Consider the following 55,986-nt stretch of genomic DNA (forward strand, 5'->3'; position numbering starts at 1 on the left):
GGGATCGATTTCGGCAAGGCGGTTGCGGTCGATACGGAAACCCTCGGCCTGTCGCTGACCCGCGACATGCTGTGCGTGGTGCAATTATCGTCCGGTGATGGCAATGCCCATGTCGTCCAGATGGACCGGTCCTCTTATGACTGCCCGAACCTGAAGGCGTTGCTCTCCGATCCGTCGATCGAGAAAATCCTGCACTTCGCCCGTTTCGACGTCGCGATGGTCGAGAATTATCTCGGCGTGACCCTGGCACCGGTCTTCTGCACCAAGATCGCCTCCAAGCTCTGCCGCACCTATACCGACCGGCACGGCCTCAAGGACGTCACCCGGGAACTCCTCGGCATCAATATGGACAAGCAACAGCAGAGCTCGGACTGGGGCGCGGCCGAACTGTCGCCGGCCCAGCTCGATTATGCGGCCTCCGATGTCCTGCACCTGCACGCCCTGCGCGACCGTTTGACCGAAATGCTGGAGCGGGAAAACCGGATGGAGCTGGCCCGTGCCTGTTTCGACTTCCTGCCGACGCGCGCCCGTCTGGACCTCGCCGGCTGGCCGGAAACCGATATTTTTGCCCACTCCTGACCGGCTTGCCTTGAAAAGGCCTGCAAAGCCGGGTCATTTGTCCTGACCCGTCCGCCTGCCCCGCAGGCCGCCTCCGGAACAGATCTCGATATGAGCGTCACTGCCAATCCCGGCCTGGAAGCCCTGCAGCCCACCCATCACGGGAGCTGGGAGCCGCGGCGTGCCCTGGCGCTGGATGTGGCCCGCCGGCGCACGGCCTTTGTCCGCTGGCTGCGCCTGCTCTTCATGTCCGCGGCGATCGGCATCCTGGTCCTGCTGGTCTTCCAGCTTGTCCTGGGCAGTTTCGGAACCACGGAGGGCGACCCCCAGACGGCGTCCAGCGAAGGCCGGATGACCAATCCGCGCTTCACGGGTCGCGATGAAAGCCTGACGCCCTATGCGATCACGGCCGACGTCGCCATCCGTCGCGAAGGCGCCGCCCCCGGCGTGACCGAACTGGAACGCCCGCGCCTGGATTACGACTTCCTGGCCGGTGACACGTCCCGCGTGCTGGCTGAGACCGGATTCTACGATCTGCCCAACCGGACGCTCGACCTGCACTCCAGCGTGAACCTGTCGACACCGGAGGGCTACAGCTTCGCCTCCAACCATGCGCGCATCTATCTGCGTGAGGAAAGAGTGACCGGCGAAGAACCGGTTGAGGGCACCGGTCCGATGGGAACGATCCGCGCGGATCGCTACGAGATTCGCGATGGCGGTGATCATATTGTATTTGAGGGCCGTGTCCGGGCCCGACTGATTCAGGACCGGACAGCGCCGGTGCCGGCTGAACCGGCACCAGAAGAGGAAAGCGAATGATGCGGCAATTCCTGTTGGGGCTCGCCCTGGTTCTGGCCGGCCTGGTTCCGGCCCAGGCACAGATCGGCAATTCCAGCCTCCCGCTCGATATCGAAGCGGATCATGTCGATGTGCTCGACGCCGAACGCCGCATCATCTGGCAGGGCAATGTCAACGCGATCCAGGGCACCTCATCCATCCGGGCCCAGCGCATTGATGTTTTCTACACCGGCAATGGCACGGGCAGCGGAACCGGCGGCTGGGGTGATATCGACCGCATCGTCGCGGCCGGCGATGTCTACTACATCACACCGACCCAGCGCGCCCGCGGCCAGGAAGGCGTTTACACCCTGGCGACGGAAACCATCGTCCTGACAGGCGATGTCGTGATCAATCAGGGCGAGAACGTCATTACGGCGACGCGCTTCGTGACCAATCTCCAGACCGGGAATTCCAGCTGGGAATCCGGTGAAGGTGGCCGGGTTCGCGCCGTGCTCCAGACCCGCCAGGACGGCGATACGCCGGCCGACCCTGACAGCCCGTCCAATCGCTAATCCTGTTTCAACGGACCCCATGGCCCTTCAAGAATCCCTGTCCCAAGACATGAATGCCGAACCGGCACGCCCGGGTCTGGTCGTCGAGCAGATCGGCAAGACCTATGGCAAACGCCCGGTCGTAAACGGGGTTTCCGTCTCCCTGCAGCGGGGCGAGGTTGCTGGCCTTCTGGGTCCGAACGGCGCTGGCAAGACGACCTGTTTCTACATGATCACCGGCCTGGTGGAGGTCGATTACGGCCGCATCCTGCTGGATGGCGAGGACATCACCCGCCTGCCCATGTACCAGCGGGCCCGCCTCGGCATCGGTTACCTGCCGCAGGAAAAATCCATCTTCCACGGAATGAGCGTCGCCCAGAACATCCTGGCCGTGGCCGAAGTCGTCGAGAAGAACCGCAAGGCGCGTCATGAGCTGGTCGACCAGCTGCTTGAAGAATTGCGCATCTCCCATCTGCGCGATGCCCCGGCCCCGTCCCTGTCGGGCGGTGAGCGCCGCCGTGTGGAAATCGCCCGCGCCCTCGCGACTCGCCCCTCTTTCATGCTGCTGGACGAACCCTTCGCCGGTATCGATCCGCTGGCGATTGCCGATATTCGCGACCTGATCAAATTTTTGAAGGAACGCGGGATCGGAATTCTGATTACCGACCACAATGTCCGCGAAACCCTTGAAATCACTGACAGAGCCACGATCATCCACGAGGGTGAAGTTCTGTTTGAGGGCTCTCCGGCGGAGATCCGGGCCGACCCGGACGTGCGTCGCGTTTATCTCGGAGAAAGTTTTGGCTGATTAACCTCTGCAGGAAACGTACCAAACAGAGGTTCACATGGCCGGATTGATGCAGAAGCTGGATATGCGCCAGGGCCAGTCCCTGGTGATGACGCCCCAGCTCCAACAAGCCATCAAGCTGTTGCAGCTCTCGAATATCGAGCTTGCCGAGTTCGTCGAAGGCGAGCTGGAACGCAATCCGCTGCTGGAACGCGACGAGCGCGAATCATCCACCGAATCGCTGCGCGAAGAGGGTGAAGGCGAGCCGCGCGAGCTGGAACTCGCTGCCCCCTCCGCCGATGCCAGCGATTCGCTCGATGCCGATTCGGACATGCTGCACGGTGACGACTCCAAATCGGACCTGTCCGGCGTGGAAGCCGCGCCTGGTGAAGCCATGGGCGCGAACAGCCAGTGGTCCTCGCCCGGTTCAGGCGGCGGGTCCGGTGCCGTCAGCGAGGACTATGACGCGATCGCCAATTCCTCGCGCGAGATTTCCCTGTCCGAACACCTGCATGACCAGCTGTCCACGGCCACGGCCGACCCGGTCGACAAGATGATCGGGGCGCACCTGATCGATCTGGCTGATGATGACGGCTATATGCGCGCCGATCTCGACGAGGTCGCCAGCCAGCTCGGCGTCGAGCGGGCCCGTATCGAACGCATGCTGGAACTGACCCAGACATTCGACCCGGCCGGTGTCATGGCGCGGGACCTGCCCGAATGCCTCGCGCTGCAGCTCAAGGAAAAGAACCGTCTGGATCCGGCCATGGCCGCCCTGCTGGACAATCTCGACCGGTTGGCTCGCCATGACTATGCCGCACTGAAATCCCTGTGTGGTGTCGATAATGAGGATCTCGACGAGATGATCGCGGAAATCCGCGACCTCACGCCCAAGCCGGGCCATGCCTTCACCTCGGACACGACCCGCGCCGTGGAGCCGGATGTCTTCATCCGCCAGTCTCCGGACGGGGCCTGGCAGGTGGAACTGAACACCGACACCCTGCCGCGCGTTCTGGTCAACAACACGTATTTCAATGAAATCGTGGCCGTCGCCCGCTCCGAAAGCGACAAGACCTTCATCACCGAGTGTTCGCAGAACGCATCCTGGCTGGTGAAAAGCCTGGACCAGCGCGCCCGTACCATTCTCAAGGTCGCCAGCGAGATTGTGCGCCAGCAGGACATGTTCCTGGCCCATGGCGTGGCCTATCTTCGCCCGCTCAATCTGAAGACTGTGGCCGATGCGATCGGCATGCATGAGTCGACGGTCAGCCGGGTCACCTCCAACAAATATGTCGCCACGCCGCGCGGCATGTTCGAGCTGAAATATTTCTTCACCTCCGCCATCCCGTCAGCCGGCGGCGGCGAATCCCATTCTGCAGAAGCCGTCCGCTACCGGATCAAGACCATGATCGGCCAGGAGTCGGCGGACGATGTGCTCTCCGATGACAAATTGGTTGAGCATTTGCGTGATGAAGGGATTGAAATTGCCCGTCGGACTGTGGCCAAATACCGGGAGGCGCTCAACATCCCTTCCTCGGTCCAGCGCCGTCGTATTCTGAAACGAGCTGGCTAGGGAAAGCTTGCCTAAGGCGCCTCGGCGGATCCGGTCCGCCGCCGTCGCGGTGCGACGGTTTTCGGAGCCAGCTTGCGATTGACTCCAACCGTGACCCGCGACTAGGTTCCGCCCGCTTTTCCGGATCGGGGCGGCAACCACACGTCAACGCCTCACGTGCCGGTGTATGGCCGGCGGGAAGGAGCGCATGCAAATACAGGTGGTCAACAAAGGCATCGACGTCAGCGACGCACTGCGGGAGCAAATCCTCGGCCGTGTCGAAGACGGGGTGACCAAATACTTCAATCGCCCGGGTGAGGCCTATGTCTCGATCTCGCGCGAAGGCGTCGGCTTTCGCGTCGATTGTTCGCTGCATCTGCCCTCGGGTGCCATGCTGCAGGCTCACGGTTCTGCCGATGATGCCTACAAGGCAGCTGTCGATACCATGGAGCGCCTGGAGAAGCGCCTCCGCCGCTACAAGCGGAAACTCAAGAACCACCACAATGCCAACAAGGCCGAACTTCCGGCCGAGTCCATGCCGATTCTGGTACTTCAGGGCTCGCCCGATAATGGCCTTGATGATGATTACGATGAGCAGGAAGACAGCGGCGCACCCGCCAATGGGGCGCCCGAGCCAATCGTGATTGCGGAACGGCCCGGCGAGATGCGGACCCTGACGGTCGGCATGGCCTCGCTGGAACTGGAAGCGGCAGACTCGCCTTTCCTCATGTTCCGGAATGCGGCAAGTGGCGGTCTGAACATCGTCTACCGGCGCCCGGACGGCCATATCGGCTGGCTGGATCCGTCGCGGACAGACACTGCGAAGTCGGCCTAGGAACGAGAAGTCGTACAATGGCGTTAGCTGATTTGATCCCCAATGGGGGTGTGGCCGTTGATCTGGGCGCATCCAGCCGGAAACAGGCCCTGCAAGCGATGTCTGACGTCGCCGCAGAGCTCACCGGGCTGTCGGCCCGCGACATCTTCGATGCCGTGCTTCAACGCGAACGTCTCGGCTCGACCGGTGTCGGCCAGGGCGTTGCCATTCCCCATGCCCGGCTTGCCGGGGTCGACGAGGTTGTCGGCGTGTTCGCACGCCTGCGCTCGCCGGTGGATTTCGAATCGATCGACGGCCGTCCTGCGGACCTGATCTTCATGCTGATCGCGCCCGAGGATGCCGGGGCGGAACACCTCAAGGCACTGGCACGCGTTTCACGCCTGCTGCGCCGCGAGGATGTCCGCCAGCGCCTGCGTGCGGCGCCCGATGCCGACGCGGTTCATGCCGTTCTGGCTGGTGAACCCGCCAGCGACGCGGCCTGATCCAACAGCAGACTGTCACCAGACAGAAGAGCTGAATGCGGCGTACATGCCGCGTTCAGCCGCTGCCTGCTTTGCTCCCGGCCAGACATGCCAATGGGAGCCCCACCATGTTGCGACAAACCCTCTGCGCCCTCAGCCTGGCCCTGAGTGCGGGTTCACTGCTGGCCCAGACCGACCTCGCCAGCCTGCGCAGCGCTGCGGAAGCGGGTGATCGCGGAGCCGCCTTCGACTTCGGCTATGAGCTGACCTTCCCCGAAACCGGCAGCCCCGATTATGAGACGGGCCGCTACTGGCTGACCCGTGCGGCCGATGCCGACCTGGCCTATGCCAATTACGTGCTCGGACAAATCTATCTCGACGGCATCGGGACCGACGCCGATCCGGACCGGGCCCGCGCCTTTTTCGAACTCGCCTGGCACGCCGAAGACGCCGCTGCCGGATACGCCCTCGCCGAGCTTTTGCTCTATGATTATGAGGACGAAGAGAGCGAAGCCTTCGCCCTGCTGGAAACCCTCGCCGATGATCCCGATTTCGGGGCCCTGGCCCGGCTCACCCTCGCCGACGCCCTGTTCTTCGGTTCGGAAGACGCTGCGGACATTGCCCGCGCCGTGGAACTGGCCGGCACAGCCCTGGCCCTCGACCCCGGACTGACCAATGCCCACTACCTGCTGGGCATTGCCGCCATGGAGGGGCTCGGCCGCGAAGTGGACGGAGGGGCGGCACTGGATCACTGGATGCAGGGCAGCCGGGGCGGCGACACTCTGGCCATGCTCGCCCTGGCCGATGCCCTGATGGATGGCGTCTCCGGCGAAACCGACCCGGTCGAGGCCCGCGCGTGGTACGGCGTGGCGGCCTCCTTCGGGGATGATGATGCACTCGACACGATTGAAACCCTCGACGCCAGCCTGCCCCCGGAAACCCTCGCCCAGGCCCGGGCACGCATGGACACATTGCTGACGGAGATTGAATAGGACGGCAGGATTTGACCAAACCCTAGGCTGCATAAATAGTGCTCCACAGCATGGGGGATTCCTGAATGATCAGAGACGGGTTTTACGCCGGCGTCTTGCTGTTGTGCGCGATAGCAGGTCCGGCGACGGCGCAGGGTACTGACATCGCTGTCGCGCCGAACGCGAGCGAAAGCGCATTTGACGGACTGTTCGACCGTTTCCTGGCACTGGCGGAAACCGAACCTCGAGACCCGGATGCCGAACAGGCCTTGCGCGCCGACGTCCAAGCCCAGGCAGAACAAGGCCTTGGCAATGCCATGAACCTACTCGGCGTGATCACGGATACCGATTTCGGCGGCCCCGCCAATCCTGAAGCCGCCTATGCCATCTTCCAGGATGCTGCAGCCCTCGGGGATGCCGGCGGCAACATCAATGTCGCCATTCGCGACCTTCTGTCCTGGGATGAAGACCGGCAGGTCTCGGCCGTCACCCGCCTTCGCCGCCTGCTGGAACGTGACGATCTGCAGGACGGCTTGCCGGACCTGATCATCGGTTATTTGGGCGTTGCCGCCTTCTTCGAAGTCGACGGCACAACCGATGATCTTGCCGAGGCGCTGGAGCTGGTAAGTGCCGGCCTGCAAGCGGACCCCCGCAACAGCCTGTTCAACCGCACCGCCGGCCAGCTTCTCGAATCCGGGGAGGCCGGACCGAGAAACCCGGCCGCAGCCCTGTCGCATTATCAGGCCGCCGGCCTGGCCGGAGACGGTTTTTCCGCCTGGAAGGCTGGCATGATGCTGATCAATGGCGATGGCGTGAGCGCCAATGAGGAAGAGGCTTTCCTCTGGGTCCAGCGATCAGCCGAGACCGGCTATGATGACGGGCTGATCTCGCTGGCCGTCATGCACGCCGTCGGCCAGGGTACGCCCGTGAATGCCCCGGAGGCTCGCACCCTCTACCGGAACGCCGCCTCACGCGGAAACCTGCATGCCATGCGAGGCCTCGGATCCATGCTGGTATTCGGCGAGGGTGGGCCGGACGAACCCCGGATGGGCGTTGCGCTCCTGCAGATGGCGGCCCAGCGGGGAGACCTGTATGCCATCGATATCATGCAACGGCTCCAGCCCCACCTGCCAGCAGACCCGGCCTGGCAACAGGGCGTCGACGATGCCGGCCGTGCATTTCTCGACAATTACGGCCTCACGCCAGACAGTCTCTACGGGCAGCAGGCAACGCCACCCATCGCCCCCACCGTGATCCCTGCACGGTCCGACGACCCGCAATAACCGACCAAGAAAAAACCCCGCCGGAACCGGCGGGGTTTTGACTTGGTGGAGCCAGGCGGAATCGAACCGCCGACCTCTTGAATGCCATTCAAGCGCTCTCCCAACTGAGCTATGGCCCCGAAACTTGTGCCGCCGGCTTGGGTCCCGGCGAGAGGCGCGGAAACTAGTCCCGGATTTTGCCGGGATCAAGCCTCTTTTGCGCCCTTTGTGCAGCGCTGTGCAGCTGCCCTAGAGATCCTCGTCCTTCTCGATGTTGAAGTCGCCGAAATCATCGTCTTCATCATCATCGATCAGCACATTGGTGTCGTCGTCATCATCGGAGTCGTCGTCGACATCCTCTTCCTCGAACCCGTCGGGGATGTCGTCGCTCAGACCGGACGAATTCTCGTCATCATCATCGTCATCATCCGGAATGCGGTCGGCTTCGGCGTCGACTTCCGGCGTATCATCGTCTTCGTCGCCATAGCCGTCATCATCGGACGTGTCCGGCTTCTTCTTCGGAGCGTCCTCTTCCTCGGGTTCCACAGCCTTGGCTTTCAGGCGCGGATCCTCGAGTTCCGGATCAAACTCGGTTTCGCATTTCGGGCAGCGCGCAGGACGACGGCCCAGATCGTAGAATTTGGCACCGCAGCTGGGGCAGGTGCGCTTGGTTCCCAGTTCAGGCTTGGCCATGACTTCCCTTCACAACCATTTTTCGAATTTCGGCGGCACCCGTTGCCACGATCACCGCGCTCTGTCAAAACCTGATCGCCGTCATGTCACCTCAAACCTTGCTTTTCCGTTCATGAGCGAAACTTCTTCCGGTCTGCGTGGCCCCGCGAAAGCGCGTCCCGCCCAAGGCCTTAAGGGCCGTTTGTCCGCCCCCGGGGACAAGTCCATCTCCCATCGCTCTTTTATTATGGGCGCGCTGGCCCGGGGTGAGACCCGGATCACCGGCCTGCTCGAGAGCGAGGATGTGCTCAATACCGGCAAGGCCATGGCCGCCCTGGGCGCCACGGTCAGCCGAACCGGACCGGGCGAGTGGCAGGTGACCGGATGTGGCGGCCAGTTCTCCACCCCGGCTGAAGCCCTGGACTTCGGCAATGCCGGTACAGGCGTCCGCCTGGTCATGGGCGTGGTCGCGGGCGCCGGTGTCGGAGCCGATTTTATCGGCGATGCCAGCCTGTCCTCGCGCCCCATGCGCCGGGTCACGGATCCGCTCGGTGAAATGGGCGCCCGTTTCACCACGACAGAGGGCCGCCTGCCGGCCCATCTGGACCCTTCCAGCCTGCACGGCATCCACTACACACCGCCGATCGCCTCGGCCCAGGTGAAATCCGCTGTTCTTCTGGCCGGCCTCGGCGCGACGGGCGAGACCTGTGTCCATGAGCCCCAGATCACGCGCGACCACACCGAGACCATGCTCAAGGCGTTCGGTGTGTCCATCGACGTCACGCGCGACGGGCCGGCCTCGACCATCCGTCTGTCGGGCCCGCAAATCCTGACCGCCTGCCCGGTCGACGTGCCCGGAGACCCCTCCTCCTCCGCCTTTGCCCTGGTTGCCGCCCTCATCATTCCCGACAGCGAGGTGACGCTGACCGGTGTGATGGACAATCCGGCCCGAACCGGCCTGTTCGAGACGCTCAAGGAAATGGGGGCTGACCTCACCTTCGAGCCGGGTCCTGACATGGCCGGCGAACGCACGATGACGATCACGGCCCGCACCTCGACGCTCAAAGGGATTGAAGTCCCGGCCGAGCGCGCACCGGCGATGATCGATGAGTATCCCATCCTGTCCGTCGCGGCGGCTTTCGCCGAAGGCACCACTTTCATGCCGGGCCTGGAAGAGCTGCGCGCCAAGGAAAGTGACCGTCTTGCCGGTACAGCCGCCCTGTTGGCTGCCAGTGGTGTCCGGGTTGAAGCCGGCGAAGACAGCCTCACCGTTCATGGCGCCGGCCTCAAAGGCATTGAGGGCGGCGGCTGTACCCAGACGCATCACGACCACCGCCTGGCCATGAGCGGCCTGGTTCTGGGCCTCGCCTCGCGCACGGGCGCATCCGTGGATGATGTCGCCATGATCGCGACCAGCTATCCGGACTTCTTCGACCATATGCGCGCCCTGGGCGCCGAGCTGGAGCCGACGTGAGATGATCATTGCCGTTGATGGTCCACTCGCATCCGGCAAGGGCACGATTGCCCGCGCCCTGGCCGCGCGTTTCGGCCTGCCGCATCTGGACACCGGAACCCTCTACCGCGCCACCGGCCTGGCCGTGATGGATACCGGCACCAATCCGGCAGACGCCGAGGCCTGCGCCAAGCTCGCCCGCAATCTGAATATCAACCGTATCGACGCGGACCGGATCCGCACCGCCGAAGCCGGGGCCATGGCGTCCAAGGTCGCCTCCATCCCGCAAGTCCGCGATGCCCTGTTCGAGCTGCAGCGGGCCTTTGCCACCCAGGAGGGCGGCGCCATCCTGGACGGGCGCGATATCGGCACGGTGATCTGTCCCGATGCCGAGGTGAAACTCTATGTCACCGCCGATGCGGAGACCCGCGCACGCCGCCGCTGGGAGGAATTGCGGGCCCGCGGCGAGAAGCTCAGCTTCGAAACCATGCTCGACCAGACCCTGGAACGGGACCGCCGTGATGCCGGGCGCGCCGATGCGCCCATGCGTCCCGCAGACGACGCGACCTTGCTTGATACGTCTTCCTTGAGTATAGACGCGGCCGTTGCCCAAGCGATCCGCATTGTGGAAAAGCGCCAAAAGGCGTGACACTTCCGGCGCTAGGGTAGCAAGAAGCCGGGTCTTTGGGACGAGCGTTTCGCGGCATCGAGCGATGCAGCGACCTTGTCCCGCGCCCATTTGTACAATGTCCAACCGGCCGAAATCGGCCAAGCGGTGATCGCCGCACTGTTTGAAACAGCGTTCACTGCCTCGGAGCAACCCTTTAACATGACTACTGAATCTCTCACCCCGACGACTGATGATTTTGCCGCAATGCTCGAAGCGAGCCTGGCCGGCCGTGATCTGGCTGAAGGCCAAGTCGTCAAAGGTACCGTGACCTCGATCGAAAATGATGTCGTGGTCGTTGATGTTGGCCTCAAGACCGAAGGCCGCATCCCGATGCGCGAATTCACGGGCCCGGGCTCGGAAGCCCCGAAGGCGGGTGACGAAGTCGAAGTTTATCTGGAGCGCATCGAAAACGCGCTCGGTGATGCCATTCTGTCGCGCGACAAAGCCCGCCGCGAAGAAAGCTGGGATCGCCTCGAGAAGTCCTTCGAGAAGAAAGAGCCGGTCAACGGCGCCATCGTCGGCCGCGTCAAAGGCGGCTTCACGGTGGATCTGGGTGGTGCCTCGGCCTTCCTGCCGGGCTCCCAGGTCGACATCCGTCCGGTGCGCGATGTTGGTCCGCTGATGAACCAGGAACAGCCGTTCGCGATCCTGAAAATGGACCGTCCGCGCGGCAATATCGTGGTCTCCCGCCGCGCCGTTCTGGAAGAAAGCCGTGCCGAACAGCGCGCCGAGCTCGTTGGCCAGCTGGCCGAGGGCGAAGCCCGCGAAGGCGTCGTCAAGAACATCACCGATTACGGTGCGTTCGTTGACCTGGGTGGCATTGACGGCCTGCTGCACGTCACCGACATGTCCTGGAGCCGCGTCGGCCACCCGTCTGAAGTGGTGGAAGTCGGCCAGACGGTCAAAGTCCAGATCATCAAGATCAACAAGGAAACCCAGCGTATCTCGCTCGGCATGAAACAGCTGATGTCGGATCCGTGGGAAGGCGTCGCCGCGAAATACCCGGTCGGTGCCACCTTCGAAGGTCGCGTCACGAACATCGCCGAATACGGTGCGTTTGTTGAGCTGGAAGAAGGCGTTGAAGGCCTGGTCCACGTCTCCGAAATGTCCTGGACCAAGAAGAACGTCCACCCGGGCAAGATCCTGTCCACGTCTCAGGAAGTCCAGGTCATGGTTCTCGATGTCGACGCCGACAAGCGCCGCATCTCCCTGGGCGTCAAGCAGACCCAGCGCAATCCGTGGGAAGTGTTCGCCGAAACGCACCCGTCCGGTTCCACCATCAAGGGCGAAATCAAGAACATCACCGAATTCGGTCTGTTCGTTGGCCTGGATGGCGATATCGACGGCATGGTGCACCTCTCCGACATCTCCTGGGAGCAGTCGGGCGAGCAAGCCATCGAAGCCTTCAAGAAGGGCGACATGGTCGACGCCAAGGTTCTCGACGTTGACGTCGAGAAAGAGCGCGTCTCCCTCGGCATCAAGCAGCTGGGCGGCGATCCGATGGACAGCTCCGGCGTCAGCCGCGGCGACACGGTCACCTGCACCGTCACCGAGATCACCTCGGGCGGTATCGAAGTCGCCTTCGGCGATGATGGTGGCGTGAAGTCCTTCATCCGCAAGTCCGACCTGTCCCGCGATCGTGCGGAACAGCGTCCGGAACGCTTCGCTGTCGGTGACAAGGTCGATGCCCGCATCACCAATATCGACAAGGCCTCGCGCCGCATCTCCCTGTCCATCAAGGCGCTGGAGATCTCCGAAGAGCGTGAAGCCGTCGAACAGTACGGTTCCTCCGACGCCGGTGCGTCCCTGGGTGATATCCTGGGTGCAGCCCTGCGCGAGAAGGAAGGCGACGACGAAACCAACTAGGCTTCGTCAACGTCTCGGAAATGAAGAATCGGCCGGAGCACAGCCTCCGGCCGGTTTTTTTTGTCAGTATGCATTGACGCCTGCACCGTCAGACGCAAGGATTAGACGTTCAGACGCGGAGGTTTAGCGATGATCAAATCAGAATTGATCGACAAGCTTGCGGAGGCAAACCCGCATCTTTACCACCGCGACGTGGAACGCGTGGTCAACACCATCCTTGATGGCATCACCGATGCACTCGCCGCGGGCGACCGGGTTGAGCTTCGGGGTTTCGGCGCGTTTTCAGTGCGTTGCCGCCCGGCCCGGGTTGGCCGCAATCCGCGCACCGGGGAAAGTGTCGCCGTAAAGGAAAAGCACGTTCCCTTCTTCAAGACGGGCAAGGAATTGCGCGAGCGCGTGGATGAAAGCCGCGCCAGCGTGCCTGAGCTGACCGGCTGAAACGCCTGATCTGACGGATTGCATCACATGTGCGTGAATCCGGCGCAGTTGAACGATCCCGTTTAACACGACTTAAACCCGCTCATTCAAAACGGTAGGCGATGTCGATTTCGTCTGCCGCCCTGTCGGCCTATGCCTCGGTCAGTGCCTATGCCAGCCCGTCCGCGCTCTCTGTCGCGCAGTCGGCCGGCTGCGCGTCCTGCGGCGGACCGCAATGCGGCGGCTGTGACGAGGTCTCGACAGCCAAGGCTGGCGATGCCGGCAAGGACCGGATCGACCTGTCCTCCCAGGCCCAGGCCTATCTCCAGTCCGAGGAGAGCCCGGACAAGGATGCCGCCAACCCGCAGGGACTGTCCGAGGCAGAACAGAAACAGGTCGATGCGCTGGAAAAGCGCGACCAGGAAGTCCGCGCCCATGAGCAAGCGCACAAGGCCGTCGGCGGCGAGCATGCCGGCGCCATCAGCTATGAATACGAGCGCGGACCGGATGGGCGTCAATATGTCGTGGGCGGCGAAGTGCCGATCGATGCCAGCCCGGTAAAGGGTGATCCGGAAGCGACCATCGAGAAGATGGAACAGGTCAAGGCGGCAGCCCTCGCCCCGGCCGAACCCTCCGGGCAGGACCGCAAGGTCGCTGCCCTCGCTGATGCGCAGGCGGCGCAGGCCCGGGCCGAACTGGCTCAGGCTGAACAGGCTGACGAGGGTGAGGCGGGAAACGCCGGGGAGACATCCCAGCCCTCACTGTCCCAGCAGCTCGCGGAACTCCGCGAACAGGAGACCCCGGATGATCCGTCATCGGCATCGACGGATGTGTCCGGCCTCGCCGCCTATGCCGCCAACGCCTATCGGCATCCGGCCCTGGCGGGAATTACGGGTCTGGGCGTGATCTAGACCTTGCGGTGCCAGTCCCGCTGGCCCTCCATCCAGGCGAAGGCGCCTGTGAGCCATCCCAGCCAGCTGCGATCCGCTTTCCAATAGCGCGGATTGGCGCCGATCACGGTCGGCGGTGTTTTCTCGATCATGAATTCCATCAGGGTCATGGCGACCTCCGTCATAAGCTTGACCATGACTTAAGAGCGCAAAACCGCCTTGACCAACGCGTTATCAAGGGTCTCTGATAAGCCCAGCTTATGACTGATTTCAGCCCCCTCCCGCCGGTCCAGGCCATTCGCGTGTTCGAGACGGCCGCCCGGCTTGGCAATTTCACCCGCACGGGTGAAGCCCTCGGCATGACCCAGGCGGCGGTGAGCTATCAGATCAAACTGCTGGAAGACCGGCTTGGCTTTGCCCTGTTCGAGCGCAAGGCCCGCCATGTAGAGCTGACCCCGCGCGGCACCCAGCTGGCCCGCGGCACGTCCGAGGCCTTCCGCCTGCTGGAGCGCACCTTCCGCGATGTCCGGGAAGACCGCGCCAGCGTGCTGTCAGTCACCGCCCTTCCCACCTTTTGCTCCAACTGGCTGGTGCCCCGGATCGGCGGCTTCCAGATCGCCCATCCCGAACTGGCCGTCCGCATCGACAGCCGCTCCGACCTGGTCGACATCAAGGCGGGCGAGGCCGATATCGGCATCCGCATCGGCAAGGGCGACTGGCCGGGCCTGGAGGCCCGCCACCTCTTCCCCGACACCACCGCCCCGCTCATCCCGCGATCCGCGCTGGAGCGGCATGGTCCGTTCGACAGGCCGGAAGACCTGCTCAAACTCCGCCTGTTCGGCCCGATGCACTGGTGGCGTGCCTGGATGGAGGAAAGCGGCGTCGACCCGGCGCGCCTGCCCGACCGGCCGGCCCTGGAGCTGGAAACCCAGACGATGGAAGTCTCTGCCGCCATCGCCTCCGGTGATGCCGCGGTTCTGGTCACCCCGATCTACTTCGCCGAACAGATCGCCTCCGGCACCCTCATCCAGCCCTTCGCCCATGAAAGCCCGCACACCCATTCCCACTATCTCGTGTTCGACCCGGCCCGCGCCGGTGAGCCGAAGATCAAGGCCTTCATCGAATGGCTCCTCTTCCAGCCCATGGCCTTCTGCCTCAACCGCCCGCAACCGGCTTTCCCGGAAGCGGGCGAGGCGGTCTGACGGAGGCCCACGCTTCCCCTCCTCCCGATAAACCGCTAACGGTCGAGGCATGACCCAGATCAAGTTCTGCGGATTGAAGACCGGGCGGGATGTTGCGGCGGCCGAAGCGGCGGGCGCGGCCTGGACCGGTTTTGTCATTTTCGAGAAGAGCCCGCGGCATGTCTCGCCCTCCCTGGCCGGGGAATTGGCGCATCTGGCAAAAAACAGCCAGACCGTCGCCGTGACCGTGAATCCCGATGATGATCTGCTGGCGCGCATCCGCGATGCCATGCATCCGGACTGGATCCAGCTGCACGGATCGGAGAGCCCGCAGCGCGTGGTGCAGGCTCGCGCCTATGCAAAACGCGGTGTTATCAAGGCCTTGCCGGTCGCTGAAGCCGCTGATCTGGAGGCCGCCAAAGCCTATGACCGGATCGCGGACATGCTGTTGTTCGACGCCAAACCGCCCAAAGACGCCGAACGGCCTGGCGGGCATGGGGTGGGCTATGATTATGCACTGCTGAAATCGCTGCAGATTTCCGTACCCTGGCTCTTGTCCGGGGGGCTTGATGCCACCAATGTCGCTGCCGCCGTATCCCAAGCCGGGGCACAGGCGGTGGATGTCTCGTCCGGCATCGAATCCGCGCCCGGTGTGAAGGATGCCGCGAAGATCGCCGCCTTCGCCTCCGCGCTGGCGGTACCCACGCAAGCCTAGCCATCCGCAAGGCCGTTAAAAGGAGAGTGCCATGAGCGAAACCGTGTCCGCCGATACACGCCCGAATGCGCTCTCGGCCTGGCCGGATGCGCGCGGCCGGTTTGGCGATTATGGCGGTCGTTTCGTCGCCGAAACATTGATGCCGAACATCCTGGAACTCGAGGAAGCCTATGAGGCCGCCAAGAAGGATCCGGAGTTCAAGGCGCAGATGGATCTCTTCCTGAAGGATTATGTCGGCAAGCCCAGCCCGATCTATTTCGCCGAGCGGCTGACCGAGGCATTCGGCGGCGCCCAGGTCTGGTTCAAGCGCGACGAGCTCAACCATACCGGCAGCCACAAGATCAATAACTGCCTCGGCCAGGTCCTGCTGGCCAAGCGCATGGGCAAGACCCGCATCATCGCCGAGACCGGTGCCGGCCAGCACGGTGTGGCCACCGCGACCGTGGCCGCGCGTTTCGGCATTCCCTGCACCGTCTTCATGGGTGCCACCGATGTGGAACGCCAGGCGCCCAATGTGTTCCGCATGAAGCTGCTGGGCGCGGAAGTCGTCCCGGTCACCTCCGGCACGGGCACGCTGAAGGACGCCATGAATGAGGCCCTGCGCGACTGGGTGACGAATGTGAAGGACACCTTCTACGTCATCGGCACGGTCGCCGGCCCGCACCCCTATCCGGCCATGGTCCGTGATTTCCAGTCCATCATCGGCCGCGAAGCCCGCGCCCAGATGAAGGAACGTCTGGGCCGCCTGCCCGATGCCTGCGTCGCCTGTATCGGGGGCGGTTCCAATGCGATGGGCCTTTTCCATCCCTTCATCGAGGATGAGGAAGTGCGCCTGATCGGCGTAGAGGCCGCCGGCCATGGCATCGAAACCGGCGAACACGCGGCGTCTCTGAAGGGTGGCAAGCCGGGCATTCTGCATGGCAACAAGACCTATCTCCTGCAGGATGATGACGGGCAGATCATCGACGCCCACTCCATCTCCGCCGGTCTGGACTATCCCGGCATCGGCCCGGAACACGCCTTCCTGCACGATGCCAAGCGCGCCGAATACGTCTCCGCGACGGATGAGGAAGCGATGGAAATGTTCCAGCTCTGCACCAAGCTGGAAGGCATCATCCCCGCCCTGGAACCCAGCCACGCCCTCGCCCGCGTCCGCGATTTGGCCGCCGAGCTCGGCGAAAACGGCATCATCCTGATGAATATGTGCGGCCGCGGTGACAAGGACGTTCCCCAGATCGCCCGCATGCTGGGGGTGGAGCTCTAGATGACCAACCGCCTCACCACCCGTTTCGCGGAATTGTCCGCCTATAATCGTGCCGGTTTCGTCGCCTATATGATGGCCGGGGATGGCGACAGCCAGGCCCTCTTGAATGCCCTGCCCGCAGCTGGCGCCGATGTGATCGAGCTGGGCATGCCCTTCACCGATCCGATGGCCGATGGCGCCGCCATCCAGGCCTCCGCCCTGCGCGCGCTGGAAGCCGGCATGACGCTGAAGAAGACGCTCGATCAGGCCGCCACCTTCCGCAAGACCGACAAGACCACGCCGATCGTACTGATGGGCTATGCCAATCCGATCCACCATATGGGCTGGGACAAGTTCGCCAAGGCGGCCGGCAAGGCCGGTGTCGACGGGCTGATCTGTGTCGATGTGCCGCCGGAAGAGGATGAGGAACTCCGCACCGCGCTGGACAAGCACGGCATCGCCCTGATCCGCCTCGCCACGCCAACGACGGACGACAAGCGTCTGGCCACTGTGGTCGCCAATACGGCGGGTTTTGTTTATTACGTTTCCACGACAGGCGTGACCGGAGCCGGCACCGGAGCCGTCACCGAAGTCAGCGAAGCGGTCGCCCGGGTCCAGAAAGCCTCGGGTCTGCCGGTCGCGGTGGGCTTTGGTGTGCGTGAACCGGAACAGGCCGCGGCCATCGCAAAACATGCTGACGCTGTGGTTGTCGGCTCGGCCATTGTGGACGCCATGCACGAAGGTGGTGTCGCCGGGGCGACAGGTTTGGTAAAGCGCCTGTCTTCTGCGGTTCATACCGCGCGCCGCTAGCGGCAAGAGACAGCATCAGGGCTTTGGGGGCCTTTGATAATGAGTGAACAGGATTCAGGCATGAACTGGCTGACCAAGATCACCCCTCCGGGGATGTCGAAAATCTTCTCCAAGCGGGACACGCCTGACAATCTCTGGATCAAATGCCCCAAGACCGGCGAAATGGTCTTCCACAAGGATCTGGAAGCCGGCCTCTTCGTGACCCCGGGGGGTCACCATATGCGTATCGGCCCGTCCTGGCGTTTCCAGTTCACCTTCGATGGCGAGTTCAAGGAGCTCGACACGCCGGAAGTGCCGCGCGACCCGCTGAAGTTCAAGGACGACAAGCCCTATACCTCGCGCATCCAGGCCGCGCGCAAGAAGACCGGCCGCGATGACGCGATGGCGATCGCCGTCGGCCAGATCGACGGTCTGGAAAGCGTCGTCCTGGTCCAGAATTTCGCCTTCATGGGCGGCTCGCTCGGCATGGCAGCCGGTGAGAGCTTCATCAAGGCCGCCGAAGAGGCTGTGAAGCGCAAGGCCCCGCTCGTGGTCTACACCGCCGCCGGTGGTGCCCGCATGCAGGAAGGGGCCCTGTCGCTGATGCAGATGCCGCGCACCACGATCGCCGTGGAAATGCTGCGCGAAGCTGGCCTGCCCTATATCGTCGTGCTGACCGACCCGACCACGGGCGGCGTCACCGCCTCCTACGCCATGCTGGGCGATGTCCATATTGCCGAACCGGGCGCCCTGGTCGGTTTTGCCGGTCCGCGTGTGATCGAACAGACGATCCGCGAGAAACTGCCGGAAGGCTTCCAGCGCTCCGAATACCTGCTGGAAAAGGGCATGGTCGACAAAGTCGTGCATCGCCGGGACATTCCGGCTACACTGGGCCGGCTTTTGAGGGTGATGATGAAACGTCCGGGATCTTCCGTTCGCGCCAGCCTGACACCGCCGCCTGCTGATCACGTGGTCGCCGACGGGGGTGGCCATTAGCACGCGCCGTCAGGACGTAGATGACGCGCTGGCGCGCCTCGCGCGCCTGCATCCCAAGAAGATTGACCTCTCCCTGGGCCGGCTCCAGCGCCTGCTGACGGCCCTGGGCAATCCCCAGGACAGCCTGCCGCCGACCATCCATGTCGCCGGCACGAATGGCAAAGGCTCCACCTGCGCCTATCTGGCCGAAATGGCCCGTACCAAGGGCGAAAAGGTCCATATCTATACCTCGCCCCATCTGGTGGATTTCAACGAGCGCATCCTGCTCGACTCCCAGCCGGTGGACGACAAGACGCTGATCGAGGCTTTCGCCCGCTGCGAAGCCGCCAATTTCGGCGAGCCGATCACCTTTTTCGAGATCACCACGGCGGCGGCCCTGCTGCTCTTCTCAGAACACCCGGCCGACCGGCTGATCCTGGAAGTGGGTCTGGGCGGGCGCTATGACGCGACCAATGTGATCGGCAAGCCGGCGCTCAGCATGATCACGCCGGTCTCCATGGACCATCAGGAATTCCTGGGATCGGAACTCGCCACCATCGCCCGCGAAAAGGCGGGCATCTGCAAATTCGGTGTCCCCGTTGTGCTGGGGCAGCAAAGCGATGAGGCCGAAGCCGCCATTCTGGAAGAGGCCCAGAAAGTGGGGGCGCCGACCTGGGTCTGGGGCCGCGATTACAACGCCTATATCCAGCATGGCCGTCTCGTCTATGAGGACGAGACCCGTGTCTGGGATTTGCCCGGCCCGGGCCTGCTGGGCCCGCACCAGATCATGAATGCCGGCGCGGCTGCTGCTTGCGCGGCCGTGCTGGAATGGCCGGAGAGCGCCGCCGCCGGTGGCATTGCCAATGCCAGCTGGCCGGCCCGTCTGCAGAACATCACGCGCGGCCCGCTGGGCGAGATCGCCCGCAAGGCCGGTGCCGAGCTCTGGCTGGATGGCGGGCATAATGAAGCCGCCGCCAAAGCCCTCTCCCACGCCCTCGCCGACATGGATGAGCGTGAAGAGCGTCCGCTGGTGATCATTGCCGGCTTCTCACCCAACAAGGATGTGAAAGCCTGGTGCCAGCAATTCGCCGGACTGGCCCGGCGCATGATCGCCGTGGAATTCCGTTCCGGCCGCGGCGGTTCCCAATCCGTCCAGGATGTCATCGCCGCTGCCAAGGCAGCCGGCCTGCATGCCGATGGCGCGGGCGGGCTCATCCCGGCCATGAAAAACGCGGCCCGGGAGCATCCGGCCCCGCGCATCCTGATCGGCGGGTCGCTCTATCTGGCCGGCGAAGCCCTCGCCCTCGGCGATGCCCCGCCCCACAAGACACCGGGCTGATACACCGGGCTGAGACACCATAAAGAAAAACGGGCGCCACAGGCGCCCGTTTCTCATTCACTCATGGGAAGAGAGCCTAGAGGCTTTCCTTGACCCATTCGGAGATCTTGCCCTTGGCCATGGCACCGATCTTCGTGGAGACGACCTGGCCGTCCTTGAAGATCATCATGGTCGGGATACCGCGCACACCGTATTTGCCCGGCGTCATCGGATGGTCGTCGATGTTCACCTTGGCCACGGTCAGCTCGCCGGCGAGCTCGTCGGAAATCTCCTCAAGCGCCGGGGCGATCTGTTTACACGGCCCGCACCATTCCGCCCAGAAGTCCACAAGGACCGGGCCGGAGGCATTGATAACGTCGCTTTCGAAGGATTCATCGCTGACCGCTTTGGTCGCCATGTGACACTCCTTTGGTTCGGGCTGTACGGACAGTACCGGCGTGCCGGACTGGTGTGATGGCGCGTGAGGTAAGGAGCGCCGGTGCGTCCGTCAAGCGTTTGCGCCCTGCAATACGTCATCCATCAGCTCATCTGCCACTTCCATGAGCCGGGCTGCATCGGTCCAGAGCAGGGCGCAACGTACCGTTTTTCCGGGATGAACCGCTCTGAGAAGGGCCCGGTAAGTGGCCAGCTGGCCGATATACACTTTCGCCACCGCAGCAACGTCTTCCGGCGGCGGACGATTGGTTTTGTAGTCGATGATCTGCACTTCCGTATCGGTCACCACCAGCCGGTCGACCTGGCCGCGCACGATGACATTGCCCGGAAGGCTCTCCGCCCGTCCCACCAGTGACACTTCCGCCCGGCTGCCCGGACCGAACAGGGGTGCGAAGTCCGGATGATCCAGAATGCCCAGGGTTTCCTCGACCATCACGGAACGGGCCGCATCGTCAAAATCCGGCTGGGCCGAGACAAAGCGTTCTGCCGCCTCGCGCCGCCGCTCGCGCGGCAGGTCCGGCAGGGTCTGCAGGAGTTTGTGGATGACATCGCCGCGCCGGAAACGGTGTGCGCCCGGATCGGACAGGGGCGACAGCACGGCCGGTTCGAAACCGCCCTCCTCATCGCCCAGAAAGCTGGACGGCGCGACGCCGCGAACGCCACCCTGCTCCGGCCGCGCCGGGACAATGGCCCAGTCCGGCAGGGCCTCAGCCTTGGCATCACGAGCCGCGGCGGCCCCGAGGGCCTGCGGTTCCGGGCCCAAACGCCTCAGCGACGGCATCTCCTCGTCTTCGGCAATTCCGGCCGGGTCATCGACCGCCTGCCAGTCCGGTCCGCTCCAGGCCTTGTCCAGCCGGGCATACCAGCTGTCCTCATCCACCTTGCCCCCATTCTGGGGCGTGGTGTGTTTCCAGCCCGCCACGACCAGACGGTCCCGCGCCCGGGTCAGGGCGACATAGAGAAGCCGGCCATGCTCGGCGACATCCTTGTCCGCCGCCGCTTGCCGAAGCGCCGCAATCGCGGGCGGGTCATCCGACTTGCGCTGGGCCCAGACCAGGCCGCTCTCGGGGTGTTTCATGATCGGGTCGGGCCGCGACTTGCCGGGCGAACGCGTCGTGTCGGGCAGATAAACGACCGGCCATTCCAGCCCCTTGGAGGCGTGGACCGTCATCACCTGAACCTCGTTCCGGCCCTGGCTCATCTCGCGTTTGAGCTGGCTTTCCTCGCGTTCCACACCGGCCAGGAAACTGGCCAATGCGCCGCCACCCTCGGTCTCATGCTTGAGCGCGCGAGCCAGGAATTCCTCCAGCGGATCACGCGCTTCCTCGCCCAGCCGCGCGAACACCCGCGCCCAGCGCGTCTCGCCGGTCGGCGTCCGGGCATTCAGGAAAGCGGCGAAGAAATCATAGAGCCGTTCGCTATCGGCCTGGTCACGCACCCGTTTGAGGGCCTCGCGCGCTTCCTCGAAGACGGGCAGGTCCGACGTGAACAGGGCCGCCCACAGACTGCCGCGCCGGTCCGACTTGCGCAGGCGGGCCAGGGCCATCAATTCCTCATCACTGATCTTGGGCGTGTCCGTCGTGATCGGATCGAAGAAGGGGGATTTGAGCACTTCGGCCAGGGCCAGATCATCGCCCGGGGTCAGGGCAAAGCGCGCCAGGGCCAGCATGTCCTTCACGGCGGTCTGGTCCCGCAGCACCATCCGGTCCGCTCCGGCCACCGGCACGCCCTGGAGTTTGAGCTGGCGGATCATCTCCTCGAAGAAGCCCCCGGTCCGCCGCCAGACGAGGATGGCGACATCACCGGGTGTCACCGGCCGTGGCTGGAATTCCCCCCCGCTTTCCTCCCAGACGGCATCGCCCCGCTCGATCATGGCGCGGATATCGCTGGCGATCCGGGCAGCCAGCCGGTCCTTGGCGCTGCCCCAGGGCCGCTGGTCCACCGGGTCGAAGATCGAGCCTTCCTCGACCTTTTCCGGCATGGGCACGGCTGGCCACAGCTCGACACAGCCGGACATGCCGACCCGCGCCGCCTGGTGCGACTGGTAGTGCGAGAAGGGGCGCGGCCCCTCGGGCGCCAGGAATTTGGTTTCCGCATCACCGGCTGCCGCTTCCTGTGCGAAAGCCTGGTCGACGGCCGACAGGATTTGTGGTGCCGAGCGGAAGGACACGTCCAGGCCCGGCCGCTCAAAGGGCAGGCCAACCGCCTTGGCCGCCTGTTCCAGCCAATTGCCCTCCGCGATGAAGCGCGCCGGTTCCGCGCCCTGGAAGGAATAGATGGACTGCTTCTCGTCACCGACAATGAAGAGCGTCCGCTCGCCTTCGCGCGCGCCCTCGCCGGAGAAATACTCCGAGGTCAGGCCGCGGATCATGTCCCATTGGCGCGGTGCCGTGTCCTGCGCTTCATCGATCAGCGCGTGGGACAGGGCCGCATCCAGCTTGTAGCCGACCCAGCCGGAGAAGGGGTTATCCGGCTGAAGCAGGTCACCGGCCAGGCGGATCAGATCATCAAAATCCAGCGAACGCCGCCGCTCCAGCTCCGCTTCGTATGCACTCACGAAATCCGACGCGATCCGCAAGGCGATCGCGCTGGCCTCGGCCAGGGCCGCCGCCTTCACCCGGTCACGCGCCGCTTCCATGCGCCCCTGCTCAGCTTCCAGAATGGGCTTCACGGACGGGGCCAGCTTGTCGACCTTGGCGGTCACCAGTTTGGCGACCGGCGTTCCCGCACCGCCCTTGATGAAGAGCGCTGGCAGATACGCGTCAAAGGCCAAAGCCGGATCGGGTGCTGACAGGGCCTGCTGCAGGCATTCCCCGCGCGTGACGTCCGATTTGCTGCCCTCATGGATGAGCGCATGGGCCGCCGCCTCGAGCTCGGCCCGCGGGCTGGCTTCCCACGCCGCGACTTTCACCGTGCGGGCATCCTGCCCCGGCGTCAGATCCAGCCCGGTGTAGAGCCGCTCCACCAGGGCCTCGGCGTGCCCGCCATGCGCGTCCAGCACATCGCGGAAATGATGCCGGTTGAAGCGCGCCCAGTTGAGGATCTGGCCAAACGCGTCCGGACCGCCTGTTGCCAGGACATGATCCACATCCGCATCTGTCAGGCGCCGGAGCACTTTGCGCCGCGCGGCCTCGACACAGGCCTCCGCCTCACTGTCATCCAGGGTGGAGAAGCCCGGAGGCGCGCCCGCTTCCAGCGGAAAGCGCCGCAGCAGGCTTTCGCAGAAGGCGTGAATGGTCTGGACCTTCAGCCCGCCGGGCGTTTCCAGAGCCCGGGCAAACAGGCGGCGCACCTTCTCCAGCTCGTCCGGTCTGGGTTCATGTCCCTTGAGCTTCTGGAAGTCCGCCTTGAGCGCCTCGGTCTCCATCATCGACCAGGCCCCCAGACGGGCGAACAACCGGTCCTTCATCTCCGCGGCTGCAGCCTTGGTATAGGTCACGCACAGGATCTGCTCCGGCGGCGTGTCCTCCAGCAGGAGGTTGACCACGCGGTCCACGAGAACGCGGGTCTTGCCGGATCCGGCATTGGCTTCCACGAACACGCTGGCGCGCGGCTGGGCCGCCCTTTTCTGCGCTTGTGTTGCAGCCGTCTTGATGGCCTCGTCGAATCCCGGCTCGATCATGATCCGCCCTCCGAGCCATCGGCATCGCTGGCGGCACTCGCCCATTCGCCCCGCCGGGCAAGATGGTCGAAATCCCCGTAATCATTCTTGTATTGCGCCCGGACCTGGCTCTCATAGGGGATCGTTTCATCATCGAAACGAGCGATCCACTCGCCCAATTCCTCCAGCGCCTTCTCGGTCAGCGCCAGGGCGTCGGCACTGCCCCGCGCGGTGTCGATGCGCTTTTCCTCACCACCGTCGGCATTACCGGGGAGGCGGACATAATAGAGACCTGCCGGTGGCGCTTCGGCCAGTTCCGGAAACACACCGGCCTGCATCGCCATGGCTGCCGTCAGCGGCAATTGCGGATCAAAACCCGCATTGACCGCCTTGGAGCTCGGCGCAGATCCGGTCTTGTAATCGATCACATCCAGGCGGCCGTCCGCCGTCCGGTCGAAACGGTCCGCGCGGCCCGTCAGCGTGAACCGTCCGTGAGGCCCTTCCAGGTCCATCCTGCCCTTGATTTCGACCTGTTCCAGTCGGGTTCCGATCCGTTTTCGATCCCTTTCCCAGGCCACCAGCCATGCCGCAGCGCGCCGGAACCGACCCAGTTCGACTCCCATTTCATCCGCCGGGAAGCCCAGTTTTTCGAGCGGTTCGCGCGCGGCCGCGACCAGATCCGCCACCGCTGTCGGCGGGATTTCCTCGCGCCAGTCCGGCACCACTTTTTCCAGCGCATCATGCAGGGCCGTGCCCCGTTCACGCGCGCCCGGCGGCATGTCCGCCGGATCCAGACGCCGCAATCCCAGGACATGTCGGGCATAGATGGAATAGGGATCACGCACCCAGGTCCGGATCTCCGTGATCGACAACCGCCGCGGACGCTCCTTCACCGGCGGTTTGGGTGCCGGTCTCGGTGCCGGTCGCGGGTCGCACCCCGGCTGGTCCAACTGATTGGCAAGGAAGAGATAATCCGTGTCGGGCGCCAGAGCCTTGCGCGCCGCCTCCCGTCCCATCGCCCCTTCGGTCAGCGTCTTCAGACGCCACACCCAGCGCGAAGCCACGGTCGGCGCCCCCTCAGCCCGGGCCGCGCGCGTCAGGAACACTTCCGGCGCTGCAGCGAGCTGGGAAAAGTCATGCGCGGCAAGACCATAGCGCTGTTCCGGCACACCCAGATTCGCGGCGATCCGCATGCTGCGCGACAGCCAGGGATCCGCCCCGGGGGCATTCGGCCAGACCCCTTCATTCAGCCCCGCCAGAACCACCCGGTCGGCCGTGATCAAACGCGCTTCCAGCGGTCCCAGGACCTGCAAGCGCGGATGCACACCCAGTTTGGGCGGTACACGGCGCTTGCCGATCAGCTCTTTCACGGTCGCCGCAAAATCCGCCAGTCGCATGGCGGGCAGGCTCTCGCTTTCCTCCAGCAGGGCCCGGATCAGACCCGCAGCCGGCTCACCGCCTTCCCCGCCCCAAAGGCCCGGCTCCGCCCCGGCCGAGAGGCTTTCTGCCGCCTGCGCATGAGCCTGGGCCCAATCCGCCGCACTGCGCTCGCCTACGTCCAGCAAGGGCGCAAACGCCGTTTCCAGATGGTCCAGCAGATCATGGATGAAGGCCTTGTCCTCATCGAACAGCTCGACAAACCGCCCATCGATCCGCGCCCTGACCGCCGCGAAATCCTGACCCGGCCGGGCGCCGCGCAGCGCTTCCGCCTCGAACTTGCCGAGCACGGTGTGGACGGCTCCGCGTTTGCGGCCTGCTGTGAAGAGCGGAGACCCCCACAAGGCCGTAAGGGCGACCACACTGCCCGGGTCCAGGGCCACATCCAGGATGCGCGTGAGAAAGGCCCCGGCGGGGGTTTCGGCCAGTGATGCCCCCCCGGAATCATCCAGCCGGACGCCGAAGCGCGACATCTCCGCCGCCACACGCCGCGCCAGCGATCGGTCCGGCGTCACCAGAATGGCCGTCTTGTCCGGGTTTTCCAGCGTCTCCCGGAGCAGGAGAGCGCAGACGCGGGCTTCACTCAGCGGGTCGGGGGCTTCGATCAGGGAGAGCCCCTGCAGCCCCCGCTCCATGAAGTCCGCACCATGGCGTTCACTCTGCAATTCTTCCAGTCGCGACAGCCAGGCATCCGTCGTGCTGGCCGGACGCAAGGCCTCGGCGATGACATGCCGCCGGGCCCGGCCCGCCGCTTCCGACTCCGCGGCGCCCGGCCATTGCCGCACACCGTGGTTTTCCTGGCCGGCGACGCCAAGCCGCTCGACAAACGCTTTCATCGCCCATTGCGGGTGATCGGCGTCGATCCCCTTCCAGGCCGCGTCGTCGCAATCGCCATCAAACCCCGGCAGGACGACCGCCCCTTTCGGCAGGCTCGCCACCACTTCCATCAAGGCCCGCGCGGCGGGGATTGAGCCGGTGGAGCCGATGGCCAGAACCGGATGAGCCGGCGGATGTGCCGTCCAGCGCTCGGTCAGCGCCCGCAGGACAAGACTGCGCCGGGCGGCCGCATCGCTATAGCCCAATTCCTCAAGCCGGGCCGGCCAGGCCTGCTGGACGATATCCAGAAAGGCGATGGCTTCGCGCCGATCCGCAGGCAAGTGCGCGCGCAGGGCTTCATCGATACCGGAAAGATCCGCTTCATCCTCGGTCGCCAAATCGTCCAGCAGCGCGGCCAGTGGTTCGGCCAGAGCCAGCGCGCCGCCCACGCCGATCGGACGGCCCAGCGCCTCTTCCTTGGCCAGGATGAGGCGCGCCAGTTCGAACTTCCGGCGGATGGGCGAGATCGAGGGCGGCGCAATACCCGCCAGTTCACCCGGCTCGAAGGGCGGATCATCGACATCGACGTCCCCGATCGGGCGGATCAGCGGGAGGAGCGCGACACCGCTGCCCGCCTCTTCAGCCAGGATGTCGCCCAAGGCTTTCGCGGCGCGCCGGGTCGGGGTCAGGATGAGGAATTCCGTCAGGACGTCCGGATTGCGCGCGGCATCAAATTCCTCGCGCAGCTGTCGGGCAATCTTGCGCAGGAAATCATCCTGCGGCGGCAGGGTGAACAGGCGCGGGGCCGGCGTATCGAATATCCGGTCACTCACCCGGACAGGCGGGCCTCGGCCTCATCCCGGGCCTGCGGATCACCGACATGCATCCAGAAGCTTTCCATCGCCAGGCCGTGAATGCGGCCGGCGGCAGCCAGTTCCTTCCAGACCTCCATCATGGAGAAACGGACCGGCTCGCGGCCGGCGAGAGCAGCCGGGTTGAGGATTTGCACGCCCGCATAGGCGAAGGGCGCAGCCGCCGCCTCGCCCCGAAAGCGCAGTCGGCCATCCGCCTCCAGAAAGGCATCACCGGCCCCGTCAAAGCCCAGCGTCCGGTCCATCGGCGCCAGAAGCAAGAGCGCATCCATCCGCTCCGGATCCCAGGCTGCCAGCATACGGTCGAGTTCGGCCTCGCCTTCATCTACCCAGATCGCGTCGATATTGGAGATGAAAAAGGGATCATCCCCCAGCTCCGGCAATGCCTTCACGACACCGCCACCGGTCTCCAGGACTTCGCCGCGCTCATCGGAAATGGTCAGCGCCGGTGCGCCTGTTCGCGCTGCAAGGTGCGCTTCCATGAGGTCGGCGAAGTGGTGGATATTGACGACGCACTGATCAACGCCGCTCGCGGCGAACCGGTCCAGAGCCCAGTCCAGCAAGACACGGCCACCCACATCAACGAGGGCTTTGGGTCGCTCCAGCGTCAAGGGACGCATGCGCGTCCCCAGCCCGGCAGCGAGTGCCATGCCTTTGCAAATCCGGGTCATTTATGCGCGTCCAGCAGCACGGCGCCGGCATGCGCCTTGATCCAGAGATTGAGTTCCATCAGGGCCGGATGCTGGAGGTCACCGACAAAATGCCGGGCCACGCGCGGCAGAAGGTCCAGATAGCGTTGCTTGCCATCGCGCACCGCCAGACGCACGAAAATCCCCAGGATCTTGGCATTGCGCTGAGCACCCAGGACGGCATAGGCCGCATCAAAGCCGGCCGGGTCGGAGATTCCGGCCTGTTCCACGAACCGCGCCTTCAGCGGCACGGCCAGCTTGCGGTCCACATTACGCCGGGCGTCTTCCAGCAGCGAGACCAGGTCATAGGCCGGGTGCCCCATCAGCGCGTCCTGGAAATCGAGCAGGCCCAGCGAGGCCTCGCCGTCCCGGTCCGGCAGGTAGAGCAGGTTTTCCGCGTGGAAGTCGCGCAGCACCAAGCCGGGCGCACAACTCTCCAGGCGCTTGAAAGCGGCCGACCAAAGCCGATGCCACTCCGCCCGCTCGTCATCGCTCAACTCAATCCCGGCATGCTGGGCCAGATACCAGTCCACGAAGAGGTCGGCCTCGGCCATCAGAGCCGTCTCATCATAGGCCAGAAGCGGCCAGTCTTCGCCCCCGGCCGAAACATGATCCCCGAATGTGGAACGATAGATCGCCGCCAGGACATCGACAGCCAGCGCGTAGATCGTGCCCTCATGCAATTGCTGCGGCAGGAGCCGGGCGATCAGATCGTCCCCGAGATCCTCGAGCACAAGAAACCCGTGCTCGAAATCTGCCGCGAGGATTTTGGGCGCCGAAAAGCCGCGCTCGCACAGCGCGTTCGAAAGGCCTGCAAAGGCCACGAGATTGGATCCGGCCAGCCGCGCCGTTGCATTATATCCCAGTTCCGCCCGTTCCTCCGGGCTGGCGCCGGGCGGACAGAGCGGCGCCTCGGCCGCGGCTGGTGCGTCCATCAGCATGGCGCTCCGGTCACCGTCCACAAGACGGATATAGCGCCGCGTCGAGGCGTCACCCGCCAGGGGGTTGCGATCAGCCTGGCCCCAGCCGGAGCGGTCCAGGAATGCGTCCATCGCCGAAGCGCGATCAGATGTCGTCAATGCGGGTCTCCCACCGTCCATATCCCGTTAGCCGGGCTTCTCGGCCTGTCTGCGAACCCTCCAATGTTTCGAGCCGGATTTCCAGCCGGTCGGGCGGCAAATGCTCGCCCAGCCGGTCCGGCCATTCGACCAGGCAGATGGCCGTGTCGAACGCCTCGTCCAGCCCCAGCTCCTCCAGTTCGGACGGGTCCTCGATCCGGTAGAGGTCGGCATGCCACAACTCGCCGCCATCCAGGCAGTCATAGAGTTGCACGATTGTGTAGGTCGGGCTGGGTGCATCCTTCACGCCGCACAAACGCGCGATCACGCCGCGCGCGAGCGTGGTTTTACCTGTACCCAGGTCTCCCGTGAGCAGGATCACGTCTGCGGCACCCAGAAGAGCCGCAAGCCGCGCCGAAAACGCGTCGGTTGCGGCGAGATCATCAAGCCTGATTGAGCGTGTCATCCCCATGCCCAGCGATTAGCGAAGCCCGCACCCGGCGACAAGCGGTGAGGCTGAATCTTGACTCGTCCATGAACACTGTTCATTTCCCCAAGGGTCCACGGAGTGAAGCATGCCGAAGATTACCTATATCGAGTTCAACGGAAACGAGCACGAAATCGACGTCCCCGCCGGACTGTCGGTCATGGAAGGCGCTGTGCGCAACCTGGTTCCCGGTATCGACGCCGATTGCGGTGGGGCATGCGCCTGCGCGACCTGCCATGTCTATGTCGACGCGGCCTGGACCGACAAGACGGGCGCCCGCGAAGCCATGGAAGACTCCATGCTCGATTTCGCCGACCATGTTCAGGACAATTCCCGCCTGTCCTGCCAGATCAAGGTCACCGACGAGCTGGACGGCCTCATCGTCCGCATGCCGGAACATCAGGGCTGATCCTGAAAATTCGCCGGGGCGTCAGACCTTCCCGGCTTGCACCGTCCCGGTCAGACCCAGTTCCGGCGGCACCGCATCACCATGCGGTTCGCGCGGCAGATGGCAGGCCACCCGCGTGCCCTTGCCCGGTTCCGACTGGAGCTCGACCCAGCCACCGTGCAATTCAGCGATTTCCTTCACCAGCGCCAGGCCGAGACCGGCGCCGCCCCGCTCGCCACGCGAGAAGCGCTCGAACACGCTGGCCTGTTTCTCCGGCGCGATGCCCTCACCATCATCAACGACCCACAGGGTGAGCTCGTCTTGCTTGGCCTGGGCGCCGATGGTGACATGGCCTTCCACCTCGACATGGCGGATCGCGTTGGACAGCAGGTTCATGGAAACCTGTTTCAAACGATTGCGGTCCGCGCGGAGCAGACCGATTTCGCTGTCGACATCGACCTCCAGCTTGATCTTGTGATGGTCGGCGCGCGCCTGGACCAGTTCGGCGGCCTCGCGCACCACCTCACCCAGATCCACATCGCCCAGATCCAGCTCCAGCTGACCGGCATCAATCGCGGCAACGTCGAGAATGTCATCGACCAGCTTAGCCAGATGTTCGGCGGCCTGCTGGATCGCACTCATCGGCTCGCGCTGGCGGTCTGACAACTCGCCGGCAAAGCCCTGGGCCAGCATGTCGGCATAGCCATTGATCGTCGTGAGCGGTGTCCGCAGCTGGTAGGAGACGTGCTCGACGAATTCCGTCTTGATGCGTTCGGAAGTTTCCAGCGCCTCGGCGCGTTCGCGCAGGGCTTCCTCGATCCGGCGGCTGTCGGTGACATCATCCCAGCAGATCAGCGTCGCGCCATCGGGCAGCGGTCGCGTCAGATAGGTCAGCACGCGGCCATCGGACCGGCGCATCTCGCCTGTCACCTGTTTGCGCGCCTGCGGGCTGGGATCGGTGACCCGCCCCTTGATATCGGTCCACACCCGGTCATCGGCGAACAGGCTGGCACAGGTCTCGGCCACGGCATCGAATTCCGGCTGCCCGTCCAGCTCCACCGCTTCAAAGCCCCAAAGATCCTCGAAAGCATTATTGTGCAGCTGAAGACGACCATTCGCGCCGAACACGGCAACAGCCTCGTGAAGCTTGTCGAGCGTGGCCCGCTGGACATTGATCAGCGTGTTGTAGCGCGCCGTCAGCGCCATCTCGTCGGTCTTGTCCTCGAAGATCAGCATCAGACCGCCCAGCGGGTGACGCTGCCGGGCGACACGCAGCGTCCGGCCATCGGGCAGGGGCCACAACTCGTCCGGCGTTTCCTCGGTCGAGGGCTGGTCATAACGGGCCAGCTCATGGGACTTCCAGTCGGCATAATCCGCCTGCTCCGGAAGCAGGCGTTTCTCGCGCATCCGGTCAAGGAACTGGCCATGCCCCGGCCGCTCATTGAGCCAGGCATCATCCAGCTTGAAGAGACGGGAGAAAGCCGTGTTGTAGAAGTTGAGCCGCTGCGACCGGTCAAACACCACGACAGCCTCGGCCATATGGTTCAGCGTTTCGTCATGGGCGCGGCGGAAGCGTTTCAAGGCGGCCTTGGCTTCCTCGCCCTCTGTGACGTCGATCGCGAATCCGGCGGCCCCGCCGGAAACCGGGAAGACCTGGAATTGCAGGGCCCGGCGGCGGCCTTCGACCACAACCACCCGGCTGTCACTGACCGGCGTGCCGTCGGCTGTGGCCCGCTGGGCCTGCTCGACCATGGCATTGTCCAGCGCCACCTGTTCCTGCAGAACTTCGTCGAGCGCCTTGCCCTCGACAGCGGCGACATAGGCCTGGTTCACCCATTCCAGCCGGCCGGAAGAATTCATCCGCCAGGCCGGGAAAGGCGCACGACCCAGCATGTCGAGGAAAGCCATCGGGTCTTGCGAGACCAGACGGCGGGCCTCTTCGATCCGGCCCCGCGCCCCGGACTCCTCCAGGCCGCGGATCGTGGCATCGGACAGCCAGACAACAAGCTGGGTTCCCGCCGGGCGGCCATCCACTTCCAGGAAGCGGCCGCTGGGCCCCAGCACAGTGAGGGAGAAAGGCTGCCCCTTCTGGGCCAGATCGTGGAAGCGGCGGCGCAGCGTGGTTTCCTCACCACCGGCCGAGCGGGCCTCATAATCGGCGAGACCTTCCATCAGGATGCCGGCCGGATTGGGGCCGTCACTGGCTTCGGCAAAACGCAGAAGCGAGGCCAGGGCCACGGATGAGCCGAAGATCCGCGGCTCGCCCCAGCCCTTGTCGTCCTCGTCAAACGGTGCCTGGTCCCAGACCAGAACGAGACCGGGATGCGCACCGAACACGCTGTCGGCGCGGGAGACACGATCTTCCAGTTCAGCCAGTTTGCGGCGCCAGACGAGTTGCGCACCGCGCGCACCGGCCGTCAGCCGGTAGGCCCACAAACCCACGGCCACAGCGAAAGCCATGGCTCCGATAGTGACGATCAGTGTCACGATCTGGAATGTCTGTCCCGTCATAGAGTTCGCCCTGGGTGTGGCCCACCCCCGTTGATCCAGAGGCCCTCACGAATCACCATCATACCGGTCCGGCGACTCGCGGGCGACGCCCGGCTAAGACAAAAACTTAATAAGTTATAGACCCTGCCGCACCCATCCGTCGAAAACCTGTGGATCGGCAGCGGACAACACCTGACAGGCCGGGCGGATCGGCGCGCTGGCCGCGGCAAACGCTTGGACTGAACTCAACTGTGGAAAGCGGATGCGGCGGCCCGTCAACGCAGACGGACTTCGCCCAGGCGGTACTCGAACAGGACCACGCAGTTCTGCAGCGGCGTTCCGGACTGCAGCGGCTGGAACTGCCATTGCGACACAGCGCGGCGGCTGACCCGGTTGAACGGACCGCTGGGCACGGCGTGCGCAATCCGCACATCATCCACCTGCCCGTCTGCCAGCACATTGAACCGGACCACGACCCAGCCTTGCCGGCCCCGCACCCAGGCCGAATGCGGATAGTCCGGCATGCCGGCGGAAACAGCGGCCAGCGTCGATCCCTGGCAGTCACCCTCACCGATCAGGCGCGACACATTCGGCGGAACCGGCAATTCATCACGCGGCACGAATGGGCCACGATCCCGCTCCAGAAGGGAGGGTGTCAGGCCACCGGTCACAGAGCCGCAGGACGACAGCAGGCCGCTCACGACCAGCAGGAGGATCAAAGTCAGACGCATGCCGCGACGCTAGCCAATTGCTGTCCCGACACAAGTATGCTCGTCAGGTTGCAGCGGAACGAAGATTGAACAATTTTTGAAGACTTGATTAAGACGTTCATTTTTCGGCCCCGAACTTGTACGGTAAGCCCTGTATGGGTGAGGGGCCGCGCCGATTTGGGACAGATCGGCCCGGATGCCTTGTGTAAGAGGTGCGTTGAACCATGTCTTTGTTGCCGACTGCGCATGCCGGGCAAGCCTTCGGGGCTCGCCGGATCGATTTTTACGCTGTCTCCGGCGAAGTGACCGGCTCCGATGCGGGCTCCGGTCGCGTCCGGGACAATGAGGGCGTCGACCATGATGTCCGCCTGCTGGAGCGCACCAGCGCCCTGGCCCCCGGCGACAATGCCACCCTGCTGCGCGTGCAGTCGGGCCCCAATCGCCGTTCCCGCCCTGTCGCCATCATCAATCACTCGCGCGATGTCTGGATGCGGGCCTCGCCGGATGCGACCTCGCTCCTCGCGCGCAGCGGCATCACCCGCTCCTTCAATTGGTGGCTGTCCATTCTCCTGCTTGCGCTGACGGCATTCACTGCAGTCTGGCCGCAATTGCACGTCTTCTTCTCCGAACTGTTCGGCTCCGCCATGGCCGGCGTTCCGGCGTTCAACATCTACAATGAAATCAACATGCTGCTGCCGTCGCTTTCCGGCTGGCGGCTTGAGAACGTGCTGCCGTCCGGCTTGCTCGACAGCATTGCTGCCTTGGGCGTCGTGGAAACGGCACAGCTGACCGAATGGGGGCTGGCAGCCGGTGGACTGGTCTTGTCCCTGCTCGCCTTTTCGGCCCGCTCCTGGCGGCTTGTCTACATGCCGATCCTGGCAGGCTTCACCCTGGCCGCCGGCACCATTCTGGGCGGTGCGGGCGCAACCCTGATCCTGATCGGCGGCGCGGTCGTCCTGTTCCTGCTGGGCGGGCTGATCAACCGCATCCGTGATGCCGGACGCTTCAATGCCCGCATCGAACGCCTGGCCGAGCATGCCCTGCGCAACCCGCCGCAAGAAGGTGTCCGCGCCTCTGCCCCGGCGGACGACGCCCTGACCGGCGCGGCCGCTGCAACCGCCATCGCCAGCGCCGCTGCCATGGCGCACGGTGCCGATGAGGCCATTGCCGAACCGGCCGAGATGCCCGCAGAAGCCACAGCACTGGATGCAACGCCGGCAGAACCGGACGCGGATTCGTCCAATGGTGAAGCCGAAGCCAGCGCACCGATCGAGCTCCCGCCTGTCGCCTCGGCCGAAGAGGCCCGCGCCGAGAGCGAAGACGAGCCGGAGACCGTAGACGCGGCCTCCCCCGACACACCGGTCGACGAAGCCTCGACGGAAACGGTCGAAGCCGAAGCGGATACCGCACCGGAAGGCGCGGACATGGTCGAGAACACCGAAGCTGAAGCCGAGGCCGAGCCGGTCGCAGAAACCGCGGACGAGGCAGCCGCTGAGCCGGCCGACACAGATGCGCCTGCAGCTGAGACAGCAGACGCGGCCGAAGATGATGACGATCTGCCCAGTCTTGATGCCGTTGCCGCGGCGGCGGCTCTGAGCGCGGCCGAAGAAGGCGGGGAAAGCCCGGCCGTGTCGTCTGCCAGCGAAGAGACACAGACCGATGCCGAGCCGGCCGAGCTTGCTGATGACCGCACCATGGCGATGGCACCGCCGCCGCCCATGCCGTCCAGCAATGCCGAACCGGCCGCTGAAACGCCCGCAGATCCGGAAGCGGCTGACACAACGGATTCCGCCCCGGCTGCGACTGAAGAGGCCGCTCCAGCCGTTGAGCCGGACGTCCCGGCCGAACCGGTCACCCCGGACGCCGCACCGGAAGACATGGCCCCGATCGCCTCGCCGCTCCAGGCACCGCCGCAATCAGAAGCTCTCGCCGGCGTGGAATCCCGTGTCGAGGAAGCCGTCACAGCAGCCGCCACGGCGCCGGAACCGGCCATGGTGGATGATCCGATGATGGAAGATGACGGTCCGGACCCGATGATGGAGCGGGCGCACGAAAGCGATCTGGCGCCGGGCGCTCCGGAACTGGAAATGGAAAAAGATCCGGCGGAATAAGGCCCGATCCCGAACAAGACAGAGGGGCGCTAGACGGCGCCCCTTTTTCTATTCGGTTTCGTGAAATCCGGCTTCGACCAATTCGGCCAGAGAGGCCACGGCCTCTTCGGCGTCCGGCCCTGAGGTTTCAATGCCGATCTCGGACCCCTTGCTGGCCGCAAGCATCAGCAATTCCATGATGGAATCCGCATTCACGGTTTCGCCATCCCGAGAGACGTGAATCTCCGCGTCAAAGCCCTGGGCCATTTCCACGAATTTGGCCGCGGCACGCGCATGCAGTCCGCGCGCATTGCAGATCGTCACCCGGCGGGCCGCTGTCGTCACTTGCCTGCCCCTTCAAGAACGCTGGAGGCGATCGCGATATAGCGCTTGCCGGCGTCCTGACCCATGCGCGCCAGACTGTCCAGATCGGCCCGCGAGCGCGCCTCTGCCAGCTTGATCAGCATGGGAAGATTCACCCCGGCAATGACCTCGACCTTGCCCGGCTCGAGCAGGGAGATGGCCAGATTGGACGGTGTCCCGCCAAACATGTCGGTGAGGACCAGCACGCCTTCGCCGCGATCCACATCCGCGATCGCATCGCGGATATCCGCGCGCCGTTTCTCCATGTCGTCATCCGGCCCGATACAAACCGCGACAAACGCATCCATGGGCCCCACCACGTGTTCCGTGGCGGCGACAAATTCATCGGCCAGACGGCCATGAGAGACGACGACGACTCCGATCATGGAAATCATCTAAACGCGGCTTTACCCGGCGGGAAAGCGTCTTTTTGCAACGCGAACGGCAAATTGTCAGTCAGCCGTAGCGGCAGGCAACTCAACGATGAAGCAGGCCCCGGCCACCTCTCCCGCCGGATTTCTCCGGTTTGTTGCGGTAATCCGGCCACCATGGGCTTCCACAATCTGGCGGGAAATCGCCAGGCCGAGCCCGGAATGGGTACCAAATGCCGCACCCTTGGGCCGCTCCGTGTAGAAGCGCTCGAACACGGTTTCCAGATTGTCCTCGGGAATACCGGGGCCATCATCCTCGATCAGGACCCTCAGGCTCGATTGTCCATGCCGGTGCCCGCGCTCCATGCGCAAGCGGATGGTTCCATCCTCCGGGGAGAAAGTCAGGGCATTGTCGATCAGATTGCGGAAGACCTGCCCCAGCGGACCATCCCGCCCCATGACCAACCCGTTTCTCACCTGCCGGTCGAGTATGATCTTCGCCTTGGTCCGCCCGGATTCATTGTAGCTTTCCGCCAATTCCGTCAGCAGGCCGGCCAGGTCCAGCGGCCCGACATCCTCGCGCGCCAGTTCCGCATCAACCCGGGAGGCCTTGGAGATGTCGGTGATCAACCGGTCCAGGCGCTTCACATCCGATGTGATGACGGCCAGCAGCCGGTCGCGGCGCTCATCATCCTTGGCCAGAGGCAGGGTTTCAACGGCCGACCGGATCGAGGTGAGCGGGTTCTTCAGCTCATGGGACACATCAGCCGCAAAGCTTTCAATCGCATCAAGCCGGTCCCACAAGGCTTCGGTCATCTCGGACAAGGCAATCCCGAGTTCACCGATCTCATCATTGCGGGAGCGCAGGTCCGGCATCTGCACGCGCCGCCCGCCAGCACGCCGGGCCTCACGCGCGGCCCGCGCCAGCCGCCGGATCGGCCGGGCGATGAAGACGGTCAGGGCTAGCGAGGACATGGCGGTCACAAGGGCCGCAATCAGGATGAAGGGCAGAAGCGCCCGGCGCTCGGCCTCGATCAGATGGTCCAGATCATAGGATTCGATCGTCACGACACCGACCACGGCCCGCACGGGCTGGATCGGGATGGACACCGATACCACGCGGCGGCCATCCAGTTCGCGGCGCACACCCCCGACAGTCTCGCCCTCGATCACCTGCAGGACTTCATCGGTCAGATTGCGGTCCAGGGCCTCCCTTTCCTCCTCGGAACGCAGGAGATTGGACAATCCGTCCAGAACGCGGGTCGGCAAGCCGCGAGCCTGCACGGCCAGATCCGTCGGCTGCTGCCCGGGCGGCGGCAGCGTCGTGGTCTCGAAGACATCGGCCAGCAAATGGCTGTCCGCGACGATGGCACCGCCCTTGTCAAAGACAATGACCCGGCTTTCTTCCGGCACATAGAGCTGGCGCAGGATGGCCCGCGCATCATCATTGCGCAGGCGTGGGGCCGGTGCGCCATCCGACGCGCCTTCCGCCAGCACATTGGCGATCAGCTCACCCTGTGCCCGCAGCGAATCCAGCTTGGCATTGACCAGGCCGCGCCGTGTCTCAGAAAGCGCCATCATGCCGACCACAAGCACGCCCAGCGCCACGAAATTGGCGACCAGGATGAGCTGTGCCAGACGGGAGGACGGCCGCGGCGTCAGATTGCGCAGGACCGCCCCGGCCCGTTTGAGGCCGGCCTTGAAGGCCTGGGCGTCAATCTTCCTTATAGCGGTACCCCACACCGTAGAGCGTCTCGATGGCGTCGAACGTCTTGTCGGTTTCGCGGAATTTCTTGCGGATCCGCTTGATGTGGCTGTCGATCGTACGGTCATCGACATAGACTTGATCGTCATAGGCCGCATCCATCAGGTTATCGCGGCTCTTCACATAGCCCGGCCGCGTGGCCAGGGCCTGCAGGATCAGGAATTCCGTGACGGTCAGACGGACCGGTTCGCCCTTCCAGGAACAGGCATGACGGTTCGGGTCCAGCAGAAGACTGCCCCGCTCCAGCGGCTTGCTGTCGCCCGGCTCGGCGCCGATCGGAGCCCCTGGCTCACCAGCCGCCCGCGCCCGGCGCAGCACCGCTTTCACCCGCTCACCCAGAAGGCGCTGGGAGAAAGGCTTGGTGATGTAGTCGTCAGCCCCGAGATTCAGGCCCAGCGCTTCATCGAACTCATCATCCTTGGAGGTGAGGAAAATCACCGGCAGGTTCGAGGACTGGCGCAGGCGGCGCAGGAGTTCCAGACCATCCATGCGCGGCATCTTGATATCGAAAATCCCCAGATCCGGCGGATCCTCTGCCAACGCCGTCAGCGCCGAAGCCCCGTCATTATAGGTTCGGACATGATAGCCCTCGCCTTCCAGAAAGATGGAAACCGAAGTGATGATGTTCTCGTCGTCATCGACCAGTGCGATTGTAGCCATGCTGTCTCCGGACATTGCCAACCTGATGTGAGTTGACAGTCGAACCCCCAATTGTGGCGACAATAGACATGGCATGTGCGTTGCGCCAAGCGCTGCTGCCTTATTCGCGCCATGGTTCACGAGGTTTTAAACCTATTCGTGCAAGTCTGCGCTGCTCTCGGGGAGACAGTTCATGACCGGCAAGATCCACTACGAAGTCTTCTTCAAGAAGAACAGGAAGGCCGGCTGGGCGCTGCAGGAGGCGTTCACCGACCGCGATTCCGCGATCAAGCTGGCCTCCGGACTGGTCGCCAAGAACAAGGACGGATCGGTCCGTGTCACCAAGGAAAAGTATGATGAGGCAACGCGTTCCTTCAGGGCCGTCCCCGTCTACGAGGCCGGTGCCGAGAAATATGGTGCGATCGACGAGAAGTCCTCTGAAGCGCGCCTGCCCTGTCTGACCCCGGATGACCTGTCCAAACCCCATGCCCGCGATACGATCCGCCGCGTGCTGACCAGCTGGCTGGAACGGGTCCAGGCCGTGCCGATGGAATTGCTGCACCGGGCCGATCTGGTGGAAAACCTGGAAGCCTCCGGTACTGAGCTCCAGCACGCCGTGCAAAAAGTCGCCGTCGCCAGCGCCCGCGAGAATGACGCCAACGTCCAGAGCTTCGTCAAACAGCTCAACGAGCTGGTCCAGAAAGCCCTGGGCCGGGTCTACAAGGATGCGCGCGACAAACGCCTGCCGTCCTACCCCAAGAAAACGCCCTTCAAGGAGATCGCCAGCGACATCTTCTCCAAGGACAAACGCCCCTATTCCCTGCGTGCCGCCATGGCCGACCGGCTCAGTCATGAGCGCAAATTCGCAGACAAGCTGGAAGTCCTGCTGGACATGTCCGACGCCCTGCCCGAGGACGCCGAGGCCCGCGCCTTCGCCCTGGCCGAGGTCGATGCCTATATCGCTGAAGTGATCAGTTTCGATGCCGGCCGCGAGGCCATGATGGGCCCGTGCAAGGATCTCGGCGAGACCCTGGAACGCCTGGCCTGCCTGTTCGACGGCGACCATTCCGCCGACGCGTTGTCGCTGGCCCCCAGCGCGGCCAAACGCCTGGCCAAGAAAATCAAGACCCGCGAATTCGAGGCCTGCCGTTCGGTCATCGCATCCCAGTTGCTCAAGGAACTGGAACGTCCGGGCCGGCTTCGCCCGACCAGTGTCCGCGATGAAGTCCGCCTGGCGCGGGACCTGGCGGCCCGCCTGGTCATTGTAGCGGACAGCCTTCTGCCGGCCGACGCCTTGATCAAGGCTTTCACCGCGCGCTCGGCCCGTCTGCTGCAGACCGATACGATCGACGAATACCTGCGCCATGCCCGCGATCCGAATGAAGAGATCGAACGCCTTCTGGCGCTGGAAGAAAACCTGGTCGGGGAGACCAATAAGGGCAAGCTGGCCAGCTATGTCCGCGGCGTGATCGGCAATGCCCGCGCGGAAAGCCACTACGTCCGGGGAGAGGGCCAGCCGCTGGAGCGCCTGGCCGTTCTCACGGCACACCAGGCTCGGGTCATGCGGGGCACCTATCCCAAGAAGGACAAGCTGGAACTGGCCGCCAGTTTCGACACGCTCGGCATGAAAATCATCGACGAGAGCAAGATCCTCAACATGGTGGAGGCCGGCGACCGGCCCGCACTCGACAAGGCGATGGGCTTGCTGCGCCTGGCCACGGCCGGTGCCCTGCCGATGGGTCATTGCTGCGGCGATGCCCAGGCCCGCGCCATCCGGCATCTCAAAGCGGCTGTCGCCCACAGCGAAACCCTGTCCGATGAAGGCCGGGCCAAGCTGAAGGGCATCCAGATGCTGATGAAGCAATTGGACGCCGCCAAGCAGCAAGCCGCCTGACATCCTGAATTGGCTTTCCAGTCCGGGACGGCCCCGCTAGGCTCGCCCCATGATCTGGCGCGCGCTCCTTTCCATCCTTCTCGGTCTTCTGACCGGCGTCGCGGCGGCCCTGTTTCTGGTCTTCGGCCCGATGGAAATCGGCGGCATACAGAACGGCGCCTGGCGCACCAATGCCAATATCGGGGCCTCCGATGCCGGCCCGCTCCTGCGCGCGGTCGTGGCCCGTCGCGGCCTGCTCGCGCTGAACCGGTCGGAAACCGTCTATTTCACCGCATGGGAAGACGACCAGGGCCGCGCGCTGGATGCGACATGCCGCTATGCCGTATCCGGTCAGGACATGCCGACGCGCTGGTGGAGCCTCACACTCTACGCCGATGACGACTTCCTGCCGCGCAATGGCGATGCGGCTTACGCCCTGACTCGTACCGATCTGGGCGAAGGCGCATGGAATATCATCGCCGGGCCGGAGCGGTTCGGCACCACACCCTGGCTGAGCACCCGCAATGCCGGCGCCTTCTCGATCACACTGCGTCTCTACCATCCCGAAGATGTCGTGCGGGAGGATCCTGAAAGCCTGGACCTGCCGTCCATCCAGCTGCTCGATTGCGGAGCGGACACATGATGCGCCTGCTCGTCCCACTTGGCCTGTTCCTCGCCAGCTTCCTCGCGGCAGGCTTGTTCACGCTCAACGCGGTGCCGGCGGTTATCATGGGCAAGGCGATGGAGCGGATCGAAGCCGCCGGCGCTGCATCCGGCGGTGTCCGTCACGCGCCGCGCCTGCGCGAAGACAACCAGACCATTGTCCGCGCCAGCCCCGATATTCTCTATTCGGTCTGTGCCTATGATCTGTCCGAAGGCGATCTGGAGCTCTCCATCCCCTGGCCCGCCGACGGGAATTACGCCTCGATCAGTTTCTACGACGCCCGCACCAATAATTTCGCGGTGATCAGTGACCGTGAGGCCGAGGGCGAGGCCATGCATCTCATCCTGTCGTCTGACCCGAATGCATCAGCCCTGCATGCCCCGACCGAACGGGGGCTGGCGCTTTACCGGCGCGTCATCAACGCCGAGACAGACCTCGAAGCCGCCGACGCGGACCGTCGTGGCTTCACCTGTACCAGCCTGTCCGATCAGTAACTTGTACTCCGGCCCAGCCCCGGCAGACTGGTCACACTGAATTGGGGGACACTCATGAAACACACCATTATCGCCGCCCTTGCCGCGGCCAGCTTCATTGCCATCCCGGCACAGGCCCAGTCCGACGAAAGCGTGGCGATCGAGACCACGATCAACGCCCTTTATGAGGTCATCTCCGGCCCGGTCGGCGAGGCCCGCGATTTCGACGCCATGCGGGAACTCTTCATGGACGGCGCCTCCATGGGCGCAGTCGGTGCCGGTCCAGAGGGCGATGGCCGCGGCCGCGTCATCACGCTGGACGATTATATCGAGCGCTCCGGCCCCTGGCTGGTCGAGAACGGTTTCACCGAACGCGCCACGCGCACCGAAATCACGCAATGGGGCGAGATTGCCTATGCCCGTTCCGCCTATGAGGGCGTGAATGGCGTCACCGGCGAGGTTTTCCTGATCGGCGTGAACTTCATCACCCTGTTCAAGGTCGAGGGCGAATGGAAAGTCGCTTCCATCCTCTGGCGCACCGAAACGGAAGACTGGCCGGTCGCCGCCGCCTTTGATTGATCGGGATCACACGCCAAGTCTCGACCCGATTTGCGAATTCCTGTTTAGTCAGGCGCTGGATGAAACCGGCGCCTGACCAGGCCCGCGGCCGAGCGAGACATGACAGCGAAATCCGCCCTTCTCCGAGACAGTCTGGACGTCTCCACGCGTCACGTCCTGCCATCGCGTTCCGTTTTCAACGCGCGTTGCGGCATTCTCACACCGCGCGAGCGCCTTGCCCTCAGCGGTGTGAGCGAGTTCCGCTACACCTGTTCCGACAGCGCCTATGGCCAGGCCGTCAGCGCCTCCGGTGACATGGCCTGGGCCGGTGATGCGACAGATGCGGATGAGCTGGTCACTTCGGACGCTTTCGCCGCCGGCGCGCTCATCGCCTCGCTCGAAAACCATATCTCTGCGGATATCGACCTGCTGACGAAAACCGGTGCGCTGGATGGTTTCCTCTCCGATGCACCCACCCTGATCGGCCCGGCCTCTGGCCTGCTGCGTCACCCGTCCTCCCAGATCCAGCCCGGCTGTGTGATCGACACGAGCGACGGCCCCGTCATCATCGACAAGGGGGCGAAGATTGCCCGGCTGAGCTATATCGCCGGCCCGGCCTATGTCGGTGAGAATGCCCGCATCGACAGCGCGCATCTGTGCGGGCCCGTCGTCATCGGCCGGGAATGCCGGATCGGCGGCGAGATCGAATGCTCGATCTTCAATGATTATTCCAACAAGCACCATGAGGGCTTTGTCGGCCATTCCATCGTGGGTGAATGGGTCAATCTCGGCGCCATCACGACCACGTCCGACCTGAAGAATAATTACGGCCAGATCCGTCTGGAAAGCGCGGCGCCCTGGTGCGGCCGGCCAGAGCTTCACCGCTATGACACCGGCGAGATCAAATTCGGCTCGATCATCTCCGAATTCGTGAAAACCGCGATCGGCACAATGATCAATACCGGCTCCATCCTGGACATCGGATCGAATGTGTTCGGCGACCGCCCCACCAAATACCTGCCCGCCTTCTCCTGGGGGGCCGCTTCGGAAAGTCTGTACGATCCGGACCGTTTCATCCGCGATGCCCAGACCATCGCGGCCCGGCGCAAGGTCGAACTCAGCCCGGCCCGGATCGAGACCCTTCGCCACATCCGCATGATGGCCGGAAAGCGCGTCTGATGCCGCTCGATTTCCAGGCCATCCTGTTCGACATGGACGGCGTCCTGGTGAATTCCAATCCGGCCATCGAGGCCAGCTGGCAGGCCTGGTGCGAGCGCAACGGGATCGATTTTTCCGCCATGAAGCCGCGGCTGCACGGTCGCAAGGCGGTGGAGGTGATCCGCGACTTCAAGCCCGATGCCGATATCGAGGCGGAATGGCAGATCCTGATCGACCAGGAAATGGCGATGGTCGGCCTCACCGAAGCCCTGCCCGGCGCCAAAGCTCTGATGTCCAGCCTGCCGGCGGACCGGTGGACCATCGTCACCTCAGCCCCGCTGGAACTGGCCCGGGCCCGTCTGGACGCCGCCGGCCTGCCCCATCCCGAGATCTGGGTCAGTGCGCGCGATGTGAAACGCGGGAAGCCGGCACCGGATGCCTTCCTGCTCGGTGCGGAGCGCCTTCAGGCCCGGCCTCAGGATTGTCTGGTGATCGAGGATTCCCGGGCGGGGATCGAAGCCGCCCTGGCCGGCGGGATTCCCTGCATCATGGTCGGACCGGAGAGTGAAACCGATCCGGGGGCCGATCTGCGCGTACGGGACCTGTCCGCCCTGGCCCTCTCAGATGGCCCGAACAGCGCGCTGAGCCTCAGCCCGGCCTGATCAGGTGAATTCGACCCGTTCCTGGGAAAAGAAGAAGAGCGACTGGATCGACGGGTCCTCGATATCGCCCTCGGTCTGCAGCAGGCTCTTCATGGAATCGCGCCGGCTCTTCAGCGCCGCCTCGAAATCAGCCTCGATCTTGGCCGTGGCCTCCATATCGGTCAGCGCATTCTTCAGCTCGACATAGAGCGTGAAATCCCCGCACAGGAACATGCTCTCATAGAGGATTTTCGAGGCGATCTTCTCGTGGATATCGCCATACATCATCTGCGCCTTCATGCGCGATTCCGGTTTGACGACGAAATCGACCTCTTCCTTGAAATTGGTCCGGCGCAGAACGAAATTCTTCACCGCCAGCATTTCCTCATCGATCGCTTTGAGCATGTCCGGATCGAACCCGTCGCGGAACACCACGACAATATCGATATCGGAGCCCTGGATCAGCTTGCCCAATTGCTGGTTCTGCCGCGGCTCGTCGTGGGCCAGATAATAGGCGATATCCCCGGCGATGAAGCAGACCGCGTTCTCGAACAGCGCTTTGCGGTGCTCGTCGGAGAGATACATGATCGTCTCGCGCGCCACGGCTAGTTTGCGGACCGAAATCTCGCGGTGATGATTGGACAGCTGGATCTGTCGTTCGATCACCTGGGAGCGCTGGTGTGGCAGGGAAATCAGTGTGAAGGTCAGGAAGTCCCGCAGGATGGACGGGCTCAGCCGGATAAAATCCTCACGCGTGATGTCATAGCGCAGATAATAGCGCGCAAAGTGCGAGATCTGCAGGAAGCCCGAGCCGAAACAAGTCCGCCAGACGTCGAGATAGGGCGCCCCGTCCAGAGCCTCCACAAGCTCCCGCCCCAGCAGGGGACCGCGGGCATTCACGGCATCGATGATACGGGTTTCCATATCGGCACTGATCACGGTCATTCCCTTTCCTGAAAGGAAAACCCCGGCCGGATCATTCCGGCCGGGGCTGTCAGCGTCAATCCATCAGCTTTTGCATCAGGAAGGTATAGAGCAGGGCATCCCGCCGGGCCGTCTCCGCGAGATTGGCCGCGGCCGAGTGACCACCGGCCGTGTTCTCGTAATAGAGATAATCATGGCCGAGCTCTTCCAGGAGATGCGCCATCTTGCGCGCATGACCCGGATGCACCCGGTCGTCGCGGGTCGAGGTGTAGAGATAGATCTCCGGATATTCCCCGTTCGCATCGACATTGTGATAGGGTGAGATCGAACGCAGGAAAGCGCCCTCATCCGGATCCGACGGATCACCGTATTCGCCCATCCAGGACGCACCGGCCAGCAGGGTGTGATAGCGCAGCATGTCCAGCAGCGGCACGGCCGAAACGACCGCATTCCACAGATCCGGGCGCTGGGTATACATGACACCCGTCAGCAGACCGCCATTGGAGCCGCCATACACGCCGGTATGGCGCGGGCTGGTCAGACCGCGGCTATGCATGTCCTCGGCGACCGAGATCAGGTCGTCATAGATACGCTGGCGGTTCATTTTCAGACCGGCCTGGTGCCAGGACGGACCGAACTCGCCACCACCGCGGATATTGGCGACCACATAGGCGCCACCATTTTCCAGCCAGAGACGGCCCCGCGATCCGGAATAGCTCGGACGGATCGACACCTGGAAACCGCCATAGGCGTAGAGCAGGGTAGGCGTCGTGCCATCCATCACCGTGTCTTCGCGACGCACCACGAAATAGGGAACCATCGTCCCGTCCGTGCTTTCCGCTTCCAGCTGTTCCACGACCAGGCCTTCCGCGTTGAAGCGTTCCGGGATCGACTTGATCGGGTCCACACTCAGCTCGGCCGCATTGATCGTGTAAAGCGTGTCCGGCGTCAGGAAGCCCTCGGCATTCATGAAGGCGATGTCTTCATGCATGTTCGTCGAGCCGAGCGAGATCGTCATATTGTCCGGCACCGGCACCGTGTCCGACGTCCAATGGCCGTCGGCAAAGTGGAAGGCCTCCAGACCGCCCACGACATTCTCGTCGATCGCCACCAGCAGGGCCGAGGCCGTCGCGCCGACATTGCCGATCGACTGGCGCGGACCGGGCATGAAGACCGTACGGACTTCCGGCAGCTCACCGCTTGCCACGAAATCGGCGAAGGTGAAGGACAGCAGCGCGCCAGCCTCATAGGTCGGCCCGCCTTCGATCGGCGTCCAGTCCTCTTCCACCGTGAAGACGAGTTCGCCTTCATAGAGGTCCTGGATGCTGGACTTGGCCGGCAGCGGGACCTGGACCGGCTCGGCATCGGCCGGCAGATACCACCAGGTCGTCTCATAGAAAGTGTCGGCTTCCGACGCCATCATGTAGACCGTGCCGTCCTCGGCCTCCATGCGGAAGGAGAATAGGCCCACATCCGTCCGGTCGCCCCGGATCACCTCGGTCGCATCCGCCAGATCCGTGCCGCGTTCCCAGCGATAAGAAACAGACGGATAGCCGGATGTGGTGGAGTCGGCTTCGCTGGTGGCCAGCCCGACCATGACCGTGTCGGCATCCACCCAGGACACACCGCCCTTGGCTTCCGGCGTGACAAAACCGCCCTCGACGAAGGCGCGGTCGGAAATGTCGAACTCGCGGCGCGTCGCCGCATCGGAACCGCCATCCGACAGGGTCAGGATGCAGCGGTCATAATCCGGTGCCAGGCAATTGGCGCCACGCCAGACCCAGTTGGTTTCCTCGGTTTCCGACAGGGCGTCGACATCCAGGATGACATCCCATTCCGGCGCGTCCGTCAGATAGCTTTCCAGCGTCGTGCGGCGCCACAGGCCATGCGTGTTCTCGGCGTCCTGCCAGAAATTCCAGACATAGCCGCCATAATAGCTGCCATAGGGAATCCGGTCTTCGCTCTGATAGATTTCCAGCGCCTGCTGATACAGGCCCTCATACCGCTCATCGCCCTGCAGGCGCGAGAATGTCCGCTCATTCTGGCCTTCGACCCAGGCCAGGGCGTCCTCGCTCTCGACCTCTTCCAGCCAGACGCGCGGATCATTTTCCGGGTCGATCTGGACAATCTGGCGTCCCGTGCCGGTCTGGTCGGTATCTGTGGTCACGGCATTACCTTCTTCGCTGGCAGGCTGGCCGCAGGCAGCAAGCGCGAAAACGCTGGCCCCGGCTGCCCAGGCGATGGATCGCTTGAACATGGTTGTCTCACCCCTTTGACTTCGTGGGGCGCAGTTAAGCCTGTCCTGCCACTGGACGTAAAGCCGTCTCGGCGGTATCGCAGCTGCATGAAGGCCCGTTTGATGAATGGCGCGGGAAACCGCTTTATCCTAGCCGACCTGCGTGACGCATCGATCCCGGTCCAGATCCCGGCTGAAACCGTGCGCAGCTGGGCCCGCCAGCATGCCTTCGACCAGCTTCTCGTCCTCGCCCGCAGCGAGACCGCCGATGCCTATATGCGCATCTGGAATGCCGATGGCGACGAAGTCGGTGCCTGCGGCAATGGTACGCGCGCGGCCGCCTGGGCCCTCATGGAGGAAACCGGCGACAAGACCGCCAGCCTCGACACGATGGGTGGCCGGCTGGAGGGCGTGCGGGCCGGACCATTGAGCGTCAGTGTCGACATGGGCCCGCCACGCCTGGACTGGCAGTCCATCCCGCTGGCCCGGCCGATGGACACGGTCACGCTGGACTATGCCGCCGAGGCCGACGGCATCCGGATCGAAAGTCCCGGGGCCGTCAATATGGGCAATCCCCACGCCGTCTTCTTCATCCGCGACGTGGAAAGCCTGCCCGTCGCCAAGCTGGGCCGCGAGGTCGAGCTGGATCCGCTGTTTCCGGAAAAGGTCAATGTCGGCTTCGCGCAAATCTATGATGCCGAACATATACGCCTGCGGGTCTGGGAACGCGGCGCCGGGCTGACAGCGGCCTGCGGCACCGGAGCCTGCGCCGCGCTCGTGGCGGCCCACAGACGCGGCCTCGCTGCCCGTCACGCCTCGATCATGGCCGATGGCGGCGAGCTCTTTGTGGAATGGCGCGAGCACGACAATCACGTCATCCTGACCGGCCCGGTTGAGGATGAGGGCGAAATCACCCTGTCGCTCTGACCCGGAAATCGCCGCATTAAACGCTGAGTTTTGCGACAAACAGGCCTTCCTGACGCCACAGATATTTCTATGATCCCCCAAACACTGTCTGTGGGGAGTGAGTGTTATGCGGTTTCTTGCGACATCCTTGCTGGCGCTCGCGCTGGGCACAATGCCGGTCCAGGCCCAGGACGAGGCCGTGCCGACCCAACAGACCGTGGCCATGGAACTCTTCGGGCTGGCCAATTCCGCCCTGGAATCCGGTGACCATGAAGCCGCTCGCCGCTTCCTCGAAGCCGCACTTGATCTCAAACCGGCTCACCCCGCCATCCTGCGCGGCCTGATGATCACGGCCATACGGGCCGAACGGGCCGACGACGCCTTCCTGGCGCTGGAACGCATGGCCGCCGCCGGGATCAGTTTCGACCCGGCTCCGGCCCGCGAACTCCTCGAAGCAGCCGACGCGACGCGCTTCGCCGCTATCGTCGCCGCACTGGAAAGCAATCAGGATCCGGTCGGCGAGGCCGAGGTCGTCGCCCGCCTCAACGGGATCGATGACCTCATCGAAGGCGTGGCCATGGATATCGAGACGGACCGGATATTCCTGTCCTCCGTGACCGGCCGGGAAATCCTGCTGCTGGAACCCTTTGCCCGCGACGAGCCGCAGGTCTTTGCTGATCGCGAAGACGGGCTCTGGTCTGTCTTCAGCCTGGCCGTCGATGATCGCTCCCGCCTTGTCTGGGCCGGGTCAGCCGCCATCGACCAGACCCCGATGGAAGAGGGCGAAGAAGGCGGCACGGCCCTGTTTGCCTTCGATCTGGTCTCGGGCGAGCTCTACCGGCGTTATGAAATCGAGGGTGCCGTCCAGATCGCCGACTTCACGGTCCGCGACGGCGTGGTCTACGCCTCCGACAGCCAGGCGCCCCGCGTCTATGTGCTCAACAGCCTGTCCGGTCAGCTGGAAGTTCTGGCCGAGGACCCGCGCTTCATCAGCCTGCAGGGCGTCGCCCTGGCCCGCGGCGCCGTGATTGTGGCCGATTATGCGACCGGCCTTTGGCGCATTGATCTGGGTGATGGCGGCGTGTCGCTGATCCGCGCCGGCGAGGAGAGCCTGATTGGCATTGACGGTCTGCGCCAGACCCGTGATGGCCGTCTTCTGGCTGTGCGCAATGGCACACGCCCGCACCAGGTCATGGCCATTGATCTCGACGAGACCGGGCATGCCGTCCGTGAAACTGAAGTTCTTCTCCGCAGCCATCCCGAACTGGGTGGTGAGTGGGGCGAACCCACCCTGGTCGATCCGGCCGACGGGCGGGCCTGGCTCCTGTCCAATGCCGCCTGGCCCTGGTTCTCCGCCGATGCGGCCGACCGGCCGGCTTCCGGTCCGCCAGCAGCGACGGTTCTGGAGATGGACCTTCCGTAAACGCGCAGCTCAGCTTTCGTTCACCGCTTTCTCATAATCTTGATTCGCGAGGGGAGTGTGGGCCCGTTGGCCCGTCCGCTTCACGGAGGTTGAGATGGCGGATATTGATCGCGAGTTCGAAGTCCAATTCCTGCAGGGCATGCGGCTGACCACAGCCGAGATCACCTATTACATGCCCGATCACCCGGCCCTGCTTCAGACCTTTCTCTGGCAGACCCAGGACATCGCCCCGAAATATCCGCGGCTTGTGCGTTTTCTGGATTTCTGGAAGCGCGAGATTGATGCCGTCATCCATTCCGTACAGGTCGCCCATCACGGACTGGTCTCCCCGGCCGTCTGGCGTTTCGCCGACTTCCAGGGCCGCCTCAACTAGGCGCTACTGACCGTCCAGGCCCATGCCGCAGGCTTGCCGGAAAACCGGGTCGGCCGAGCTGACCCGCTGGCGCAGATTGAGCACCTGGTCGAGGCTGAACCCCAGAGCGTCCACAAGGTCCTGCGGTTCACCCACCCGGCTCATATTGGGCATGGCGGCTGCGATCACGCGACGCTGGTTCAGACTGAAGCGGGAGCCGGCTTCACGTTCAAGGCAACCACACGCAGCTGCATCCCCGCCCTGGCTCAGGCAAGCCTCCAGGATTGGATTGTCTGACGTCTCCGGGTCTGTCTCCGGCGGAGCGGTTAGTCCCGCTGCCAAGCCCAGAGCCAGGACCAGCGCCTTGCCCATCATGTCGTGTCCTCACCCATGCACATGGTCGCGTGCTTGCCGGTCTGTTTCGCCAAACCCGGACGAATTGTCACCCCGACGCCACGAATTCGACCCTTTCCCCAGCGCGCAGACAAGTCATAATCAAATTCACGAGGGACGTTCGAGTTTCAAGGAGCCCCCATGCGACGCATTCTGATTGGCCTGACCGCGGCCGCCACCCTGGCAGCCTGTGCAACGCCCACCCCCTACCAGGCAGCCGATGGCGGCCGCAGCGGGTATTCGCAGACCCAGATCGAATCCAACCGTTTCCGGATCTCCTTCCGGGGCAATTCCCTGACCGACCGCGAGACGACAGAGAACTATCTGCTCTACCGGGCCGCCGAGCTGACGGTCGAGAACGGGTATGACTATTTCACGGTCGTCACACGGGCGACGGATGAAGATACCCGGGTGACAGGCACCGGCATCCACCGCTCCTATTATTCCGCCTTCCCCGTGCACTACACCTATTACCACCCGCGTTGGGGCTGGCGGGGCTGGCGGGACCCGTTCTGGGATGACCTGAATTATCGTGAAATCACGCGCTATGAAGCCAGCGCGGAGATCTTCATGGGCCGAGGCGAGCGGCCCGATGATCCGGAGGCCTTCGATGCCCGCGATGTGATGGGCAATCTGGGCAGCGAAATCATCCGCCCGGAAGCGGACTAGACACAACAAAAAAGGCCGGCCCCAGCGCCGGCCTTTCTTTTCGGGCCGGGAAATGTCGCCATTCGGCCACGCTTGGTGCGTGATCTGCACAAGAATACGGACCTCGCAGGCCGCTGCGCTTGACACTCACTATCAGTCTGAATACCCCGCCTCTGAAAATAATTCGCAGAGGCATTCCCAACATGTTCAAGTCCCGCGTTCTTCTGGCCACGACCGCCCTCACCCTGGGCCTGGGCGCCGCGCCCGTCTTCGCGCAAGAGGATGAAGACGTCATCCGCGTCGATGGCCGCTACCTCTCCCTCGACCAGCTCAATGCGGTGAAGACGCCGACGCCGATCATCGATGTTCCGCAAAGCCTGTCCATCGTGCCGGAAGTGCAGATCCTCGAGCAGGGCTATGACAATCTGGGTGACATCCTGCGCTATACGCCGGGCCTGTCGACCAGCCAGGGCGAAGGGCACCGGGACGCGATCAATATCCGCGGCAACCAGTCGACCGCCGACTTCTTCCTCAATGGCATCCGCGACGACGTCCAATACTACCGCCCGCTCTACAATCTGGAACAGGTGGAAATCCTGCGCGGCTCCAATGCCCTCCTCTTCGGCCGCGGTGGTGGCGGCGGCGTCATCAACCGCGTCACGAAATCCCCCTCGCTGGAGGAAGACTTCACCGATGCCAGCGCCAGCCTGAACACCTTCGGTGCCTACCAGGTCACCGGCGACACCAATTGGGTGCTCGGTGGGTCGTCCGCCGTGCGCCTGAACGCCTTCGTCGAGGAAATGGCCAATCACCGCGACGCTTTCGAAGGCACGCGCTACGGCATCAACCCGACCCTGCGCACCGAACTGGGCGCCCGCACGACGGCGACCATCTTCTACGAATACCTCAATGATGACCGGGTCGTGGACCGGGGTGTGCCGTCGGTCGCAACGTCCTACGGGCCGAGTGCCCCGCTCGCCGGGTTCGACGATGTCTTCTTCGGCTCGCCGGATGAAAACCGTACCACGCTGGAAGCGCACACGGTCCGCCTGCGCCTGGACCATGAGTTTTCCAACCAACTGCGCGGCAATGTCACGGCCCAATACGCCGATTATGACAAGGCCTATCAGAACCTCTACGCCGCCCGCTTCGACAATTCCGTGGCGCCGGCCCTGGTCACGCTGGACGGTTACCGCGACACCACGGCCCGCACCAATCTGGTGATCCAGGCCAATCTGGTCGGCGAGTTCCAAACCGGCCAGATCGGCCACACGCTTCTCATCGGCGGTGAATATGGCGACCAGGACACCGCGAATGCCCGCTGGGACAATGTCTTCGCGGCCAATAATGACGACCAGATCACGATCAGCCTGTCCGATCCGCTCAACATTCCGGCCTTCAGCTTCTCCGATGCTGCCCGCGACCGGCAGTCCGAGGTGAGCTTCACCTCGCTTTACGTTCAGGACCAGATCGACCTGACCGACGCCTTCAAAATCGTCATTGGTGCCCGCCTTGATCGGTTCGACGTCTCGGTTCTGGACCTGCGCGCCGTGTCGGCCACCGATGATGGCCGCCGCGGCCGCGTCGATGAGGAAGTCTCGCCGCGCTTCGGCCTGATCTACAAGCCGGCGGAGAACCTCTCCTTTTATGCCAGCTATTCGGAAACCTTCCTGCCCAGCGCCGGTGACCAGTTCCTGACCCTGTCCACCACGACGGAAGACATTGCGCCGCAAGTCTTCGAGAACCGGGAGATCGGGGCCAAGTGGGATATCAATTCCCAGCTCAGCTTCACCGCCGCCCTGTTCCGCCTGGAGCGCGGCGCCTTCACCACGGTGGATCCGGATGATCCCTCCATCGTCACGACGGTGACGGGCAGCACGACACAGGGTGTTGAGCTCCAGCTGTCCGGTTCCCTCACGGAGGCCTGGTCCATCAGTGCGGGCTATTCCTGGCTGGACGGCGAGATCGATGGCGGCAGTTTCGACGGCAATGTCACCCGCCAGACCCCCACCCACATGGCCTCGCTCTGGAACCGCTATCAGGTCAATGACCAGCTGGCCCTCGCCCTGGGCGCAACCTTCCAGGACGCCTATTTCGTCCGCGAGGACAATTCCGTCCTGGTCCCGTCCTATACGCGTATCGACGCAGCGGCCTTCTATGACCTGTCGGACACGACGCGCCTCCAGCTCAATGTCGAGAACCTGCTCGATGAGAGCTATTTCCCCGACGCGCACTCCAACACCAATATCTCGACGGGCGAGCCGCTGAACGCCCGCCTCACGATCCGCCACCGCTTCTAGCGTCACGGCGTTCGCGCACGAAAAAGGCCGGGGCAATCTGCCCCGGCCTTTCTTGTATCTGCAATGCGGACGCCCTTATTTCGGGGGCATGCGCGCGCCAGCGTCCAGGCGGACGCATTCGGCGTTGATATAGTCGTTGGAGACCATGAAATTGACCAGGTCTGCATACTCTTCCGGCGTGCCGAAGCGCTGCGGGAATTGCAGATGGCTGGCCAGGTTCACTTTCACTTCCGGCGGCATCTGCTTGTAGATCGGCGTCTCGAAGAAGCCCGGCAGGATCGTGTTCACACGAATGCCTTCACGGGCCAGGTCACGGGCCATCGGCAGGGTCATGCCGTAAATGCCACCCTTGGACGAGGCATAGGCCACCTGGCCGATCTGGCCATCCTGGGCCGCCACGGAGGCGGTATTGACGATGACGCCACGGCCGGACGCATCCGGGTCCAGGGTCAGCATGCCGGCGGCGGACAGGGCCGCGCAGTTGAAGCTGCCGATCAGATTGACGTTCACGACCAGGGCAAACTTGTCCAGCTGGTGCATGACGATGTCGCCGGACGAAGAGCGGCGGGCGGTCTTCTCGGCCCAGCCAATGCCGGCGCAATTGACCAGGACGCGTTCCTGGCCGTGGGCGGCACGGGCAATCTCGAAACCGGCTTTCACGCTTTCCGGATCCGCGACATTGACCTTGGCAAAAACACCGCCGAGCTCGGCGGCGACAGCCTGGCCGCGCTCTTCATTCATGTCGAAAATGGCGACTTTGGCACCCTCGGCGGCCAGACGGCGGGCTGTGCCTTCGCCGAGACCGGATGCACCGCCGGTGACGACGGCCGCTACGGAATTGTCGATTTTCATGTGACTTCCCCTTTATCGATTATGCCAAGCGACATAGCCCGTCGGCGCGGAAAAGAAAACGCGCCGCCTGTGTGCGGCGGCGCGAAAGAGGAGGGAAAAGCCGATCCCCTGCAAAGGGCACCAACCCGGAAACAGTACCCCTATAAAACTTGTGGTCGGATGTGACCTTTCCGCACAGGGCATTCCCTGACCGATGGGATTGGGAGTTCTAAGCCCTTTGCCGGGGTGATAGAGCTGGGCCCGGACTTTCACCCATTGAAGCCAAGGGGACCCCTCATGGGCCAGACCTATGCCCTTCTTCTGCACGGCGGCGCCGGCGTGCTGGCCGATCGCAGCTATGATCCGGAACGCGCCCATATGCGCGAACTGGCCGAGACCGGCAAAGCCATGCTGACCCGCGGCGACAGCGCGCTGGATGTGGTGACGGAAATTGTCCGTCAGCTCGAAGCCTCCGGTCTCTACGTGGCGGGCAAGGGTGCCTCTCCCAATCAGGCCGGCCGCTATGAGCTCGATGCCGCCATCATGGACGGGTCCAGCAAGAAAGCCGGAGCCGTGGCCGCCCTCACCGGTTTCATCAGCCCGATCAAGGCAGCACGCTGTGTCATGGAGGAGACCCCGCACGTCATGCTGGCCGGCCGCGGGGCCGAGCGTTTTGCCGGCATGCATGAGCTAGAACGCGTGATCAGCGTGAATGACTATTACACGCCGGCCGCCGCACCCGACAGCCGCGCCATTGCCACCGGAACGGTGGGCTGCGTCGCCCTGGATCTGTCCGGACGCCTGGCCGCGGCCACATCCACCGGCGGCACGCTGAACAAGCTGGAAGGCCGGATCGGCGACAGTCCGATCATCGGCGCCGGCTGCTGGAGTGACGGCCATGTGGCCGTTTCCTGCACGGGTCAGGGCGAATACTTCCTGCGCCAGGGTACGGCCAAGGATATCTCCGCGCGGATGAAATATGCCGGCGAAAGCCTGGAAGAGGCCGCACGAAACGCGATCAGCGATGTCGGTGCACTTGGCGGGGAAGGCGGCGTGATTGCGGTGGACGCGCAGGGCAATCTGGCCCAACCGTTCAATTCACCCGGTATGAAACGCGCGGCCGTTCATGCCGATGGCACCATCACGGTTGACGTGGACTAGGCGGAGAAACGGGCATGCGGGGATATTTCGGCGTCGGGGCGGAAGGCATTTCCAAACCCATGAATCTGGGTGCCATCCTGCGCACCGCCCACGCCTTCCAGGCCAGTTTCGCCTTCACCGTGGACGCGCATCACCGGGTCCGTGATGTCTACCAGGCTGACACCGCCAAATCCGTGGAACATGTGCCCTATTACCAGTGGGATTCCATTGGCGAGATGGTGCTGCCGGACAAGTGCCAACTGGTCGGGATCGAACTGACCGACGAGGCGATTGATCTGCCGACCTTCCGCCATCCGCTCTGCGCCGCCTATGTCTTCGGCCGTGAGCGCGGCTCGCTGACCGAGGCGATGCAGGCCAAGTGCAGCCATATCGTGAAGATCCCGACCAAGTTCTGCGTCAATGTCTCGGTCGCCTGCGCCATCACGCTCTATGACCGCGCCCTCAGCCTCGGCGGTTTCGCGGAACGCCCGCTCATGCCTGGTGGGCCTGCGATGGACACCTCCCCGGACAAGAAATTCGGCCAGCACCGCTGACGCCGAATTCACAGGCTGTCGGGCGGAAATTAGGACGGACTTAACCCTCGCCATCTTACCGCCATGGAGTGCGCACACTGTGTTCCCGCTGCCAGCTGAGGATTGATCCACCCGTGTCCGTGAAAGCCTGCCTGTCCGCCCTCTGCCTTGCCATCGCCCTGCCGATGTCCGCGCCTGCCTTTGCGCAGGACGAGCCCCAATTCCGCGGCGAATATAATGACTGGCGCGTCTTCACCCGCCCGTCCGATGCCGGCCTGATCTGCTACGCCCTGTCACGCCCTTCCGACAGCGCGCCGCGCGCCCATGAGCACGGCACGGTCTATTTCATCGTCGCCTCCTGGCAATCCGGTGCCGTCAACGAACAGCCCAATCTCCTGGTCGGCTATGATCTGCGCCCCACCAGCCCGCCGGAAGTTCGCGTCGGCTCCAGCCAATTCGACATGTTCACCGATGGCCAGGAAGCCTTCCTGGACGATCTGTCCGACGAGCCGGACCTGATCCGCGCCATGCGCCGCGGCTCGGTCATGCGGGTCACCGCAACCACCGTCGCCGGCGTCGCGACCTCCTATGAATTCTCGCTCTCCGGCGTCACCGCCGCGCTGCAGCGGGTCGAGGCGCTTTGCGGCTAGGCTGGCCGCCAGCATCCGCTCACGGATATTCGCGCAAGACCGTCATGCGTCGCGCCCCCTCGCGGAGCGCGCGCTTTTCCATTATAGGACGCGCCATGACCGCCC

General features: G+C 64.1%; 55 protein-coding genes and 1 tRNA gene (2 of these 56 cut by a window edge). 37 read left to right on the top strand and 19 right to left on the bottom strand.

What is annotated here, in order from left to right:
• The 9 genes from I0K07_RS00885 to I0K07_RS00925 form a co-directional block, all read left to right on the top strand.
• On the top strand, positions 1-579 hold the 3' portion of the coding sequence (locus I0K07_RS00885) for a ribonuclease D (RefSeq protein WP_203290785.1). Its footprint begins 36 nt before the window's first position; only the last 579 of its 615 coding nucleotides appear in the window; the start codon falls outside the window, past its left edge; its stop codon occupies positions 577-579.
• Between the two features lie 90 nt (positions 580-669).
• Positions 670-1,377: an LPS export ABC transporter periplasmic protein LptC gene (lptC, locus tag I0K07_RS00890; protein WP_203290786.1), complete on the top strand. Its 708-nt coding sequence runs from the start codon at positions 670-672 to the stop codon at positions 1,375-1,377.
• Complete coding sequence (locus I0K07_RS00895) at positions 1,374-1,910, top strand: LptA/OstA family protein (protein ID WP_203290787.1); 537 nt, start codon at positions 1,374-1,376, stop codon at positions 1,908-1,910. The genes lptC and I0K07_RS00895 overlap by 4 nt, the downstream gene beginning before the upstream one ends.
• Positions 1,911-1,929: 19 nt before the next feature.
• A complete protein-coding gene (gene lptB / locus I0K07_RS00900; RefSeq protein ID WP_238934367.1) occupies positions 1,930-2,697 on the top strand; it encodes an LPS export ABC transporter ATP-binding protein in 768 nt (255 codons plus the stop codon).
• A 37-nt stretch (positions 2,698-2,734) separates the two neighbouring features.
• A complete protein-coding gene (rpoN, locus tag I0K07_RS00905; protein WP_203290788.1) occupies positions 2,735-4,249 on the top strand; it encodes an RNA polymerase factor sigma-54 in 1,515 nt (504 codons plus the stop codon).
• A 187-nt stretch (positions 4,250-4,436) separates the two neighbouring features.
• Complete coding sequence (gene hpf / locus I0K07_RS00910; protein WP_203290789.1) at positions 4,437-5,063, top strand: ribosome hibernation-promoting factor, HPF/YfiA family; 627 nt, start codon at positions 4,437-4,439, stop codon at positions 5,061-5,063.
• A gap of 17 nt (positions 5,064-5,080) precedes the next feature.
• Positions 5,081-5,545, top strand: coding sequence for a PTS IIA-like nitrogen regulatory protein PtsN (ptsN, locus tag I0K07_RS00915; RefSeq protein ID WP_203290790.1), 465 nt, complete (start codon positions 5,081-5,083; stop codon positions 5,543-5,545).
• Positions 5,546-5,652: 107 nt separating this feature from the next.
• Positions 5,653-6,516, top strand: a complete 864-nt coding sequence (locus I0K07_RS00920) for a tetratricopeptide repeat protein (RefSeq protein ID WP_203290791.1) — start codon at positions 5,653-5,655, stop codon at positions 6,514-6,516.
• Between the two features lie 65 nt (positions 6,517-6,581).
• Complete coding sequence (locus I0K07_RS00925) at positions 6,582-7,778, top strand: tetratricopeptide repeat protein (protein WP_203290792.1); 1,197 nt, start codon at positions 6,582-6,584, stop codon at positions 7,776-7,778.
• Positions 7,779-7,821: 43 nt separating this feature from the next.
• Here I0K07_RS00925 and I0K07_RS00930 read toward each other — a convergent pair.
• A tRNA-Ala gene (locus I0K07_RS00930) sits at positions 7,822-7,897 on the bottom strand.
• A 109-nt stretch (positions 7,898-8,006) separates the two neighbouring features.
• Positions 8,007-8,450 carry a TIGR02300 family protein gene (locus tag I0K07_RS00935; RefSeq protein ID WP_203290793.1) on the bottom strand — a complete coding sequence of 148 codons (444 nt, stop codon included), beginning with the start codon at positions 8,448-8,450 and terminating at the stop codon, positions 8,007-8,009.
• Positions 8,451-8,562: 112 nt separating this feature from the next.
• On the opposite strand from I0K07_RS00935, the gene aroA reads away from it, so the two are divergent.
• From aroA to I0K07_RS00960, 5 genes are all read left to right on the top strand, one after another.
• Positions 8,563-9,903, top strand: coding sequence for a 3-phosphoshikimate 1-carboxyvinyltransferase (gene aroA / locus I0K07_RS00940; protein ID WP_203290794.1), 1,341 nt, complete (start codon positions 8,563-8,565; stop codon positions 9,901-9,903).
• Position 9,904: 1 nt separating this feature from the next.
• Complete coding sequence (gene cmk, locus I0K07_RS00945) at positions 9,905-10,531, top strand: (d)CMP kinase (RefSeq protein ID WP_203290795.1); 627 nt, start codon at positions 9,905-9,907, stop codon at positions 10,529-10,531.
• Between the two features lie 138 nt (positions 10,532-10,669).
• A complete protein-coding gene (gene rpsA, locus I0K07_RS00950; protein ID WP_338041016.1) occupies positions 10,670-12,418 on the top strand; it encodes a 30S ribosomal protein S1 in 1,749 nt (582 codons plus the stop codon).
• Positions 12,419-12,547: 129 nt separating this feature from the next.
• Positions 12,548-12,856, top strand: coding sequence for an integration host factor subunit beta (locus I0K07_RS00955; protein ID WP_203290797.1), 309 nt, complete (start codon positions 12,548-12,550; stop codon positions 12,854-12,856).
• Positions 12,857-12,957: 101 nt separating this feature from the next.
• Positions 12,958-13,746, top strand: coding sequence for a putative metalloprotease CJM1_0395 family protein (locus tag I0K07_RS00960; RefSeq protein ID WP_203290798.1), 789 nt, complete (start codon positions 12,958-12,960; stop codon positions 13,744-13,746).
• Here the strand turns inward: I0K07_RS00960 and I0K07_RS00965 are convergent.
• A complete protein-coding gene (locus tag I0K07_RS00965; protein ID WP_203290799.1) occupies positions 13,743-13,895 on the bottom strand; it encodes a hypothetical protein in 153 nt (50 codons plus the stop codon). The two genes, I0K07_RS00960 and I0K07_RS00965, sit on opposite strands and share 4 nt — an antisense overlap.
• A gap of 90 nt (positions 13,896-13,985) precedes the next feature.
• Here I0K07_RS00965 and I0K07_RS00970 point away from each other — a divergent pair, with 90 nt between their 5' ends.
• Genes I0K07_RS00970 through I0K07_RS00995 form a run of 6 tightly spaced genes read left to right on the top strand, consistent with a single transcriptional unit; the run spans position 13,986 to position 19,967 of the window.
• Positions 13,986-14,927: a LysR substrate-binding domain-containing protein gene (locus I0K07_RS00970; RefSeq protein WP_203290800.1), complete on the top strand. Its 942-nt coding sequence runs from the start codon at positions 13,986-13,988 to the stop codon at positions 14,925-14,927.
• A 49-nt stretch (positions 14,928-14,976) separates the two neighbouring features.
• Positions 14,977-15,621 (top strand): phosphoribosylanthranilate isomerase, encoded by a 645-nt coding sequence (locus tag I0K07_RS00975; RefSeq protein WP_203290801.1) that lies wholly within the window; start codon positions 14,977-14,979, stop codon positions 15,619-15,621.
• 31 nt (positions 15,622-15,652) lie between these two features.
• Positions 15,653-16,885, top strand: a complete 1,233-nt coding sequence (trpB, locus tag I0K07_RS00980; protein ID WP_203290802.1) for a tryptophan synthase subunit beta — start codon at positions 15,653-15,655, stop codon at positions 16,883-16,885.
• Positions 16,886-17,674 (top strand): tryptophan synthase subunit alpha, encoded by a 789-nt coding sequence (gene trpA / locus I0K07_RS00985; RefSeq protein WP_203290803.1) that lies wholly within the window; start codon positions 16,886-16,888, stop codon positions 17,672-17,674.
• Positions 17,675-17,734: 60 nt separating this feature from the next.
• Positions 17,735-18,649 carry an acetyl-CoA carboxylase, carboxyltransferase subunit beta gene (gene accD / locus I0K07_RS00990; RefSeq protein WP_203291454.1) on the top strand — a complete coding sequence of 305 codons (915 nt, stop codon included), beginning with the start codon at positions 17,735-17,737 and terminating at the stop codon, positions 18,647-18,649.
• Complete coding sequence (locus I0K07_RS00995) at positions 18,639-19,967, top strand: bifunctional folylpolyglutamate synthase/dihydrofolate synthase (RefSeq protein WP_338041002.1); 1,329 nt, start codon at positions 18,639-18,641, stop codon at positions 19,965-19,967. Before accD ends, I0K07_RS00995 begins: the two co-directional genes overlap by 11 nt.
• Before the next feature lie 76 nt (positions 19,968-20,043).
• On the opposite strand, the gene trxA is transcribed toward I0K07_RS00995, so the two are convergent.
• From trxA to tsaE, 6 genes are all read right to left on the bottom strand, one after another.
• Positions 20,044-20,364, bottom strand: coding sequence for a thioredoxin TrxA (gene trxA / locus I0K07_RS01000; protein ID WP_138512951.1), 321 nt, complete (start codon positions 20,362-20,364; stop codon positions 20,044-20,046).
• 90 nt (positions 20,365-20,454) lie between these two features.
• Complete coding sequence (addA, locus tag I0K07_RS01005) at positions 20,455-24,024, bottom strand: double-strand break repair helicase AddA (protein ID WP_203290804.1); 3,570 nt, start codon at positions 24,022-24,024, stop codon at positions 20,455-20,457.
• Positions 24,021-27,089, bottom strand: a complete 3,069-nt coding sequence (gene addB / locus I0K07_RS01010; protein ID WP_203290805.1) for a double-strand break repair protein AddB — start codon at positions 27,087-27,089, stop codon at positions 24,021-24,023. Before addB ends, addA begins: the two co-directional genes overlap by 4 nt.
• Positions 27,086-27,799, bottom strand: coding sequence for a nucleotidyltransferase family protein (locus I0K07_RS01015; RefSeq protein WP_203290806.1), 714 nt, complete (start codon positions 27,797-27,799; stop codon positions 27,086-27,088). The genes addB and I0K07_RS01015 overlap by 4 nt, the downstream gene beginning before the upstream one ends.
• Positions 27,796-28,896 carry an aminoglycoside phosphotransferase family protein gene (locus I0K07_RS01020; protein ID WP_238934370.1) on the bottom strand — a complete coding sequence of 367 codons (1,101 nt, stop codon included), beginning with the start codon at positions 28,894-28,896 and terminating at the stop codon, positions 27,796-27,798. Before I0K07_RS01020 ends, I0K07_RS01015 begins: the two co-directional genes overlap by 4 nt.
• Positions 28,883-29,341, bottom strand: a complete 459-nt coding sequence (gene tsaE / locus I0K07_RS01025) for a tRNA (adenosine(37)-N6)-threonylcarbamoyltransferase complex ATPase subunit type 1 TsaE (RefSeq protein WP_238934371.1) — start codon at positions 29,339-29,341, stop codon at positions 28,883-28,885. The genes I0K07_RS01020 and tsaE overlap by 14 nt, the downstream gene beginning before the upstream one ends.
• A gap of 109 nt (positions 29,342-29,450) precedes the next feature.
• Here tsaE and I0K07_RS01030 point away from each other — a divergent pair, with 109 nt between their 5' ends.
• Complete coding sequence (locus I0K07_RS01030; protein WP_203290809.1) at positions 29,451-29,771, top strand: 2Fe-2S iron-sulfur cluster-binding protein; 321 nt, start codon at positions 29,451-29,453, stop codon at positions 29,769-29,771.
• Positions 29,772-29,792: 21 nt separating this feature from the next.
• Here the strand turns inward: I0K07_RS01030 and I0K07_RS01035 are convergent, their stop codons facing one another.
• Together I0K07_RS01035 and I0K07_RS01040 are read right to left on the bottom strand one after the other, a co-directional pair.
• Positions 29,793-32,261, bottom strand: coding sequence for a sensor histidine kinase (locus tag I0K07_RS01035; RefSeq protein WP_203290810.1), 2,469 nt, complete (start codon positions 32,259-32,261; stop codon positions 29,793-29,795).
• A 254-nt stretch (positions 32,262-32,515) separates the two neighbouring features.
• Complete coding sequence (locus I0K07_RS01040) at positions 32,516-32,971, bottom strand: energy transducer TonB (RefSeq protein WP_203290811.1); 456 nt, start codon at positions 32,969-32,971, stop codon at positions 32,516-32,518.
• A gap of 203 nt (positions 32,972-33,174) precedes the next feature.
• Here I0K07_RS01040 and I0K07_RS01045 point away from each other — a divergent pair, with 203 nt between their 5' ends.
• Positions 33,175-35,061, top strand: coding sequence for a hypothetical protein (locus tag I0K07_RS01045; RefSeq protein WP_203290812.1), 1,887 nt, complete (start codon positions 33,175-33,177; stop codon positions 35,059-35,061).
• 48 nt (positions 35,062-35,109) lie between these two features.
• Here the strand turns inward: I0K07_RS01045 and I0K07_RS01050 are convergent, their stop codons facing one another.
• The 4 genes from I0K07_RS01050 to I0K07_RS01065 all read right to left on the bottom strand — a co-directional run bounded on the left by I0K07_RS01050 (position 35,110) and on the right by I0K07_RS01065 (position 38,199).
• On the bottom strand, positions 35,110-35,385 hold the full coding sequence (locus I0K07_RS01050) for an HPr family phosphocarrier protein (RefSeq protein ID WP_203290813.1): 276 nt from the start codon (positions 35,383-35,385) through the stop codon (positions 35,110-35,112).
• Positions 35,382-35,789 carry a PTS sugar transporter subunit IIA gene (locus I0K07_RS01055; protein ID WP_203290814.1) on the bottom strand — a complete coding sequence of 136 codons (408 nt, stop codon included), beginning with the start codon at positions 35,787-35,789 and terminating at the stop codon, positions 35,382-35,384. The genes I0K07_RS01050 and I0K07_RS01055 overlap by 4 nt, the downstream gene beginning before the upstream one ends.
• Before the next feature lie 66 nt (positions 35,790-35,855).
• Entirely contained in the window at positions 35,856-37,517 is a 1,662-nt protein-coding gene (locus tag I0K07_RS01060; RefSeq protein WP_338041003.1) for a sensor histidine kinase, read from the bottom strand.
• Positions 37,489-38,199, bottom strand: coding sequence for a response regulator transcription factor (locus I0K07_RS01065; RefSeq protein ID WP_203290815.1), 711 nt, complete (start codon positions 38,197-38,199; stop codon positions 37,489-37,491). The genes I0K07_RS01060 and I0K07_RS01065 overlap by 29 nt, the downstream gene beginning before the upstream one ends.
• A 172-nt stretch (positions 38,200-38,371) precedes the next feature.
• Between I0K07_RS01065 and I0K07_RS01070 the strand changes: the two genes are divergently transcribed.
• From I0K07_RS01070 to I0K07_RS01095, 6 genes are all read left to right on the top strand, one after another.
• Complete coding sequence (locus tag I0K07_RS01070) at positions 38,372-40,072, top strand: hypothetical protein (RefSeq protein ID WP_203290816.1); 1,701 nt, start codon at positions 38,372-38,374, stop codon at positions 40,070-40,072.
• Between the two features lie 49 nt (positions 40,073-40,121).
• Positions 40,122-40,694 carry a DUF1214 domain-containing protein gene (locus tag I0K07_RS01075; RefSeq protein WP_203290817.1) on the top strand — a complete coding sequence of 191 codons (573 nt, stop codon included), beginning with the start codon at positions 40,122-40,124 and terminating at the stop codon, positions 40,692-40,694.
• Positions 40,691-41,209: a DUF1254 domain-containing protein gene (locus tag I0K07_RS01080; RefSeq protein ID WP_203290818.1), complete on the top strand. Its 519-nt coding sequence runs from the start codon at positions 40,691-40,693 to the stop codon at positions 41,207-41,209. The genes I0K07_RS01075 and I0K07_RS01080 overlap by 4 nt, the downstream gene beginning before the upstream one ends.
• A 54-nt stretch (positions 41,210-41,263) precedes the next feature.
• Positions 41,264-41,767, top strand: coding sequence for a nuclear transport factor 2 family protein (locus tag I0K07_RS01085; protein ID WP_203290819.1), 504 nt, complete (start codon positions 41,264-41,266; stop codon positions 41,765-41,767).
• A gap of 99 nt (positions 41,768-41,866) precedes the next feature.
• On the top strand, positions 41,867-42,925 hold the full coding sequence (locus I0K07_RS01090; RefSeq protein ID WP_203290820.1) for a hypothetical protein: 1,059 nt from the start codon (positions 41,867-41,869) through the stop codon (positions 42,923-42,925).
• Complete coding sequence (locus I0K07_RS01095; protein WP_203290821.1) at positions 42,925-43,566, top strand: HAD-IA family hydrolase; 642 nt, start codon at positions 42,925-42,927, stop codon at positions 43,564-43,566. The genes I0K07_RS01090 and I0K07_RS01095 overlap by 1 nt, the downstream gene beginning before the upstream one ends.
• Here the strand turns inward: I0K07_RS01095 and I0K07_RS01100 are convergent, their stop codons facing one another.
• The gene (locus I0K07_RS01100; protein ID WP_203290822.1) at positions 43,567-44,490 is read right to left on the bottom strand and encodes a hypothetical protein; all 924 of its coding nucleotides are present in this window, start codon (positions 44,488-44,490) and stop codon (positions 43,567-43,569) included.
• Between the two features lie 55 nt (positions 44,491-44,545).
• Positions 44,546-46,726, bottom strand: coding sequence for a prolyl oligopeptidase family serine peptidase (locus tag I0K07_RS01105; RefSeq protein WP_203290823.1), 2,181 nt, complete (start codon positions 46,724-46,726; stop codon positions 44,546-44,548).
• An 87-nt stretch (positions 46,727-46,813) separates the two neighbouring features.
• On the opposite strand from I0K07_RS01105, the gene dapF reads away from it, so the two are divergent.
• The 3 genes from dapF to I0K07_RS01120 all read left to right on the top strand — a co-directional run bounded on the left by dapF (position 46,814) and on the right by I0K07_RS01120 (position 49,407).
• Positions 46,814-47,632, top strand: coding sequence for a diaminopimelate epimerase (dapF, locus tag I0K07_RS01110; RefSeq protein WP_238934372.1), 819 nt, complete (start codon positions 46,814-46,816; stop codon positions 47,630-47,632).
• 106 nt (positions 47,633-47,738) lie between these two features.
• Positions 47,739-49,034: a tetratricopeptide repeat protein gene (locus I0K07_RS01115; RefSeq protein WP_203290824.1), complete on the top strand. Its 1,296-nt coding sequence runs from the start codon at positions 47,739-47,741 to the stop codon at positions 49,032-49,034.
• A gap of 94 nt (positions 49,035-49,128) precedes the next feature.
• Complete coding sequence (locus I0K07_RS01120) at positions 49,129-49,407, top strand: usg protein (protein WP_203290825.1); 279 nt, start codon at positions 49,129-49,131, stop codon at positions 49,405-49,407.
• A 3-nt stretch (positions 49,408-49,410) separates the two neighbouring features.
• On the opposite strand, the gene I0K07_RS01125 is transcribed toward I0K07_RS01120, so the two are convergent.
• Positions 49,411-49,761, bottom strand: coding sequence for a hypothetical protein (locus I0K07_RS01125; protein WP_203290826.1), 351 nt, complete (start codon positions 49,759-49,761; stop codon positions 49,411-49,413).
• 159 nt (positions 49,762-49,920) lie between these two features.
• On the opposite strand from I0K07_RS01125, the gene I0K07_RS01130 reads away from it, so the two are divergent.
• Both I0K07_RS01130 and I0K07_RS01135 read left to right on the top strand, forming a co-directional pair.
• A complete protein-coding gene (locus I0K07_RS01130; RefSeq protein ID WP_203290827.1) occupies positions 49,921-50,448 on the top strand; it encodes a CC0125/CC1285 family lipoprotein in 528 nt (175 codons plus the stop codon).
• 182 nt (positions 50,449-50,630) lie between these two features.
• A complete protein-coding gene (locus I0K07_RS01135) occupies positions 50,631-52,727 on the top strand; it encodes a TonB-dependent receptor (protein ID WP_203290828.1) in 2,097 nt (698 codons plus the stop codon).
• A 75-nt stretch (positions 52,728-52,802) separates the two neighbouring features.
• On the opposite strand, the gene I0K07_RS01140 is transcribed toward I0K07_RS01135, so the two are convergent.
• The gene (locus I0K07_RS01140; protein WP_203290829.1) at positions 52,803-53,579 is read right to left on the bottom strand and encodes an SDR family NAD(P)-dependent oxidoreductase; all 777 of its coding nucleotides are present in this window, start codon (positions 53,577-53,579) and stop codon (positions 52,803-52,805) included.
• A gap of 276 nt (positions 53,580-53,855) precedes the next feature.
• On the opposite strand from I0K07_RS01140, the gene I0K07_RS01145 reads away from it, so the two are divergent.
• The 4 genes from I0K07_RS01145 to rlmN all read left to right on the top strand — a co-directional run.
• A complete protein-coding gene (locus I0K07_RS01145; RefSeq protein WP_203290830.1) occupies positions 53,856-54,719 on the top strand; it encodes an isoaspartyl peptidase/L-asparaginase family protein in 864 nt (287 codons plus the stop codon).
• A gap of 14 nt (positions 54,720-54,733) precedes the next feature.
• Positions 54,734-55,252 carry a TrmH family RNA methyltransferase gene (locus I0K07_RS01150; protein WP_203290831.1) on the top strand — a complete coding sequence of 173 codons (519 nt, stop codon included), beginning with the start codon at positions 54,734-54,736 and terminating at the stop codon, positions 55,250-55,252.
• Between the two features lie 113 nt (positions 55,253-55,365).
• Positions 55,366-55,881 (top strand): invasion associated locus B family protein, encoded by a 516-nt coding sequence (locus I0K07_RS01155; RefSeq protein WP_338041004.1) that lies wholly within the window; start codon positions 55,366-55,368, stop codon positions 55,879-55,881.
• Between the two features lie 95 nt (positions 55,882-55,976).
• On the top strand, positions 55,977-55,986 hold the start of the coding sequence (rlmN, locus tag I0K07_RS01160; RefSeq protein ID WP_203290832.1) for a dual-specificity RNA methyltransferase RlmN. The gene runs 1,178 nt beyond the window's last position; only the first 10 of its 1,188 coding nucleotides appear in the window; the start codon lies at positions 55,977-55,979; its stop codon lies off the right edge, out of view.

It is taken from the genome of Maricaulis parjimensis, from assembly GCF_016817355.1.
Taxonomy (GTDB): Bacteria; Pseudomonadota; Alphaproteobacteria; order Caulobacterales; family Maricaulaceae; genus Maricaulis; species Maricaulis parjimensis.

Bases quoted from the DNA above. Each gene is read 5' to 3' on its own strand.
- lptC (WP_203290786.1), top strand. From the start codon at position 670: ATGAGCGTCACTGCCAATCCCGGCCTGGAAGCCCTGCAGCCCACCCAT.
- I0K07_RS00895 (WP_203290787.1), top strand. From the start codon at position 1,374: ATGATGCGGCAATTCCTGTTGGGGCTCGCCCTGGTTCTGGCCGGCCTG.
- lptB (WP_238934367.1), top strand. From the start codon at position 1,930: ATGGCCCTTCAAGAATCCCTGTCCCAAGACATGAATGCCGAACCGGCA.
- rpoN (WP_203290788.1), top strand. From the start codon at position 2,735: ATGGCCGGATTGATGCAGAAGCTGGATATGCGCCAGGGCCAGTCCCTG.
- hpf (WP_203290789.1), top strand. From the start codon at position 4,437: ATGCAAATACAGGTGGTCAACAAAGGCATCGACGTCAGCGACGCACTG.
- ptsN (WP_203290790.1), top strand. From the start codon at position 5,081: ATGGCGTTAGCTGATTTGATCCCCAATGGGGGTGTGGCCGTTGATCTG.
- I0K07_RS00920 (WP_203290791.1), top strand. From the start codon at position 5,653: ATGTTGCGACAAACCCTCTGCGCCCTCAGCCTGGCCCTGAGTGCGGGT.
- I0K07_RS00925 (WP_203290792.1), top strand. From the start codon at position 6,582: ATGATCAGAGACGGGTTTTACGCCGGCGTCTTGCTGTTGTGCGCGATA.
- I0K07_RS00935 (WP_203290793.1), bottom strand. From the start codon at position 8,450: ATGGCCAAGCCTGAACTGGGAACCAAGCGCACCTGCCCCAGCTGCGGT.
- aroA (WP_203290794.1), top strand. From the start codon at position 8,563: ATGAGCGAAACTTCTTCCGGTCTGCGTGGCCCCGCGAAAGCGCGTCCC.
- cmk (WP_203290795.1), top strand. From the start codon at position 9,905: ATGATCATTGCCGTTGATGGTCCACTCGCATCCGGCAAGGGCACGATT.
- I0K07_RS00955 (WP_203290797.1), top strand. From the start codon at position 12,548: ATGATCAAATCAGAATTGATCGACAAGCTTGCGGAGGCAAACCCGCAT.
- I0K07_RS00960 (WP_203290798.1), top strand. From the start codon at position 12,958: ATGTCGATTTCGTCTGCCGCCCTGTCGGCCTATGCCTCGGTCAGTGCC.
- I0K07_RS00965 (WP_203290799.1), bottom strand. From the start codon at position 13,895: ATGACCCTGATGGAATTCATGATCGAGAAAACACCGCCGACCGTGATC.
- I0K07_RS00970 (WP_203290800.1), top strand. From the start codon at position 13,986: ATGACTGATTTCAGCCCCCTCCCGCCGGTCCAGGCCATTCGCGTGTTC.
- I0K07_RS00975 (WP_203290801.1), top strand. From the start codon at position 14,977: ATGACCCAGATCAAGTTCTGCGGATTGAAGACCGGGCGGGATGTTGCG.
- trpB (WP_203290802.1), top strand. From the start codon at position 15,653: ATGAGCGAAACCGTGTCCGCCGATACACGCCCGAATGCGCTCTCGGCC.
- trpA (WP_203290803.1), top strand. From the start codon at position 16,886: ATGACCAACCGCCTCACCACCCGTTTCGCGGAATTGTCCGCCTATAAT.
- accD (WP_203291454.1), top strand. From the start codon at position 17,735: ATGAACTGGCTGACCAAGATCACCCCTCCGGGGATGTCGAAAATCTTC.
- trxA (WP_138512951.1), bottom strand. From the start codon at position 20,364: ATGGCGACCAAAGCGGTCAGCGATGAATCCTTCGAAAGCGACGTTATC.
- addA (WP_203290804.1), bottom strand. From the start codon at position 24,024: ATGATCGAGCCGGGATTCGACGAGGCCATCAAGACGGCTGCAACACAA.
- I0K07_RS01015 (WP_203290806.1), bottom strand. From the start codon at position 27,799: ATGACCCGGATTTGCAAAGGCATGGCACTCGCTGCCGGGCTGGGGACG.
- tsaE (WP_238934371.1), bottom strand. From the start codon at position 29,341: ATGACACGCTCAATCAGGCTTGATGATCTCGCCGCAACCGACGCGTTT.
- I0K07_RS01030 (WP_203290809.1), top strand. From the start codon at position 29,451: ATGCCGAAGATTACCTATATCGAGTTCAACGGAAACGAGCACGAAATC.
- I0K07_RS01035 (WP_203290810.1), bottom strand. From the start codon at position 32,261: ATGACGGGACAGACATTCCAGATCGTGACACTGATCGTCACTATCGGA.
- I0K07_RS01040 (WP_203290811.1), bottom strand. From the start codon at position 32,971: ATGCGTCTGACTTTGATCCTCCTGCTGGTCGTGAGCGGCCTGCTGTCG.
- I0K07_RS01045 (WP_203290812.1), top strand. From the start codon at position 33,175: ATGTCTTTGTTGCCGACTGCGCATGCCGGGCAAGCCTTCGGGGCTCGC.
- I0K07_RS01055 (WP_203290814.1), bottom strand. From the start codon at position 35,789: ATGATCGGAGTCGTCGTCGTCTCTCATGGCCGTCTGGCCGATGAATTT.
- I0K07_RS01065 (WP_203290815.1), bottom strand. From the start codon at position 38,199: ATGGCTACAATCGCACTGGTCGATGACGACGAGAACATCATCACTTCG.
- I0K07_RS01070 (WP_203290816.1), top strand. From the start codon at position 38,372: ATGACCGGCAAGATCCACTACGAAGTCTTCTTCAAGAAGAACAGGAAG.
- I0K07_RS01075 (WP_203290817.1), top strand. From the start codon at position 40,122: ATGATCTGGCGCGCGCTCCTTTCCATCCTTCTCGGTCTTCTGACCGGC.
- I0K07_RS01080 (WP_203290818.1), top strand. From the start codon at position 40,691: ATGATGCGCCTGCTCGTCCCACTTGGCCTGTTCCTCGCCAGCTTCCTC.
- I0K07_RS01085 (WP_203290819.1), top strand. From the start codon at position 41,264: ATGAAACACACCATTATCGCCGCCCTTGCCGCGGCCAGCTTCATTGCC.
- I0K07_RS01090 (WP_203290820.1), top strand. From the start codon at position 41,867: ATGACAGCGAAATCCGCCCTTCTCCGAGACAGTCTGGACGTCTCCACG.
- I0K07_RS01095 (WP_203290821.1), top strand. From the start codon at position 42,925: ATGCCGCTCGATTTCCAGGCCATCCTGTTCGACATGGACGGCGTCCTG.
- I0K07_RS01100 (WP_203290822.1), bottom strand. From the start codon at position 44,490: ATGACCGTGATCAGTGCCGATATGGAAACCCGTATCATCGATGCCGTG.
- I0K07_RS01105 (WP_203290823.1), bottom strand. From the start codon at position 46,726: ATGTTCAAGCGATCCATCGCCTGGGCAGCCGGGGCCAGCGTTTTCGCG.
- dapF (WP_238934372.1), top strand. From the start codon at position 46,814: ATGAAGGCCCGTTTGATGAATGGCGCGGGAAACCGCTTTATCCTAGCC.
- I0K07_RS01115 (WP_203290824.1), top strand. From the start codon at position 47,739: ATGCGGTTTCTTGCGACATCCTTGCTGGCGCTCGCGCTGGGCACAATG.
- I0K07_RS01120 (WP_203290825.1), top strand. From the start codon at position 49,129: ATGGCGGATATTGATCGCGAGTTCGAAGTCCAATTCCTGCAGGGCATG.
- I0K07_RS01125 (WP_203290826.1), bottom strand. From the start codon at position 49,761: ATGATGGGCAAGGCGCTGGTCCTGGCTCTGGGCTTGGCAGCGGGACTA.
- I0K07_RS01130 (WP_203290827.1), top strand. From the start codon at position 49,921: ATGCGACGCATTCTGATTGGCCTGACCGCGGCCGCCACCCTGGCAGCC.
- I0K07_RS01135 (WP_203290828.1), top strand. From the start codon at position 50,631: ATGTTCAAGTCCCGCGTTCTTCTGGCCACGACCGCCCTCACCCTGGGC.
- I0K07_RS01140 (WP_203290829.1), bottom strand. From the start codon at position 53,579: ATGAAAATCGACAATTCCGTAGCGGCCGTCGTCACCGGCGGTGCATCC.
- I0K07_RS01145 (WP_203290830.1), top strand. From the start codon at position 53,856: ATGGGCCAGACCTATGCCCTTCTTCTGCACGGCGGCGCCGGCGTGCTG.
- I0K07_RS01150 (WP_203290831.1), top strand. From the start codon at position 54,734: ATGCGGGGATATTTCGGCGTCGGGGCGGAAGGCATTTCCAAACCCATG.